Source organism: Flavitalea sp., from assembly GCF_035489435.1.
In the GTDB taxonomy this organism is placed as follows: Bacteria; Bacteroidota; Bacteroidia; order Chitinophagales; family Chitinophagaceae; genus DATHKG01.
The window spans coordinates 1-57,671 of record NZ_DATHKG010000088.1 but is presented as its reverse complement, the minus strand read 5'-3'; the positions used below and the strand labels follow the sequence as shown (position 1 = coordinate 57,671).

Genomic DNA, 57,671 nt, shown 5'->3' with positions numbered 1-57,671 from the left:
TAGTGCTTATTACATCGCCTTCATCGATCTGCATGTGATAGATATCATATAACAAACTGAAATTAGGAGAGCCGATTCTTTTTACAAGTTCAATTCCCCATGGAGATTTATCACATTGATAGTCCTTATGATTAACCTTGCTGTTAAGCAATTCCATAATGACCGTCACTTTATTTTGTTCAGCGATCGACATGATTTTTTTGAGACCATCAGTTGAATTCTTTAATCCGGTCTCATCATCTTTGCCTCGTCTCGCCCCACTGAAACAAATCAGGTTTTTATATCCTGCCTTTGCAACAAGAGGAATCATCTCCGTATATTTTTGAACCAGCCGATCATGAAATTGGGGATCATTCCAGCCATCGTCAATACTGATTTCGGCACCGTTGCACATTGATGAATAAAGATCATATTTCTTTAGCATAGGCCAGTCATTCGGACCAACAAGGTCAATAGCGTTTATGCCCATCTTTTTGACTGCTGCACAAAACTCTTCTAATGGAACTGTATTATAACACCATCGACAAACGGAGTGATTTATGTTGCCTTTCAATTTGAATGAATTTTGAACCTGATCTTCTGAAAAAGAACTTAACATTCCAGCGGTACCAATAGCGGCAGTACCGGCCATTAAGTTTTTGAGCGCATTTCTGCGGGATTGTTTATTTGGCGATTGAGCACTCATTGCGGATGGAAATTACAAAATGATGACATTAAAATACTGAAACGCGGCCGTTTTAACATTAAAAATCTGCGGTTACTTTCATTTATTCTTAAACTGTTCTTAATGCATGGCTGCTGCGGGCGTTAACTTTTCTGTCTTTTTCCGTCCACGCATATAAAAAATTAATCCTGAAAAGGCAAGGATCAGGATTATGGGAAGTATCAGTGTTGCGTTAAGTACTTCCGGGCCGGCTGCGTGTTTAGCCGCGTCCATCGCTGTTGCCATTTCAGAGCCGGCAGGTGCTGTACTGTAAGCGGCCATGTCCGCGTTGGCCGGCAATTTATTTACAACGATACGGTCGTAAAATCCACCCATGAATAAGGTGTAGACCGATACAGCCAACATGCCTGCACCGCCCATCAGATTTAGCCCAACGGCTCCGGTCTTCGGGAGATTTTCGGCCACGAAACCAATCATAGTTGGCCAGAAATAACAAACACCGATACCAAAAATAAATGCAGCGAGGTACAATGTATTACCTGTACTGTGTCCCAGCATGTACAAACCGACTGCAGCAAAAATAGAAGAGAGCAGCAGTAAACCCTGCGGAGAGAACCGTTTTACCACCGGCTTCGCAAAGCCGCGACCAACTGCCATGATACCTGTGGTGAGTGTTAATATCAGAATCGCGTTGTCAGTTACACCTTTTAATAGAACATCAATCCATTGCCCGGTAAAAAGTTCTGTGATCGCCGTCATGAACATACAGATGATCATGAAAAGGAACAAGGGATTAAGTAACGATTTGTACATATCGACGGTTGATACCCCCGCAGCTACCCGCTCCGTTACCGGGAATTTCAATTTGGAAAACAGATACCCGTAAATAAGAGTAGGTATCAGCATAATTGAAACCTGTACCTGCCAGGGGTCGAGGCCTGCGATACTTCCAATGCCTGCCTTGTTATACAAAAACACAATGAGCGTACCTATAAAAATGCCTCCCGGGAACCAAAGATGGAAATGGTTAAGTTTCGTTGTTTTGTTGTCTGTGTACAGTGAAGCTACCAATGGGTTACACGCTGCTTCTACTGTGCCATTCGCTATACCGATAAGTAAGGTTGATAAAAAAAGCGGCCAATATCCCTTTGCCATAACAGTCAGGACGATGCCTGCCAGGTGGAAAATGAAGGCAAGCACAAGCAGTTTTTTCATACCGATAATGTCTACTACCAGGCCACCAATAATCACCGCAAGTGGAAAGCCCCAGAAAGCAGTTGCAGTAATTGAAGCAAGTTCTGATTTTGAAAGTGCGAATGTTTCTCCGAGCGTCCCGAGTATACCGGCGCGGATGCCAAATGATAATGAAGTGACCAGAAGTGCTAAACAAGAGGCGACAAAAAGTTTGTCGCGTTGTATTGTTGTTGACATGGCAAGAGTTTTTGGTTTAATACTAAAATCGCCGGATCTGATTATTTGAAAGTTTCAATCTATCCACCTTAACTTTACCCCGTTACGATGAAGATTTTCAATATGACTTGTAACATACATCAGAAACCTTAAAATGAAATCATTGTCGTAAATGTAATTTTTTTATTTTTAAAACTCATTTCTTTTAAACTTTTCTAATACTTTTTTCATGAACAGAAAACTACGAATGGGAATGGTCGGTGGAGGCAAGGATGCCTTCATTGGATCCATTCACAGAATTGCTGCCAATATGGATGGTCTCATTGAAATCGCTTGCGGTGCATTAAGTATCAATCCAGAGATAGCGAAACAATCAGGTAAGGAACTATTTCTTCCGGAAGACAGAACATATCTCACTTATGATGAAATGATCAACAAGGAGAAAGCGTTGCCGGCCGACAAAAGAATGGATTTTGTAACCATCGTAACTCCGAATTTCGCGCATTTTGCACCTGCACTGATGGCGCTCGAAAATGGTTTTCATGTAGTAATAGAAAAGCCCATCACGCTTACAATAGAAGAAGCGAAGCAGTTAAAACAAAAGGTTGATGAAACCGGTTTAACGCTTTGTCTCACTCATACCTACTCTGGTTATCCAATGGTTAAACAGGCAAGGGCAATGATAAAAGATGGAGTATTAGGCAAGATCCGCAAAGTGTGGGTAGAATACCCTCAGGGATGGTTAAGTAAATTGTCTGAAAGAGAAGGTAACGCACAGGCAGCCTGGAGAACTGATCCAAAAAAATCGGGCAAGAGCGGTGCCATGGGTGATATTGGTACGCATTCATGGCAACTTGCTGAGTACGTATCTGGCCTGAAGATAACTCATCTTTGTGCTGACCTTAATATCATGGTAGACGGCAGGGCGCTTGACGATGATGGCAATGTATTGTTGAAATTTGATAACGGCGCAGCCGGTGTATTAATGGCGTCACAGGTGGCTGCAGGTGAAGAAAATGCCCTTAAAATACGTGTCTATGGTGAAAAGGGTGGAATAGAATGGGCCCAGCATGAACCGAATACCCTGTTGGTTAAATGGCTTGATGCTCCGGCTCAGATACTAAGAGCAGGCTCCGGCTATACCGATCGTTTGTCGAAGTTTGCAACAGGAAACTGCCGTACACCAGGCGGACATCCCGAAGGTTATCTGGAAGCATTCGGAAATATATACCGCAATTTTGCTTTAACACTAGGTGCTAAGATGGATGGAACAGAACCCACTACTGAAATGCTGGATTTTCCACGCGTTGAAGACGGAATCCGCGGTATGGGCTTCATCAATACGGTTGTTTCCAGCAACGAAAGCACCCAAAAGTGGACAAAGTTCGAGGAATAACTGTCATGCTCACACGAAGACATGAATATTGATCGCGTATATATAATAATATAGATCCTGGAGAAGTATTAATTATTAGCTTAATAAAAGAAGACATTTGTATGAAGACATTAAAAGGACCTGGAATCTTCCTGGCACAATTTGTAGGAGACGCGGCACCATTTAATTCATTGGAGTCGATCTGTAAATGGGCAGGAAGTCTCGGGTTTAAAGGCGTTCAGATACCTACCTGGGACCCAAGACTTATAGATCTCAAAAAAGCAGCTGAAAGCAAAACCTATGCTGATGAACTGAAAGGTACCGTAAATGCTGCCGGTCTCGAGATTACCGAACTCTCAACCCATTTACAAGGACAGCTCGTTGCTGTACATCCGGCATTTGATGCCCAGTTTGATGGATTTGCACCGGAATCGGTCCGGAATAACCCGAAGGCGCGCCAGGAATGGGCAGTCCAACAATTGATGTATGCCGCAAAAGCTTCCCGGAACCTGGGTTTGAATGCACACGCTACTTTTAGTGGCGCACTCTTATGGCCTACTGTATACCCATGGCCACAGCGTCCTGCAGGCCTGGTGGAAACCGGCTTTGGCGAACTTGGAAAACGCTGGATACCGATTTTGAATGAATTCGATAACAACGGTGTTGATCTGTGTTATGAAATACATCCCGGTGAAGATATTCATGATGGTATTACATTCGAGCTGTTCCTCGAACATACCAACAACCATAATAGGGCCTGTATACTCTATGATCCGAGTCACTATGTTTTGCAGTGCCTGGATTACTTATCATTTATCGACCATTACCACGAAAAGATCCGCATGTTCCATGTGAAAGATGCAGAGTTCAATCCAACCGGCAAACAAGGTGTTTATGGCGGATACCAGAGCTGGATCAATCGCGCAGGCAGGTTCAGGTCGCTTGGTGATGGGCAGGTAAATTTTAAATCGATATTCAGCAAGCTTGCAGCTTACGATTTCGATGGCTGGGCGGTTTTGGAATGGGAATGTTGCATCAAACATCCGGAAGACGGCGCAAAAGAAGGTGCTATATTTATTAAGGATCATATTATCAGGGTTACAGAAAAAGCCTTTGATGATTTTGCAGGCACCGGCAGTGATGAAAAATTTAACCGGTCTGTATTGGGTTTGAAGTAACTTCGTGGTTTAATTTTGGATAATATAAAAAGTAAAGCTGAACGGTCGTTCAGAACCAGATAACAATCATTTTTAAACAACAATTTCATGAAAAAGATTTTTGTAACGCTTGGTATTGCACTGGTGATTTTTGCGTGTAACTCCGGTGAGGAAAAAAAGACAGAAGAAAAAGCGCCTGAAGCTGCAGCTACACCGGCGGCTGACGACGAAGCCAAATACGCTAAAGCTGTCGAACTGATAGCGGGGTCAGATTGCTTAACCTGTCATAAGATAAACGAAAAACTGACCGGACCATCTTACAAAGATGTTGCTGTAAAATATGAACCAACTGATGCCAACATCGAACTACTTTCAAAGAAGATCATTGAAGGTGGTAGTGGTGTCTGGGGTGCAGTTGCCATGACTCCGCATCCATCTATTACTCCTGAAGATGCAAAAGAAATGGTTAGATATATTCTGTCCCTTAAAAACAAATAAAAACCAATAATGCATAAGTTATTCTATGGCGTGGCACTGGTGGTGCTAGCATCATGCAGTTCATCTAAAAAATCCGGATCCTCTGCTGATAACTCAACTGCTGCCCCCAACACACTTTCAAAAGCGGAAAAGTCTGCTGGCTGGAAGTTGTTATTTGATGGTAAAACAAAAACAGGCTGGCATGTTTATAATAAAAAATCAGATGGCTCTGCCTGGAAGGTTGTTGATGGCACACTTCATTTTGATCCATCTGTAAAAGACGGTACTGGTGACATTGTGAGTGATGGAGAGTTTGAAAACTTTCATCTGAAACTTGACTGGAAACTTGAAGCAGGCGGTAACAGCGGCATCATGTTCCTCGCGCAGGAAGATCCTAAATACAAATATGCTTATTACACCGGGCCTGAGATGCAAATGATTGATAATACATCTCATCCTGATGCGAAAAACATTAAACACCGTTCAGGTGATTTGTATGATATGATTTCAGCAAAACCAGTAGCTTCATTACCGGCGACTGAGTGGAGCACAATTGAAATCATTTCAAATAACTCAAAACTTGAGTTGAAAGTTAATGGCACTACTGTGGTGTCAACAACTATGTGGGATGAAAACTGGAGAGACATGATCAGCAGAAGCAAATTCAAAACATTAAATGATTTCGGCACTTTCCGAAAAGGCCGGTTTGATCTGCAGGACCATGGAAATAAAGTCTGGTTCAGGAATATAAAGATCAGACAGATTTGATTTAAGTTAAAATAATTAAGGCGCCCTCAGTTCAATCGCATCAAAAACAATATGCATATGAAAATTTATATTCTTGCCTTATCCCTTGCCATTTTAACCGGATGCAATTCACCGGAATCTGAATCTTCGGCAAAGACCGATAGCTCAGATTCAACTGCAAATAAAACTGAATCTATGCCCGTTTCAGATACGGATACGACTGATAACAGTCTGACTGCCGCCGAACAAGGTGAAGGTTTCAAATTATTGTTTGATGGAAAAACAAAAGATGGCTTTCATATATATAATAACGCTGCGGATGGCAGTGCATGGAAAATAGTTGATGGAACCATTCACCTTGATCCAAAAGAAACAAACGATGGTCAGACAACTGGTGGAGGTGATATGCTGACGACTGATGAATATGGGAATTTCCATCTTAAACTTGACTGGAGAGTCGATAACGCAGGTAATAGCGGTATCCTGCAATATGTAAAAGAAGATAAAAAATATGAAAGGTCATATCATACCGGTCTTGAAATGCAGGTGCTGGATAATGCAAAACATCCCGACGCAAAGATCATCAAACACCGTGCGGGTGATTTGTATGACCTGGTAAGCAGTTCACCCGAAACCGTAAAACCTGCTCTTCAATGGAATCATGTTGAAATAATTTCCAAAGATGGCAATCTTGAATATTTCCTCAATGGAACAAAAGTAATGTCGACGACTTTGTGGGATGAGAACTGGAAGAAAATGGTGGCTAAGAGCAAGTTCAAAAAATGGAGCGACTTCGGAACATTTAAAACCGGCCGCATTGGCTTACAGGATCACGGCAATAAAGTCTGGTATAAAAATATTAAAATTAAAGCGCTGTAGTTTCTATTGACAGCATAAAAACAAAGCCGGCCCAGATAGCCGGCTTTGTTTTTATGTTATGATTATTTTCAACTTCGATACTTTATTAAGTATGCCTTAAAGATCTATTCTTAAAAACCTTGACATATTTATACTTTCGGAAGTTTATAGCCATTCTGATATTTGGCATATAAATATTCCTTGTTAATCTTATCATCCGTAAACTTTTCTTTAGCACTATCCCAGGTCAATTTCTGCTGGCTCCTGAACGCAATATTTCCCAACTGACAAACGGTAGCGATATGCGCACCGGTTGCAATTGGGCAATTAAGATCGCTTTGTTTTCTGGATTTCACCGCGCCAATAAAGTTTTTCCAGTGTTCGTCCAGGCCATTGTCTGATGGTTTAACCCGTTCAACAAAAGCCTTGTTCTTACTGTTCTTTTCTTCCATTACTTCCCAACCACCACGGTCAAGCTCAAGAGTTCCGTTGTTACCAATAAATGCGATACCGTGGTCCTTTCTAAAGAGACCATTGTCAATTCCCATTGCATGATCCCAAATCAGGTTGAACTTCGGAAACTCGTAGAGTGCTCCCATCGTGTCTGGTGTTTCCTGGTATAGCTCAGGATAAGCAAAAGGACCGCCCAGTGCAGATACTGTTTTTGGTACCGGGGCATCCATTCCAAAAATTGCATAGTCCATCAGGTGTACGCCCCAATCGGTCATCAGGCCGCCGGCATAATCCCAGAACCAGCGAAAATTAAAGTGGAAGCGACTTTCATTGAAAGCTCGTTTTTTGGCGGGTCCGAGCCACATATCATAATCAACGCCTGCTGGTGGCGCTGTGTCAGGAACAACCGGTCCGGGTTTCATCCAACCCTGGTAACACCATACTTTCACAGTACGGATATTTCCAAGTTTGCCGGTCCTGATATAATCAACTGCATCACGGAAATGTTTTTGACTTCTCTGCCATTGTCCTGCCTGAACAATCTTGTTGTATTTAACCTGGGCAGCAACCATCAGACGGCATTCTTCAATTGAATTTCCGACTGGCTTTTCTACGTATACATCTTTACCTGCTTCAACAGCATGAATCATGATCAGTGCATGCCAGTGGTCGGGTGTACCAATAATCACCGCATCAACGTCTTTATTATCGAGCAGTTGTTTATAGTTGCCGTAAGTTTTTACTTTCGACATATCCTTACCCATGGTACCAAGTTCAGCAAGTCGCTTGTCCACTACGTTTTTATCAACATCGCAAAGTGCAACGATATTAACGCCGGGAATTTTCATTGCGGATTTTACATTTGACCAGCCCATACCATTGATTCCAATGGCGCCGATATTTACCTGGTCCGCAGGCATTATACGATTCTTAAAATAAGCAAAAGCCTGGTTATCTAAAGCTGAGATTAACGATCCACCCGCAAGCAGAGTAGCCGAGTTTTGCAGGAAGTTCCGACGGTTTGGCATTATATATTTGTTTGAAGTACTGGTTAAAGTACACTGGTTTTAAGATAGTTGATACTTTTTGAAATACTTTCCATTGGATCACCCGGGGTAACATCCTGTTCAACGAAGAAATACTTCATGCCACTTGTTTTAGCGGCTGCAAAGATTGGTTTCCAGTCAATACTTCCGTTTCCAACTTCTGTAAAAAACTTCTTCTCTGTTTTATCTATATCCTTGACATGCCACATTGCGTAGCGTCCCGGACTTGCTTTAAACAGGGTGATTGGATCATAACCTGCTTTAACTGCCCAATAAATATCAAGTTCAAATTGTACTAGCTTAGGATCAGTTTCTTTCAGAAGAATATCAATTCCTTTTTGCCCGTCTTTTTCTGCAAACTCAAAATCATGATTATGATAGGCTAGTTTACTACCACCAGCTTTTGCTATTTCACCGGCTTTGTTTAAAGCAGCTGCAATCTTTTTATAATTTTCTATGCTTCTGAATGGGTCCTCCAGATAAGGAACGACTATGTATTCCTGCCCCAGCGCTTTAGAATCCGCTACTGCCGGTTTCCAGTTTTCTTCCCAGCCATCTTTCAAAAATGTACCGCCGCCGAAAGTATGACCGCTTGGTGATGTAAGGCCGTTTTCTTTAAGAACTGCTTTCAATTCCTCTGGTGTAAGCCCGAACCATTTTCCCTTATTATATCCAAAAGTTTCCACTTGCTTATATCCGAGTTTTGCCACGGAAGCGAGAACAGCTTTGGGATCTTTCATTATAGTACTACGAAGTGTATATAACTGTAAACCGATATTCTTTTGCGACTGGAAGAATTCATCGTTGGGGAGAAAAAATGCTGCAGATAGTAATGACGACTGTTTTAAAAAATCCCTTCTTGTAGACATAGCAATCAGTATTTAGGTACTCAATGTACAAAAAATACATTTGCTGCAATCAAGACAAGCAATTATTAACGCTTACTGTTTATAAACCTATGGATCTTTATAAAAAGAGGTGTCAGAGCGTGTTTCGCTTAGGTTGCTGCAGCCGCGGCCCGGGATTTTTGAGTCTGAAAAATGAAGATGCCAATTAGTGTCATCAGCCGGTAGTCTGTGAGATTTCTATCGTGGATGCTGATATATGCCTGCTTGTTTGTAAAAGAGTGATCAGGACGAATCTCCATTACGGCGTTTCCATTTTCATCATACCAGGCCCAGGTATTTTTCCACCATTTTATTTTGCGGAAGATAAAAGATTTGCCATCGCTGCTGTTCCATTCAAGATTACCACCAAACGTTGGATGAATTTTTATTTTGGATAATGGTTTTCCTGAGTTGCTGAATTCAAGAAACGACTTCCAGAAACCGGTTTGCGTAATCTTCCATCTCTCATCCAGGAAGGTAGCCACTGCATCCAACCTTAACCGCCTCGTATATTCAATTTTTCCAACCTGAACTTTCCCTTCATAAAGACGAAGACCGCGTTTCAGCCAATGCGGTTTCACGAGGGTAAATTCCTGTGGTGATGTTTGCGTCATAAAGTAAATGTATACAGATTGCGTTATTCTTCAGACATCTCAGCAACAATCTGGCGGAGTTTGCGGATATGATTGCCGTATAATTTGTCCAGCAGCCATCTTTGTACAAAAAAAACGAGCACTGTTAAGGCCACAGTTACCAGGGTCCAGGCCAGAACTGCCTTCCAGGCCGGATTTTCAGCTGAAGAGAAAAAAATGCTATTCTTAGACAACTCGGGTAATTCCTTATAAAATATCCAACCGAAAAATGCAAGGCAGGCAGGAACAAGTGCGGCCCCAGCAAACAAGTATGACCTGACAAATTTTTCAAGGGTATTAACCTGCCGTTCCAGGTGAACCTTTACCTTACCTGAAACATGTTGCATTTCGTTCAAAAGTTTGTTCTTCTTATAATAATAGGCAACGAAGAGCAGGGCGATAACCAGGAGGAACCAGGCCACAGAGTGGAGATCCTGGTCAAATGCGGTAAAATAATGTGTTATAAGGGCAGTGTAACTTACAATAACGAATATCAGCTCCCATTGAAGGTTGCGTTTCATTTTGGCAATCGGGCCCTGCGATCTTTTTTTCAAAAGTGCAAGAATTTCCTGTTTGCCCTGCAGCTCACTGACCGGTTGATCCTGCCCCTGCCAGATATCTTTTAGTTGATCAAGATCCATATTCTACGGCTTTTGTGAGTTTTCTTAATTTGTCTTTGATACGGTTCATTTTAACCCTGAGATTATTTTGATTGATACCCAGAATATCTTCCATTTCATCGTAGCTCCTGTCTTCGAGGTAGAGCATTACGATGGCTTTTTCAATTTCAGTCAGTTGACTGATCGCAGCATAAAGCTGCTTCAATTTATCTTCCTTCTCCTGGTAGTTTTGTATATCATCAATTCCATCCGGTAGTCCGTCTGGTTCAGTGGTGATGATGTGGTGTTTTTTCTTACGCAGATCTGAAATGGCCGTGTTTAACGCAATCCGGTACATCCAGGTGCTGAACTTTGAGTCACCCCTGAAGCCAGGATATGCCCGCCAGAGCTGGATCACGATTTCCTGGAAAAGATCCTGGCGTTCGTGTTCCTGACGGCAATACAGATTACAAACCTTAAATAGCATTGGCCGGTGCTGATTTACCAAAGCCACAAATTCGTCCTGGTTTACCTGTTTTTGCAGAAGCTTGAAAATGATGTTCTAACTATAAGTATCGCTGCAAGATAAAATATTACATAGAATCCTCCTTATTTTGCAGATTATGCAGAAAATGTACCATCGGGGCAATTGTACCACCTGCCAGGCAATTATCGAAGAAACCGGGATCAATGACAAAAATGTGGTGATGCAGGACATTAAAACTGAACATATTAGCCTGGCTCAGCTTGATCAGATGAAAAAAATGGCTGGCAGTTATGAGGCATTGTTCAGCCGGCGTGCAATGCTGTACAAGGAAAGGGGACTGAAAGATAAAAAACTCGGCGAGAATGACTATCGCGACCTCATTCTTGAGCATTATACATTCCTGAAACGCCCGGTAACCATTCTCGGAAAGAATATTTTCATCGGGAATGAAAAGAAATCGGTTGCTGCCCTGAAAGCTGCGGTTGATAAGATATAAGCCAGGATCCGAATTGTTTCTTTATCAAATACTTTGCAGGATAATAGATAATTTTGCGGCTTAAACCGCCTGATTTGAGTGCGACTGTCTACCTGATTACTCCTCCTTTCACACAATTGAACACGCCATACCCGGCTACTGCATATCTGAAAGGTTTCCTGAACACAAAAAGCATCTCTTCAAGGCAATCTGATCTTGGAATTGAAGTGACGCTTGCTATATTTTGCCGTAAAGGGCTTGGAGCTATCTTCTCTAAGATAAAAGAACTGAATCAGAAATTCTCAGATAACGCCGAACGTATCATCGGACTTCAGGCCGAATATATCCAGACAATTGATCCTGTAATACTCTTTCTCCAGGGGAAAAATCCGACCCTTGCTCACCTGATATCAAAAAGAGATTTTTTACCCGAAGCTTCCCGTTTTTCGCAGCTTGATGATCTCGACTGGGCCTTTGGTTCGATGGGTATCCAGGACAAGGCAAAACATTTTGCCACCATGTATCTTGAAGACATTTCGGATCTCATTAAAGAATGCCTGGATGATCATTTTGGTTTTAGCCGCTATGCTGAAAAACTGGGCAGATCTGCGAATAGCTTTGACGATTTATATCATTCCTTAAACGATACACCAACATTTGTTGATGAGATAATGACGGGTATCTTACAGCAACGTATAACCGAAGTTATGCCGGCGCTTGTTGCGATATCGGTACCATTCCCCGGTAATTTATATGCGGCTTTACGTTGTGGGCAATGGATCAAAAAAAATCATCCTCATATTCGTGTGGCCATGGGCGGTGGATTTCCGAATACGGAACTACGTTCTCTCAGCGATGCCAGGGTTTTTGAATTTATAGATTTTATCACCCTTGACGATGGTGAAGCTCCGGTTGAAAATCTTATTGGCTATGTCCAGGGGCTAAAACCACTGGCTAGCCTGAAAAGAACTTTCATTTTAGTGGATGGAAACGTTGAATATATAAATAATCCCGGTTGCTCCGATTATAAACAGTCAGAAGTTGGCACTCCGGATTACAGTGATTTTTTCCTGGATAAGTACATTTCGGCAATTGAGGTGGTGAACCCGATGCATCGTTTATGGAGTGATGGACGTTGGAATAAATTGACGATGGCACATGGTTGCTACTGGGGCAAATGTACTTTCTGCGACATTTCACTTGACTATATAAAGTCATACGAACCGATGGCCGCAAAAATGCTCTGTGATCGCATGGAGACCATGATAGCACAAACTGGTGAAAACGGTTTTCATTTTGTTGATGAAGCGGCTCCCCCGGCATTGATGCGGGCCTTAGCTATCGAAATAATCCGGCGCAAACTTATTGTGAGCTGGTGGACCAACGTCCGTTTCGAAAAAAGTTTTACGCGGGATCTTTGTTTATTATTAAAGGCATCAGGATGTATAGCTGTTTCAGGTGGACTGGAAGTGGCTTCAGACCGTTTGCTGGAGCTGATTCAAAAAGGTATAACAGTAGCCCAGGTTGCACGTGTTACTAAACATTTAACTGAAGCCGGCATCATGGTACATGCTTATCTCATGTATGGCTTTCCTACACAAACCGCCCAGGAAACGATTGATTCACTTGAGATGGTACGACAGTTGTTCAAAGCCGGGATCCTCCAGTCCGCATTCTGGCACCAGTTTACAATGACAGCACATAGCCCTGTTGGAATGGAGCCTGAGAAATATAAGGTGAGTAAAGAATCGTTGCAGACCGGTAGCTTTGCCAACAATGATATTATGCATCTTGACCCTTCGGGAGCGGATCATGAACTATATAGTTTTGGTTTGAAGAAGTCGCTATTCAACTTCATGCACGGCATTCGTCTTGATGATCCCGTTCATAAATGGTTTGATTTTAAAGCGCCAAAAACCAGCATCGCACCGGACTTTATTGTCAATGCACTATTGGATGATGATATAACCACTTTTCGACCGAATGCAAAAGTGATCTGGTTGGGCAGGCTTACGCGAAGTGAATATTTTGTTCAGTCAAAAAAAGGCAACCAACGTGAAATGGTTACGCTGCATTTTGATACGCGTAAACAAACACATAATCTTCAGCTCCCGAAAGAACAGGGTGAATGGTTAAGCGAAACCTTATCGCAAATCTCCATCAACAATCCGAAGACTTATACTATGCTGGAACTAAGGGAAAGTTTTGAAGCGAAGGGCTTTGATGATTTCGAATTATTCTGGTTCAATAAACCGGTCAGCACCATGAGTAAGCTTGGGTTACTCAGGATATGATAATCATGCTTTTGACATAAATCAAATAATTGAACACTTTATGCTGAATTTCATTTGCTACTGATAGTAGCGAGGTGAAAAAAAAATGATGTGAAAATAAAAAAGGGGCGTCTTTTCAGAAGCCCCCGTCCATATATAACCGTCCGTGTTATTTTGAGATCCATTCGGCGTGATTCAACGTGGCTTTTGAGCCATGAGGGGTTTCCCGCTCATAGTTTCGTTTGTCGGCTTTTACCCAAAGTTGAGTGGTCCATCCTGAGGTATAGAACCAAACGAAAGATCAGATCAGGCGTTGAGCTTACATCAGGTGTTGACCTTTATTACAATTCTTTCGTTGCAGAGAGAAATAATAAAATTTCATCAACCTGTCATGATTAGTGGGGTTAAAGTGTGAAAGGATATATACAACGCACGAAACACAGGACGCCGCTATATAAAGCTTTTGTATTTAGTTTCCACTTTCACTCCATTCATCAATGTTTGGTATATCACACAATATCGCTCGGTTAATTTCTTAAGGCTTTCAAGTTGTTCTGAAGTAGCTTCCGACTCAAGGTTAAAGGTTAGTCTTATCGATTTGAAACCAACCGGCGCTTCTTTTGAAACTCCTAAAGTTCCCCGGAAGTCCAGGTCACCCTCTGCACTTATTGTTCCGCTTTTAATGTCAATACCGATAGCCGTTGACACTGCACTCAGGGTAACGCCGGCGCAGGCTACGAGGGCTTCAAGCAACAGGTCTCCTGAACAAGCCAACATACCCGTACCGCCAGTTGCAGGGTGGAGCCCCGCTTCAATCATTGCCCGGTTTGTTTGAATATTACAGGATATACCTTCACCAATTTTTCCTGTTGCTGTCAACGTGATTATAGCAGATTCGGGTTCAGATTTATATTTCTCTTTTAAAGGAGCCTGTAGGTTTTTGAGTTCAGTGGAGTCCATGATCAGGATTTAGATAGATTGAGAAATTGGATTTGGGTTTAGTTTATAGCGGTTTGATAACAGGCTGCTTTTAAAAAGCATCAAATTTTCATTTCAATTAACCAGCAGTGGCCAAATGGATCCCGGAACTCTGCCTGGCGATACCCATAGTCATAATCCTGTGGCGGCGTAATTTCTATAGCACCCGCCTTGATCGCCTGGTTTACCACTACATCAACATCCGGTACGAACAAGCCAATCTTTGTTGTTGTGCCATTCAGGTTTTGGGGACTCAACATCCGGTTATAGACTGTTTCCTCATGCAGATGGAATATCGCACCGTTAATTGCAAGTTCCGCAACATGAATAGTTCCATCTTCATTTGTGAAACGCCTTAGCTCGACCGCACCAAAAGCTTCAATATAAAAGTCAATATTTTTGACTCCGCTTTTTATGTAAAGCTGAGGTGCAAAAAAGGGTTTTTCGAGTATGTTCATATCTCATGTTTTTTATTGAGAATACTTATTTTATAAATATGGATCCACTGAGGTCCTGATCATTTCAACCAACTCTTCATCCATATATTGATATTCATCTGGTATATCAAGGACGATCATATTCTTGAACCTTGTCTCACCAGGATACTTTTCCATTAACCTTTGTTTGTGTCGCTTTTCCATGGTAAAGATAAGATCAGCCCAGATGATATGTTTTGCAGAAACTTTGATCACCGCCGATGGCTCGGTGCCGGCGGATTTAAACTGGTGTAGCATGTTGCCTTTGTAAATAGCCTCAGCGGTTGCACTTCGCCATTTATTCCTGCTGCAAATAAAAAGAATGTTCAATTGAAATTTTCGTGCTGATTTTTTTACCTGAGCTGCCTATTTGATATAATTAGGTGATACGCATTCCTGCCAGTATTCTACGATTATCCCAATTATGCGCTTGAGTTTTTCAAAACTATGTGGCTTCACAAAAAAACCCTGCACAGATTTGGAGTAAGCATCTACAACATGCTGCTGCTCGGCGCTGGTGCTGAAAAATAGGTAGGGTATACATTTGATTCTTAAATCTTCATTGGTATGTATCTTTTCTCTTAATTCGATACCTGTTAGTTTAGGCATGTTAATGTCTGACAATATGAGAAATGGCTCAATCTCTGTGTTGATAAGGTAATCCAGTGCCTTTTCACCTTCGGTAAAAAAGATGATCTTATTTTCGAAATTAAGCTCATTAAATATCTCGTCGAGAATCTCCTTATCATCAAGGTCATCTTCGATCACTATTATAGGGCCACTTTTGTTCATTTGAGAGTTGTCTGAAAGACGTTTGGCTCAATCTAGGCTTTATGATTTAATTAGCCCCCAAATTTATGATAGTTTTATTGATCTTTTAAATTCTTCAAATTCGTCAGCAGCTGTTTGATTTTGAGCGATAGACTGATGACAATTAAAATCATAATAAAAGCTGTTATGTTCTGTCCTCAGAACCTTTAGTTGTACCAACAGGGGCTCACTCAAATCCACGTGTTCTAAAAGGTATTCGCAATCAATTCATAAAACTTGTATCCTGAAATAAAATAGGGATCATACTATAAAGATACCAAATCCAAGGGTCTTGATTGGCGGCTCAGATCAGACTAACTTTTCGAAAATTGTTATTTTTTCTCATTGCAGTTAAACATCCATTGCACACCATACTTGTCTGTACAGCTGCCAAAATAGTCTCCCCAAAACATATCCGCAAGCTCCATACCAACCTTTCCCCCTTTGGCTAACTGATCGAACAAGCGTTTTGTTTCTACACGGGTGTCTGGCTGAAGATTGATATAAACGTTGTTTCCAAAATTCAGTTTAAATCCCATCGACTCAGGAGCATCTGTTCCCATTAGACTATGGCTGCCGAGTATTCTTAGTTCGACATGCATCACAAGGTTTTTGTCTCCCTCAGCCAATGGTGGATTTTCCGGTCCAGGAGGTATGTCGCTGAATCTCATGATTCCGTTGCCTAAAAATTCACCCCCGAAAACAGTTTTGTAAAAATTGAAGGCTTCTTCGGTGTTGCGGGAGAAATTAAGATAAGTACTTACGCTGGCCATGACTTTAAATTTTAGAAGTTTAATAATCTGGAATCGTTGAATGATTTTTGACGATTCAAAGATAACAGGGCAAATAATTCTTTATAGTGTGTGAAGAAGACAATTATAAGGGTTGATTGCGTCAAAAGTGTGGATTTAAGATTTCTTATGGGGTATACTATCTCAGACGCTAAAAATCAGGATATCCCCGATTGAGATGCTACAAAAAAGACACAACCAAAATAAGTCCACAGAAATATAAAAACGACATGTATAATTGATTCAAATCGTTTTCCTCTCCAGTGTGATGACGAATACACTATGAACTGGAAAATCAGCCTTATGGTCCAAAAGAGTCCAAGCCCCAAAGAGATCTTTTTACCAAAAGGTGTTGTTGTCAATTCGATGGCAGAAGTCAGGCACAATACACCAATTAGGAAAACAGTCAGAGCAATAAAAAACGTATGTACATACATCATTTCACGGTTAATATGGCTAACAGTATTTAGCTCTGTTTTCCATTTGAAATATCTTGGAAAAAGAAAATGGATAAGAGCCAGAAGCACAAGAAGCACGCCCGCAATTTTAATATGAAGTTGCATTTTTCTGAAGGATAAATGTTGTGATGAAAGGAGTTATTTTTATTTGCCTTGAAACATTAAGTCCTGCTTCATAAAATGTTCTCATCCATTTTGATTTCGAATGGAAGTGGAAAAAGCCAATATTGTATACGAGAAAGTTAGCAACATCCCGGAGGTGTTCGGTTATCATAATTTCGCCGTCATCGGATAATATTCTATGTAGTTCATTAAAAAACAATATTCTCTCGGCATCATCACGTATTTCATGGGCTGAAAAAATACAGAATATTTTTGCTGCAGAATTACTCTCTATCGTCAGGGCGCTGGTAGATACTGATTGCGTGCCCGGGTAAGGGGGGTATGCTCTTCTCGCCCGTTTTATTGATACCTCGGTGTGCCTGTCCGGATTGTAAAAATCAAAAACATATAAATCAGCAGCCGGAAACTTCTGTCGTATCAGGACGCTTGTTTCATCAAAACCCGCATTGATATTGACAATTTTTTGTTTTTTATGTTGATCTGAATTGTCTGTCCAGGAAAGACTGTATAAATGGGAAAAGTCGTAAATATAAGCGGACACAATCAAAGAAATAATAGTAGAAAATATCAAGAAAATGATTACGATCTTCAATCCAATAGCCAGTATGGGACTGACTTCGGGATAAATAAATATTATAGTAATGACCAGAATTATTGAGGTCAAAAAGTAATGCCAGTTGAAGCGAATTATATTAAGGACACCCTGAAATGGTTTTCTCATACCGATAATGATTCAACTTTTCCTTTTTTCCAGGTGTAAGGAATGTTTTTAACGATAAATGCGCATGCAAGCCTGAAGTCTTTTGAATCTAATTTCTCCGGAAAGGAAAAACTGTAATCAATAACCCGAACAGGTTCCGGCTTCCAATGTTTACGAACACCTTCTATAATCAATACTTTATTTGTCATTGGATTAAATGAAAATGTAAAGGGCAATGGACCGGCATATCTTCGCGCCTCCTTCCAGTCATAAAACGGCGTAGCATCTGGCATTTCAATGTTTTCTTTGCTTTTCGTTTCAATTACTACGTGGAAACCAGACTTGGCTGAACTGATTTCTAATGTATCATTTTTGTGTACCCTTGAGATATCTGTAGTTGTATATTGATAATTTGTAAAAAGGTTACCAAGAACTTCCATCTTTTTACTATTCGTTTCCGACTTTAAAATATAAAGTCCCCTTAGTTTTTTGCCTGCCTTATTTGTAAAGCGGACAAAGATGCGATATCCGATCAGAAAAAAGTCATTACCTAATTGTTTAGGAAAGCCTTTCGGCCTTAGGTCTTTTGTTTGCACCATTGCGATAGCAACAAAAGCCCAATGATCATTAAATGTATCTAATTCAAGGCAATGGGGGATGAGGTCTTGCAGGTGCTCCTTTGAAATCGCAAATGTAAATACCAACGAGCTTTCAAAAAAGGCTTCAACAGCAAAAGGATGGTTTCTTAAAATAGACAAAATGTTATTGATTTAGCACCGGTTTGCTATTGAGGTAAAACTCATTGTAATAAATCAAAAGTATAAAAAGAAAAGCGAAGAATCCATTATAGTAACCCCAAAGTAGCAGATGCGGAACAGCTATACATTCAATGACATTCATTGTGGCGATTATCACAATTTGGAGTATGGCATTCAGACGGCTTCTTATGTTGCTTAAGATCCAGATCGCCATGGCAATTTCAAGAAAGCCGATCAGTAGAGTTAATGAATTTGCATATTTAAGGCCAAGTAGGTTTCCGACAATTTCGCGATGTCGCGGAACCAGGTTAAGAACCTTGCAGAAAAGGCCGTTAATCATCCAAACTGCTGCAATTAATAGGTTAATCATCCTATGGATGCGAATGACAGTCATGAACCAATAGAATTCACCAGGTCCCTGACTTTTTCACGGTTTATATCATTTAATATATAATGTAGAAGAAAGACCAGGCCAATGGCTATGAGATTCACGGCAATTAACCTGTCACTCATATTGGTACCAATTGAAATGGACCAGGCTGATAAAGAGGCGTCCAGATATATTCGAAACTGGTCAGTAATGTTAAATCCAAACAATACTGATACTCCGGCAACATATTGAAATGCTATCCCTGGTCCCGAGATTACGAAAAGTTGGAGATACTGATTTATTAACGAGCATTTCAGTGAATTCGTTTCCTTCTTAAATATTGAAATCCCGCAATAAACCGAGAATAGAAACATTATAAATCCCAGACCTATTAAGACCAGGAGCGTTGAAGTGAATTCCTGTACCTGCAAAGTAAATACACTCAAATAATATACTCCTAGTATTCCCCCTATTAGTTGATAAATTCCCAACCAGTTAAATCCCTGTACATAATTAATTTTTTCCATACAATTGTAAATAACCCCAATTCAGAGAATATATGTGTGAGCAATGATTTTGGATCATCGCTCCGGCTTTCATAAAGATATACAGAGGAACTAAAATTCAAAAGTTTCCAGAAAATCGAAGGTTGGTCTGAACGCTGTAAATTATTGCACAAAATGCCAGCATACCCCTGCCAGATCTATAAGATTAACTTCTTTTCCATATGGCTGTTGTTGGGGTTTTGATATCCTGACACCAAACTTTTCCGGAAGCTGTTTTTCTATCATTGAATTATAAAACTCTTCTGCATCACTAACTTTTACTGTTAACATCAGGTTTTCGGCAAAATGTTTGTCATCGTATTTCTGCAGGATGAATATACATCCGTCTTTCCCAAACCCAACATAGTCACCCTGGTCCCAGGTTATGCTGAAGCCTATTTCCTGGAAGAGCTGACGAGCCTTATTGAAGTCGGCCCCTGAAGGAATAAATGGTGCAAGCGATAAAAAATTCATAAGGAATGATTTGAATTAATTGTTGAATTAAATTATACTGTCTCAAACTATGATCGCCGGTTTATATCAATAAAGTTTAGGTATGGGGAATAGACTCTCTATTAGATTACTGTCATATACATCTTTTTCACTTTATTATCAAGCTTTTCAATTGCATACCGAAGTGTTACTCTTGGCATCGTTTTCCCATACTTATCCAGGAAACCAAGCAGCCTGGCTTCATCTCTTTTACCTGCTTCACGAACCCAGCTTCCAACTGCTTTGTTAATAAGATCATGCTTATCATGAACCAAAATTTCCGCAATCTTAAAAGTGTCATCCAGATCATTTTGCCTGATGAAAAAATAAGTACTTACGATCGCTGTTCTTCTCTCCCAGACATTTTTAGATTTTGCCAGCTTGTAAAGCGGCGCACGTGATTTGTCAAACAGGTAACCACCCACAACGAAAGGAGCGCTACGGTCTACCATGTCCCAATTATTTATCCTATCGTGGTGTTTTATATAAAGCTGATAAAGTGCCTTCTTTTGTTCTTCACTAATCTTTTTATTCCTTGCCTCGAAGTCCATAATACTAACAGCTCCCACTCTTACTTCATAAAAATCATTGTTGAGCAATTTCTGAATCTCCTCAATTGGCATCTGCATGTGGTGCTTAGCCAGTAAAAATATGTCAGCCATACGAACGCCAAGAAATTTGTTGTCCGGGTTATCATCGCTGAAGAACTTCGAATTTTTTGAGGCTTTTTGTGAAGCAAGAAAAGTTAACTGCTCAACAAATTCTTCCGCTTTGTGCTTAGCTTTAATAGTTTTTTTTAAGGCACTGGTTTTAGCAGCATTGACTTTAGAGTTAGGCTTCATTTATTAAGATGATTGAACTTGCACAAAAAATTCTCTTTTCAGCTGCAGACTTAAATTCATGACATTGAATGTAAAGACAATTGATTGCCCTCTGTATCTACGAAAATAGCGAAGTATCCTAACTCCGCAGTTATTTGTGATTTAGGCAACACAATTTTTCCACCTGCTGGTTCTACACGGTTAAGTACTGTGTTAAGGTCAGTACCACCATTCAGATAAACCCTGGGTCCTGTTTTTGAAGGTTCATATCCTTCCCCTTTTACAATGGCTCCGCCGATCCCACGGCTTTGCATGTCATACAATAAAAATCCCATGCGTTTGTTATCCATAGTGGATTCGGGCATTTGATAATCAAAAATCCGGCTGAAAAAAGTTTTTGCCCTGTCGAAGTCGGTGACTGGAATTTCAACCCAGTTGATCGCATGTGTTGGCATTTCCATGATGGTTTGTTTTAGTGGGTTACTAAAGTTAAATATTTGCAATGAATCCGCCTGCCTCAAATTCTACCTGGCGTGGGCAAAAACCCAGTCTGAAATTTCCTTTAGTGCAACCGGAGAAATGGTTGTGGTAAGTGCTACAACCAATTGATAGATTATTTCGTTCACCTTTCGTCTGACACGAGTAATAGTAAATGGAAAATGAATGGAGAAGAATTTAACCTGCTGCCAGTTCGCCTTGTTTATCGTTTTCTAACATGTCGCGCAGTATTTCAAGTTCGAGTTTTCTTGTTTTATAAATATTGTGCTCCCAGCCTGCGGCATAGTTCGCAAGGATCAGAAATACAGATGTACCTACAGCTAACCAAATTGATTTCCCGCTTTCCATAACACTCAAAACCATGAATAATGAGATCGGCAGAATGTTCCACCGCATTAATCGCGAGAATTTTACCTGGTAATTTGCCACGGAAACTGCATGAAAAAGATCGCCACGTATTGACCTGTCAAAAAGATTATCGTTTTTAATTCTTCGACTGCGGCTTACTAATGTATAAACGGCAACGCTAAACATCCACGCAGATAGCAGGTACATGGAAATGTTTGGGTTTTCTTTGAGGATATTTATTCCGAGGATAAAAGCGCCGGTAGCAAAATTCACTAAGATGGTCAGGAATTCGCTGATATTACTGATATGCCGGCCCTTGTTTTTCTTTGATATAATTCGGTTGTGCAACGCGTTTTCGTCTATGGCGTAGAGGGGCTTATCGTTTTGTGAGTCCCATACTTTTTGTAATTCGTCAAATTCCATGGTACTTAAATTTTTTTTGATTTTGTAATAAGTTGCTTTTTTATCCTGTTTATCTTTACGCCAACATTCGATTCACTAATACCCAAAATGATGGCCATTTCTTTATAGCTAAAACTGTCGAGAAGGAGTAAGGTTAATGATCGGTCAATAGCATCGAGCTTGTGAATCTCTTCATAGAGCCATATCAGCCGTTCATCAGGTTCAGTACGGGATTCCTGCAAAACATGCCGGACGCTTTCAATCGCCTCTGTCGGATTTCGTTTTTTCCTCGTTGTCCATTTTATAGCAGTATTAAGTCCAATCCGGTAAATCCAGGTTGTTACGGATGACTCTTGCCTGAATGAGGGGACTGAATGCCAGATCTGGATCGTAATCTCCTGGAATAGATCGTCCTGGTCCAGCGAAATATCCGCATATGCCCGGACTACTTTAAAGATCAGCCCTTTATACTGGGTTAACCAGCTTTCAAAAATTTGACTCTGATCTTTTTCTGTCACGCATCTTTATTTAATCAATTAGTACCGTTAAGATGATGACTTCTTACAAGAATGAAAAAAATAGTATTATTTCGGGGCCAGGAACTCCTGACTAAAGGTAAAATGAAAAACAATATGTTGTTGGCTGTTATTTATCCGTTGACTTTCTCTTCCTGCGAGGCTTACTGTCTTTGTCAGTTTTTTCTATTGTCCCCATAGGCACCACGACTAACTCATCGGTAAGGCAATTCCAGACATTTAAGTATTCCTTCGAAACAACATTATGCTGCTTCCATTTCGCAGCCTTCTCATAAAGCATCAGTGTGCAGATATCAGTCGCCGTTATAAATTCTCCCGTCTCAGGTTGATGCGAGTGAATTGTTCCCTCAATCACCTTTCCGTCTTCTACTTTGCCACCATACTGCATTGGCATTATATTCTTATGAAGCTGCTTTGTACTTATTAATTTATTGTCGCTATCAAAAGTTAACAAGTAGTCGTTTCCAAAAATCACAACCCCGCTTTTTTGTGGCCCTGTCAAAACATAAACTTTCCTTTGATTATTGCTGATCAGGGGAATGAGATTTAGATTGGTATTGTTATAGGTCTTGAAAATTGTATCAATGTTGATAGTCGCCAACGCATTTTGCCTGATGAAATAAAGATCCATTTCAGTTTTCGTGAATTCTCTTTCATTCAGGTCTGTCCTGGCGGTTTTAACATTATATGTATTGTCAAATTCAACGGAGCCAATCACTTTGGGATTTGTTGCCTTTGAAAAGAAGATACAACTCGACTTGTTACTCTCTGTATATGAAAAATAACCGCCAATGTTGGTTTTATCCTTATACATCTCTAAAAAAACATCGGTTCCATACCAGGATGCCATTTCAGATTTGTAAAGCTGCTTTCCTTCTATGACAATTGGCTGTGCACGCTCTGTCGGATTATCTTGTGCTGGAAGACTAATGCTATAAAGTAACATTAAAATTGTAGTGATTTTATTCATAAGGAGAGATGGCTTTTGGCGTTGATACCTAAAAGATTTGAAAGTCAAAACACTGTTTTTGCAGTAGCAGGAACTGGCTTCGTCCTTCACTAATGTAGAGTACAATTCTGGATTTTCATAATCTATCGACTGAAGTTTTTGGAAAGGCCAAGTCTTGAGAGAGGATGCTACTTCTCCATAGCAACCTGAAACTCAAAATCGGAAACCTTAAGGCTGTCGAGCAACTTTAGAAAAATTGGTTGATCAAAAGGGCCCTTTACGATATCTTTATCGTTTAAGTATTGGTTGTCCTTTGATTTATCTAAAAAGTAGTAATGGCCGCCATTTGCTGCAAATATGTAATTATCCATCCATCCAATTTTCTCAACTGAATCCATCCTTCCAATCCCTGCGCCACCTTCAATATCATAATAAAGAGACCAGGACATTACTCCCTCAATCTTTGATAAAGAATATGGCCCAGGTATGTCCGTGGTCGGTGCAAGCATGTCACCGCAACTGAGAAGAAGAAGTCCCGCGATTGCAATGATGAGTATTTTCATGAAAGGTAATGCTTGCTTGCATGAGTAAAAAGCTGCTCTGTCAAATACCAGTTTTGATACAGTTAACGAAAAGTAATTCGAAAACATCACTGTATTATCCGCAGCTTCGCGTAATTCAACATGATTTTTTTCTCGCCATTCAGATCAAACTTAACAGTGGCTATTGGATTATGTGCCGAGCCTTCCATCTTCATTACTTCCCCAAAGCCAAATTTCTGATGCTCTACTTTCTGACCTTCCTGTAAATTAGTTGTATCACTGGCAACAAAATCCGGACTGGGTTTATGATCAATAACACGGGCCGGAGATTTAGGAACTATATAGCTGGGAGTCTGCGGTTTTTTAGCAGGTGGCGGACCATACTGACGTTCAGCATCACCCGCATTTCCAAAACCGCCGCGACCGGCACCGCCAAAACTGCTTCCGCCTTCCGAACCACCTCCACCGCGCATGCGGTCAAATGCCGAACCACCACTCCAGCTGCTGAATCCATTGCCCTGGTTACGTGCCCCACCACCGGCAAAACTGCGGTCCAGCATCTCTTCCGGAATCTCTGCAATAAACCTGCTTGGCTCGTTCTGGACCAAAGAACCAAAACGATAACGGCTATTGGCATAGGTCACCCACAACTTCGCCTTGGCTCTTGTTACAACAACATAAAACAAACGACGCTCTTCTTCCAGTTCCTCACGGGTATTGATAGACATTGAATTCGGAAATAACATCTCTTCCAGTCCCGCAGCAAAAACACAACTAAACTCAAGTCCCTTGGCAGCATGAATCGTCATTAGTTTCACATTATCCGCATTGGGATCTTTTTCATCTGCATCAGTGAGCAAAGTAATCTGCTGCAGATATGCACCCAGGCTTTTATCCCCCACCTCACCATCATCGTTAGCCGGGCTTTCGGTCCATTCTTTAATACTGTTCAGTAATTCCTGGATGTTCTCATATCGGGCCATCCCTTCTGTACTCTTATCATTAAAAAGTTCTTTTACAATATTTGTTTGTTTGCCAACATGCACTGCCACATCATAGGCATTTTTTGTTTCCAGCATGCTCGCAAAACTCCGGATCATCAATACAAAGTTTTCGATAGATTCAAGTGTTCCGCCTTTATAACCAACTTCTTTGGCTTGCTCCAGTACATTCCAGAATGACACGTTATGTGTGTTGGCAAATAAAATCGCTTTATCAACTGATGTTTTCCCTATTCCTCTTGCAGGAAAATTAATGATCCGCTTCAAAGCTTCTTCATCACGTGAATTCACAATGATTCTCAGGTAGGCCACAAAGTCCTTGATCTCTTTGCGCTGATAAAAGCTCAATCCGCCATAAATCATATAAGGAATGTTCATCCGGCGCAGGCTTTCTTCAAATGCGCGGCTCTGCGCATTGGTGCGATAAAGTATTGCAAAGTCTTTGTTGTTATAATGATTGCGCAGCTTTTGCTCCTGTATGCTGTCGGCTACAAATTTGCCTTCATCATTATCAGTCATTGTACGCACCAGCTTTATCTTTTCACCCTCCGCATTTTCTGTCCAAAGATCCTTTGGAATCTGACCCTTATTATGTTTGATGATTTCATTGGCCGCAAGAATTATCGCCTGTGTGCTGCGGTAATTCTGTTCAAGCTTTACCAGCTTCACATCATCATAATCTTTTTGAAACTGCAGGATGTTCTGGATAGTTGCACCCCTGAATGAATAAATACTTTGCGCATCATCTCCAACCACGCAAACATTTTCATGCATAGCACCCAGTAATTTAATGACCTCATACTGGGCTGGATTTGTATCCTGGTACTCATCTATCAGGATATATTTAAACTTGTGTTGATATTTGTGCAGGCTTTCGGGAAAGTTCTTAAGTAACTCATACATTTTCAGCAACAGATCGTCAAAATCCATTGCACCGTTCTTAAAACATCTTTTGGTATAAGCATCATAGATCTGCGCGATGGCAGGTCGGTTAGAGCGTGTATCCTCTTGTTGGATATAATAATCGGTAGCATATTCTGCCGGCGAAACCAGTGCGTTTTTAGCACTTGAAATCCGGTTGTATACCGTATTTGGCTTATAATGTTTATCGTCCAGGTTCAACTCGTTTACCACCGCTTTTACTACTGACTTGGCATCATCGGTATCGTAAATAGTAAAACTGTTGGGATACCCAAGCCGATGTGCTTCGGACCTGAGAATCCTGGCAAACACACTATGAAAAGTTCCAATATATAGGTTACGGGCCTCGTTATTGCCAAGTGTCTTTTCAATCCGCTCCTTCATTTCTTTAGCGGCCTTGTTGGTAAAGGTCAAAGCCAGGATATTGAAAGCATCAACCCCGTTAGCCATCAGGTGCGCAATACGGGTTGTAAGAACCTTCGTTTTTCCGCTGCCTGCACCGGCAATAATCATGATTGGTCCATCCCGGTGTAACACTGCTTCCTTCTGCCGCTCATTCAATTCACTTAAATAATCTCGCATAGCTGCAATTTACGAAGACACCCGATTATATAAATTTTTATGATTAAAGCTTGAGCGAAAACAAAGATTTTTTACGCAATTTTGAGAGATGAAATTCTTTTTATTTACCGCATTTCTACTAGTAATCAATCAGCTGCACGCCCAGGTACTGATTCACGCTCATAATGATTACGAAAAACCGGAGCCGCTTTTTAATGCAATCCGCGAAAAGGCTTTCGCCATAGAGGCAGACGTTTACCTGGTTAACGGGCAACTCGCAGTTGCGCACGACCGGAAAGACATAGACAGCGCAAGGACCTTAACTTCTTTGTATCTGAAACCTATCGATTCAATGATGAGGGCGCATAAAGGTTTCGTAACCGCAGACAAAGATTATCAACCGGTGCTGGTTGTAGACATCAAAGCAGATGGAGAAAAGGTGCTGGCGGAATTGGTCAGGCTTATCATTGCATATCCACGGATATTTGACGGCAGTGCGCATCAAAAACCATTATACATACTCGTAAGCGGGGACCGTGGTCCGATTGCAAAATGGAAGGAATATCCGGCGTCTGTCCGGTTTGATGGAAGGCCAACCGAACTATATGATACTGCTGCGCTAAGCAAAGTGGTCACTGTCAGTGAAAGTTATGGAAAGTACTATCGGGATAATAAACTCAATAAGGATTCTTTGATTGCGATGATAGGGCGGGCACATTCACAGAAGAAACTTGTCAGGTTATGGGGTGCACCAGATTTCCCCGCTACCTGGACAGCATTTCAGAGCCTCGGTATCGATATTATAAACACCGACAAGGTTACAGAGTGCAGGCGGATTTTATCAGCAAAAAAATAGCTGTTACATTCCAGATTAATGACCGGGCTTTAATGCCTGGTACTATCACCAGTGGAAGTAGAAGGCTGACGCTCATATGAAGCTGTATCCTTAGATGTCGAAGACTCCGTACCTGTTCCAACCTGGGTCATGGTGTCTTTGTTGGTATCTGTACTGTCTTTGGACACTTCGCTGCCTTCTCCCGCCTCGGTGCATGCATAAAATAAAGAGATGCAAAATAATGCTGCTAATAATTTTTTCATTTTATCTGGCTTTTCTTAATAATTATTTGATCCGATTTTGTTGTTAGTTTCAGGCGGTTTGCAATTTAAGGCTGCGCGTCATCGGGCTATAATCAGGTGGTTTTAGTAGTCGGCTTTACGGGTTCGCGGGTCCACCGGGATAATTCCGTCTGATCACTCAATAAAACAAGCATGCCATTCTCAAAACGATATCCATTTGCTTTCGGCAAATTCTTTAAAAAGGCATCTTCATTATATCCCGGGCAAGCCATTTTTGTAGTAATTATTTGTTCATCAATCTTTAACGTGCTATCTGTAAAGCTGAACTTCCCACGCATGTTATTACATCCTGTGCTACCGCTAAAATTCTTTGAGTTTTCATCGAAGTTTAGAGTAGGAATTTTGCCGGCGGCAGTGTCGGATGGCAAAACCGCCACCAGGAACCAGGTACCACCAAGCTTCCCGGTATCTGCCGAAGCCGGTGTCTGAGCTCTCGCCACCCCGGACTGGCCAGCGCTGTCTGAGCCTTCACTCTGATTCGAACTATCAGAACGCCCGGGCAGATTATTGGAACTGGCTTGTCCGCATCCAACCATCCAGGTGCAGCCGGCTATTAACGTTAATATCAAAAGAAAAAAGGAATTATATTTCTTTTTCATCCTGTGAGTGGCATCTTTAGGCAGGCTTCTCATATAATGAGTTTTAAATTATGACTTCAATTTTTGAAGCCCGGCCATTTCTGATCAACTGCACCAGGCTCCAATAATTACTATCACAATTCCGGCCAAGCTAATTTGGCAATAGATTTATTCATTTATGCGGAATCTGTCCGGCACTCCCGCCTGTCAATAAAACAAAGAAGAATAGTTATTCGAAACTTCGCCGACCTTTCTTTATCCTGATGGAAATAAAAAGACGCTTGTCCGATTTTTAAATGGCCTGGTTTAGGGAAGAATTTGAAAGATGGAGCATAATGACCCTGTGAAGTTCGTCGGGATTGAATGGCTTCACCATAATATCTGACAGACCGGCCTGGTTAACCTCATACTGTACTTCGTAGGGAAGGCTTGCGGTGAGGGCAATGATAGGGACGGTTTCACCCTGTTTACGTAATAAGCGTGTTGCCTGGTAGCCATCAAGCACTGGCATGTCCAGGTCCATGAGAATTAACCGGTGCCGCTCCCTATCGAATTTGTCGATTGCTTCCTGGCCGTTAGTCGCCACATCAATTTTAGCACCGCTTCTTTCCAGGAAGGTCTGGGCCACCAGCACATTCATAGGATTATCTTCAACCAATAATATGTCAACGCCTTTTAGCGGTTTTTGCTCTTCCACAAATTTTACCTGTTCTTTCTGTTCTGACAGTTTTTCCTGGCTCAACGGGAATTTTTGAGTGAAAGAAAACGTTGATCCTTTACCGGTTTCACTGTCTATCATCAGGGTCGTGCCCTGTAGCTGAAGAATCTTCTGACTGATTGATAAACCGAGGCCTGTCCCTCCGTAACGGCGCGATGTGGAAGAGTCGGCCTGTGTAAATCTTTCGAAGATCAATTCTTTTTTATCTGAAGGTATACCGATGCCGGTATCGATGACCGCGAACCGCATCACTGCGAATCCTGGTTCAAGGCTTTCTATTTTTACCGATAGTGTTACCGAACCTTCCGAAGTAAACTTCAACCCATTATGAACAAGATTATTTAGTACCTGGGCTGTGCGGGTCGGATCACCAATTACATAGGATGTTATGCGGGGATCGAGATCCAGCACCAATTGCAGCCGCTTCTCATCGGCAAGTGTTTTCAATCCCGCCAGGATGTTTTTACTTATAGCTGGTACATCCATCCTTATCTGTTCGAAATGAATTTTTCCGGCTTCTATCTTGTTATAGTCAAGAATATTGTTAACGATAGACAACAGGTTGTTGGCAGAAAACAGCAATACTTCGAAGCTTTCCTGCTGATCTTTTCTGGGGTTATTTCGTTGAAGAAGATGAGCCATTCCGATCACTGAATTAAGTGGTGTGCGGATTTCATGTGACATGGTTGAGAGGAACTCCGACTTAACACGAAGGCCTTCCCGGGCCTGGTCGGCAGCATCTTTAAGCCTGACCGAAAAACGATGCGAAAGTACCAGCGACTGTAAAAAGAAAAACGCCACATACAAGGCAAACGTGAGACCCTTGATCGGGATGATGATATTAAAATACTGGAGGTTAGTAAGTAAAAAAATAAGAAGCATAACCCCACTGCTTAACAGAGCATAACCTGAACCAATTCTTTTATTGCGCATTGCCTGGGCATAGACGGTGAAAGCATAGGCCGTGAACAGGAACATTACAATAAGGAAATAAGACATCAGGCCGGTAAATATCACCGGTGCTGTAACCAGAATGATTAAACAATAGATACCGCAGAGAGCAAACAAAGAATTAATAACTTTTTTATTTACGTCTTCCGGGTAAAGGAGCGAGGTGTATTTTCCGAAAAGCGCCACACCTGTAACCAGGGTCAGGTATTCAAGATGAACGGTAAGCGACCACGGTAAGCTGGGAAGAATTCCATGTAATACATAATCGCCGGTGCCAATCATCCGGTAGCTATATATCATGCAGAAAAGGGAGAAAAACAGGATTGGCCTATCCTTGGTACCGAAAATGTATAGTCCAAGGAAAAACAATCCACCCATAAACAGGCAGCCGGCAAGCGAAAGATCCAGGGCGTGGGACCTGTTCCGATCGAGGTACATTTCATTTCGTTCACCAATAAGGATATCTTCAGACATCCCCCCTTTTGAATGCCAGAAATTAGCCAGCTGTATTACAAGCAGAATGGTATCACCTGAAGGGGCATTTATCGTTCTGGTTTCCCAGAAAGGTATTGATTTGCTCCTGGTAGTTGCAGGAACTCCGTTTGAGCTAATCAGTGTATTGTTTCCGTAAAGATTGCTGGAACAGTATGATTCCGACATCTCGAATGCCAGCCTCGGATGATCGGGGGATAAAAGTATTGTAAGTGCATAAGTGGCTATACCGTTTCCGGGGTCGCTGGGTCCCGCCTGTTTTGTCCAGAGTTTGGGAAACTCCGTGATTCGTGCATTATTAACTGGTATCTGATCCGGCTCTAGCAGCTGGTCAGGATAAAATTTCCATTCCCCCCTAAGCGAAAATGCCCCATCTCGGTAGTCCACTCCACGCAGATCAATAACGCCGTTCCGCGCTTTTCTTTGCTCAACCAGGGACTGTGAAAATACTCCCGGCAAAGAAAGCGTGAGCAGCAAAAACACTATCAGGCACTGTTTCATATTCTATCGGATCTTGGCTGTCGTGTACACAGACCCAATAGAAACGTGCAAAACTCAAAAAAATGTTGGTCAGGGAAAGATTAATGTCTGGCAGGAACCCATTAAGTCTTTTAATCATAGGTAGTTACGGAAAAAAGGAAGCCGGCTGTTGACCGGCTTTGAAATATTGAATGTTACACTGATATTATTGGTTTTTGGTAGTGTCAACCTTTGCTGTATCCGGGGCAGCTTGGGTGGGATTACTGGTCGAATCTGATGGATTAGTGGTTGCAGGTGAAGGTGTATCACAAGCAATAAAACCAAGACAGGCGACCAGGGCCAGTAAAAATAAGTTCTTCATAAAATGATTTTTTAGTGTTTAAAAATGTATGAACCCTATCCTATTCAATTACTCTGCCACGCTTGGTACAGGCCCGAAAAATGGCGGGGTTTTTAACATTCTTACCTATAAAAACCTGCATAATGCAGTTCATTCTCAATAAAAATCAATTCATAACTGTAGTCATTTAATCTCATCAAAAAAACATCAACATTTGCATTATTAATTGAAACGAAAAATTTATACGTCATGTTTGGTCAATGGTTACTAGTTATCTGCAGTTTGCTCTTCGTGGGCAGTCCGGGTGCTTCAACCGGCGCTACAACCGGTAGCCAGGTTGAAGACGTTTGCGAGGTAAGCAAAATTGTTCAGGCAGATACACAGTATGGATGGCAGGTTTCGGGAAGTTCTATATCTGCCTACGATGTTCCTGCAAACTAAAATGGATGCTACCAGCGGTAACATCCATTTTTTATCATTCAGTTGCTAATATGCAAGCTACTGTTATTTACGACTTTCTTTCCAACAACTTAAAGAACTGATCCAGTTGAGGTAGAATCACAATCCTTGTTCTTCGGTTCGTAGCTCTTGTTTCTGCTGATTCATTTACTGTTATAGGCTTATATTCACCGCGTCCCGCTGCCGCCATTTTCGCCGGATCCAGGCCATATTGATTTTGCAAAATTCTAATTACAGAAGTTGCGCGTTTAACGCTAAGATCCCAGTTGTCTGTCAGTACACCCCTTGCAAATGGAATATTATCTGTGTGACCTTCCACCATAAATTCGATATCCGGCTGATTTTTTAACACAAGAGCAACTTTGCCCAAAACAGTTTTAGCCTGCTCAGTTACATCGTAGGATCCGCTTTTGAAAAGCAGTTTATCTGAAATATCTATGTAAACCACTCCTTTATCAACCTTCACATTTATATCCTGGTCATTAAGGTTACCAATAGCACCTTTAAGATTCATAACGAGAGCCATATTAAGAGAATCTTTTCTTGCCATGGCAGACTGCAGATCCTGGATGTAGACATCTTTTGCACCGATATTATCGAGCGACTTTTTTATACTTTCAGCCTGTGAGCTGGAAATAACTGAAAGATCCTGCAGCTGTTTCAAAGCCTGTGTATTGTTTTCTTTGAGGAATGAAATCTGCTTAGTCAGGTTATCAATCTCGCCCTGGAGGCTTGCTCTTTTACGCTCGTTTTCGGCAGTGAGGTCTGTACAATTCCTCAGATCGCCCTGAAGCTTATTTCTTTCTGTTTCAAGTAATACATAACGATCCTTTTCTGCCTGTAGTTTTTTCTTGCTTACACAGCTGAACAGGAACACAGACGAGATAAATAATACCAGGAGATGTTTGTATGTCATATCGGTTTGTTTTAGGTGGTTTGAGTTAATACGGCTCACTAACCATTTGTAAATTTGAGGTTGCCAAAGTTAAATTATTGAGTTTACACTCTCATTCAACATCTGAATATTTATTTTAATTTAAGTCGATTTTAATACTATCAATCTCCGTACCAAACAGGCATTATCACCGTAAAATCAAGCTGTACAAAGGTTTGCTAAGCTAAGGTAATGTAAGACAATGTTAAAATGACTTATCTTACAATAAATCATTTTGATGTTCAAAACGTTGTTTTTCTTAATAAGTACATTTTTTTCCTTTGGTCTTTATGCTCAGGTAACAGACTGGGTTTCCGGGGGCAAGTTAAAGCCCGAACAGGCTGTGATGGACATCAGGCACTATACCCTTAAGCTTAACGTTGATCCTTCCACGAAAACCATAAGTGGTTCTGCTGAGATCGACCTTATGCTGACCGAATCTACGCCAATACTACTTTTTGATTTTGTCAGTTTTTATAAGATCAGTGAGGTCACAATTAACGGAAAGAAGGTTCCTTATTCCTATGAATCTGACTTTATAACGATTAAGCCTGCCACTGCTTTGCCGGCAGGAAAAGTGAAGGTGACGGTTAAATACAGCGGTCAGCCCCCTGTTGCGAAACACGCTCCCTGGGACGGTGGATTTCAATGGTCAAAAGATTCAGGAGGCAACGACTGGATTGCGATCACCTGTCAAAGCGAGGGTGCAAAAATATATTTCCCATCAAAAGATCATCCTTCGGACGAGCCAAATGAAGGAGTGGATTTGTTTATCACAGTTCCGAAAGGCCTGGTGGCAGCAGGTCCTGGCCTGCTGCAGAAAACAACCCACGGAAAAACCACTTCAACATTCCACTGGAAAACGAACTATACAATCAATACTTATAGCATCGTATTTAACGTTGGCAAATACAAGGCCGTGACCCGTCCATATAAAACGATTGCAGGCAATACTGTTCCAATGATTTTTTATGTGCTGGAAGAACATGCTGACAAGGCACCGCATCACCTGGAAATCCTGGAGAAAATGACAAGGGTACTTGAAAAGTATTTTGGTGAGTATCCCTGGGTGAAGGAAAAGATCGGACTTGCGGAAACACCTCACCTGGGAATGGAGCATCAGACCCTGAATGCATATGGTAACCACTTCGGGTACACGAAGCTCGGAGGTGAAGATTTTGATTGGCTTATGGCGCATGAGTTTGGTCATGAATGGTGGGCAAATAAAGTGACAGGTAAAAATTATTCCGATATGTGGATACAGGAAGGCATTTGTACCTTCGGTGATCATTTACAGATAAGGGATAGGGAAGGAGAAGAAGCCTATCGCGCTAAAATGCGGGCAACCGGCCGGGCAACACAGAATTTGAAACCAGTAGTGCCTGGCAAAGATGCCAATTCAGTGGAAGTTTATCATGGCGACATCTATGGCAAGGGAGCATTCTTTATGCATACTATAAGGTACCTGATTGGCGATTCAATTTTTTTTCCAACACTCAGGACACTGGCGACATCACCCGATTATACTTATGATAAAATGCCTGATACGGATGATGTTGAGAAACTATTCAGTACTGCTTCCGGGAAAAATCTGAAACCTGTTTTCGATTTTTTCCTGCGGACCGTCAATAAACTTGAGATAGGTGTAAAACAGGTTTCTGACACAAGATTCAGTTTGCGATTGTTGAATTATAATGGATCACTTCCGGTAGAGGTTAAGACAGATAAGGGGATAATAAAATCAATGGTTAGTAAAGAAGGGGTTATCGTTGAGTCAGGAGTTATGCCACAGATCGATATTACCGGGTATTATATTAAGAAAGTAATTTTAGAATATTAGGCCCGGCCTCTATTTCCCCGTTATGCTAAATCTTTGAAACCGCAATGGGAAAAATCCCCAAAAATATTAGCTTTAAAAAACTAATATTTTTAGTGTTGATAAACTAATTTTAAGTAGATTTGTCATTCGGTAATTTTGAACTCTAAAACTCAACAAAACATGTCAAACGAAAAACTCAAAGCGCTGAAGCTTACGATGGATAAGATCGAGAAAGACTTCGGCAAAGGAAGTGTGATGATGATGAATGAAAAATCGATGGAGCCCATCGATGTTATTTCAACCGGTTCAATCGGTCTTGATTCAGCGCTTGGGATTGGCGGTTTTCCCAAAGGAAGGATAATCGAAATATACGGACCTGAGTCTTCCGGTAAAACTACCGTGGCAATCCATGTTATTGCAGAGGCCCAGAAAAAAGGTGGGATGTGTGCAATAATCGATGCTGAACATGCTTTTGACAGCGGTTACGCCCGCAAATTGGGAGTAGATGTTGATAACCTGCTGATTTCACAACCGGATTATGGTGAGCAGGGTCTTGAAATTGCCGATCGCCTGATACTTTCCGGTGCGCTGGATGTTGTAGTTATTGATTCAGTTGCGGCCCTGGTACCAAAAGGTGAACTTGAAGGCGAAATGGGTGATAGTAAAATGGGTTTACAAGCCAGGTTAATGAGCCAGGCTCTTAGAAAACTTACAGCTACTATCAGCAAAACAAACACGATCTGTATTTTCATTAACCAGCTTCGCGAAAAGATCGGTGTTATGTTCGGTAACCCCGAAACAACTACCGGTGGTAATGCGCTGAAGTTTTATGCCTCCATAAGGCTTGATATACGTCGCATGGCCCAGATCAAGGATGGTGATGAAGCGGTTGGTAACCGTGTTAAAGTGAAAGTGGTAAAAAACAAGGTTGCCCCACCATTCCGTGCTGCTGAGTTTGATATCGTTTTCGGAGAAGGAATTTCTAAAAATGGTGAGATCATAGACATGGGTGTTGAACTCGGAATCATACAGAAAAGCGGTAGTTGGTTTAGTTATAATACCGACAAACTTGGCCAGGGTAGAGAAACAGTAAAACAACTGATGCATGATAATCCTGAAATGGCTAATGAGATCGAAGGCAAGATCAGGGAAAAATTAAAGGAAATTCAGAACGCTTAACAAGTTTGTAGTTTTAGTTTTATATGGGTTAGTAAAGCTCACGGCTTCCTTTCAAGGAGGCCGTTTGTGTTTTATAACATAGCCGTGGAAGAAGGTTAACCAACCTGGGATAGGTCTAAAAAAAAGAAGGGGCCTGAATAAAAATTCAACCCCGTTTTTAAAATCCAATATCCTATGAAAAACCGATGTAAAAATACAGTCCGGTTTTGATATCTGCAATACTATTTTGTGGTAATATGAGAAATACTTTCGTCGCTAAGGTTAATTCTTTACCAGCCGCTCTTGCACAATCGTATTAGCAAGCCGATTATTCAATCTTAATATATAAATGCCTTTTTCGAGTGTTGAAACATTTATTGTTTGAAGACCCTGGAGGTTCGCCTGCGACAGCCGCATCTTACCCGTAGCATCAATAATTTGTATGTCCAGTGGATTTTCTGAACGAATGATGAGGATGTTATCGACTGGGTTAGGATAAAACTTAAAAGAGATATCCCCTGCTATCTGAACATTCAATGGTTTCGAATAAAACTGCCGGTTATCTTTAGCCGAACATTTTATACGGTAAACATTTTTACCTTTTGCAGGAGATTCGTCAACCCATTCAAACCATGTTGAGATCTGGGCGAGTTTCAAGACGGCCACTACTTCAAATTCTTTACTGTTACAGCTACGTTCAATTGAGAAAAAGTCGGTGAGAGATGAATCAGACAATCTCCAGTTTAAAACAACCCGGGAATTTTCTTTGATGATATGAACCAGGTCTGTTATATAATAGGAAGAGTCCGGGTTATTTACTCCCCGGTCGGGAAGTAAAACACCAGCCTCCTGAGATATGCAATAGAATGCACTCAGGCTTAATATTGAAATTAAGAAGCCTTTGATCATGAATTTAATGGGTAGTAATGGGATGTAGTTATCCACAAAGTTAGTGCCTGAATGTGGAAAACGTTGTATTCTATTGAAAATTATTTTATTACCGTTAATAATTACCCAAAGAAATTTAGCTTTCGCTATCTTTTATAAACTCTGGAACAATGAAAGTGATACGTAAACTCAATCCTCGTAAAACGATTGCACTGGTTGCACATGATAACAAAAAGAAGGATCTGATCGACTGGGCTATGCTTAACAAGATCATCCTTGCGCGCCACGACCTGGTTGCCACAGGGACCACCGGTACACTACTGGAAGACAAACTGGATCGCCCGGTTAAAAAGGTGTTGAGTGGTCCGTTGGGGGGAGACCAGCAAATTGGTGCCATGATCGCCACCGGCGATATAGATATCATGATTTTTCTTTGGGACCCTATGGAAGCACAACCACATGACAGCGATGTCAAGGCTCTTCTAAGGGTTGCCATTGCATGGAATTGCCTGGTGGCCTGCGATCTTTCAACCGCTGACTTTATCTTGACCTCTCCGCTCATGTTGCAGGACTATAATATCGAGGTACCCGACTATTCCGGCTATCTGAAAAGGCGTATCGAGCGCTAAGCGGATGTCGGTGGTCTGCCTTTTGCATATTGAGCTTAAATAACAGAGAACTGTCATCTCGTTAATGCTAATCCGTATAAACAATTGCAGATTCCTCGACAAACAGCGCTTTGAAGAAAACTTTACGATACATACTAAAAGGGACAGGGATATTAATTGGAGTCCTGCTCATATTCTGGCTGATAGTTATTGCCTATGTTTCAATCAATAAAAAGGAGATAATTGCCAAAGTAACCGGGGAACTTAATGAAAGAATGAATGCTACAGTAATCATCGGTGGCCTGGATCCTTCATTTTTTCAAACCTTCCCTTTTTTATCACTCAGGCTTTCGGATATATCGCTTCGGGACTCACTTTGGGATAAGCATCATCATGACTTTCTTAAAGCAGAAAAATTTTTTATCCGCATGAACCCGCTGAGTCTTTTTTCAGCCTCTCCTAAAATCAATAAAATCATTGTTGAAAAAGGATCCATTTATCTGTTTACTGATACAAGCAATTATACAAATGCTTATATCATGAATGCAAAGAAAAAAACTACCCGGAGAGGGTTGAAGCCACCTTTCAATGGTATCGAACTCAAGGAGGTAAGGTTAACTTTCGTGAATCCATACCGGGGTAAGTTGTTTGATTTCGACATAAAAAAACTGGTTTGTGAAGTAGACAGCGAAGATAGCTCAACTGTACTGGGCATAAAAACCGACTTATTTGTACATGATCTCGCCTTTAACACGGATAGGGGCGTTTTTTTGAAAGAGAAACGTGTTGAAGGGAAATTTGCGGTTACACTCGACCAGCAAATAATCTCGATAGACCGCATACTATTAAGACTAGACGGGCAGCCTTTTGAGATTTCTGCCTTGTTTGAATTGGGAACCGACCCGAAATTTAAACTTGATATTGCAAGTAATGAGGCAAAATACCGCGACCTGATCGCCCTGCTGACCGAAAGACTGCAAAAAAAACTCGATACCTTCGGAGTCAGCAATACGCTTGATGTAACCGCTAGTTTAAAAGGAAGCTTACTACCTAAAACTATTCCACTGGTTAATGTGAAATGGACAGTCAAAGGCAGCGATCTTAAGACCCCTGCCGGCGATTTTATGGACTGTTCTCTTGACGGCTCATTCACTAACCAGGCAGATACCTCCCTGTCGAGGAATGACTCAAATTCGGTTATCAGTATAAATTCCTTTAAAGGAACCTGGGAGAAGATTCTCTTGTCTTCGTCTAAATTTCTTGTCACAGACTTGGGTGAACCGAAGATGGCTTTTGATCTGCATACAAATGTTGAACTGAAATACCTCAATGATCTGACAGGTATTGAATCTTTCGAATTTTCAAAAGGCAAGGCGGATGTAAACATCAACTTCAGTGGTCCGGTTATGTCTTCGGATACCGGCCAGACCTTGATTTCAGGGGGAGTTGATATATCCGAAGGCGAATTGACTTATCTGCCAAGAGCCCTGACTTTATCCGGGTGTAAAGGCTCCCTGATTTTTGATAAAAAAGATGTGTATATCAAAGACCTGCGTGCAAACACAAAAAGGAGCGATCTGCTTATTGGTGGAAAGATTGACAACTTTCTTTCGATGCTAAATAAAGTTTCCGAGAACATGCTTATCGATCTGAACATCAACTCATCAAAACTGGATCTGACAGATTTCACTCAAAATCTGCAAAAGCGCCATGTGACGTCAAAGCAAAAAAATACGGCGCGACTTCTTAAGATTGCCAACAAGATTGATAAGATGATAGCTGAATCTGCAATGAAAATTGACCTCTCTGCAAAAAAGGTTCAGTATAAAAAATTTGCAGGAACCAATGTCAAAGCTGCATTAATCCTTGAAAAAGATGATTGGAATCTGAAGAACATTTCTATGAATCATGCGGATGGCACATTTGTAATTGACGGAAAACTTAAGACAAATGGTAGTGACAATCCATTTTCGATAAGAGGCAAAATGGATAATATCGACATAAGCAAGGTCTTCTATTCATTTAATAATTTTTCGCTGGATGGTCTTACAGATAAAAACATTAAAGGTGTGTTAACAGCCGATTTTGACATTGCGGCTTCAATCAATAATAAGTCGGAAATAGTTCCCTACAGTATCCACGGGTTTGTCAATATGAGTTTAAAGGATGGGGCCTTACAGAATTTTGAACCTATGCAGAAAATTTCCAATTCTGTATTCAAAAACCGTGATATGTCTGATATCCGTTTTGCAGAACTTAAGGACAATCTTCAGATTAATGGTACATCTATTACTATTAACAGTATGGAAATACAATCCACGGTGTTAACTATGTTCATCGAAGGTACCTACGACATGAAAGCCGGGCCAGATATGAGCATCCTGGTTCCGCTCAGTAATCTAAAAAAACGGGGATCGGATTTTGAACTGGTGAACAAAGGTACTGATAGTAAAAAAGGCCTGAGTGTCCATTTGCGGGCGCGGTATGGTGATGATGGTAAGGTGAAGATCAGCTGGGATCCTTTTAAAAAGGCCCTGAAAAACAAGGATAAAAAAGTAGCTGCAGTTCCTTAAACTACAAGTGCTGCGGCTCCGAATACACCGGCACTGTCTCCAAGTTGAGGTTTTAAAATCGGAACATCAAGCCGGTTATTAAAGATGAATTGTTTCAACGATTCAAGACCGTCAGTATATACAGAATCAATATTGCCTACACCTCCACCTACAACTATAACATCAGGATCGAGTGTGTTAATAACATTAGATATTGCTTTACCAAAGAAATAGTGAAGTCTTTGCATGGTGTCGGATGCCGCCTTATCAAAACCCTGCTGGTGTCTTTGAGCGATTTCTTTCAATGTGATCATTTGATTGGTAAGGGAACTATAAAATCTCTGAAGCGAAGGTCCCGCCAGCACTTTTTCAACACAACCGGTTTTCCCACAATAACAGATTCCACCGGATTCATCGAGAAAATTATGTCCCCATTCGCCGGCGATGCCATGATGGCCGTTCCAGATCTTACCATTGATGACTATTCCTCCTCCTACTCCGGTTCCCATAATGATTCCAAAAACCATCTTTGCGTCCGGACATTTTTCTTTTACAACTCCCCAGGTTGTTTCTGCAAGTGCAAAACAATTTGCGTCATTTGCCAGTTCGATTGGTATCCCCAGCTTTTCTTCAAGATCTTTTTTTAGCGGCATACCATTAAGTGCCGTTGAATTGGAATTTTTCATCGTTTGGAGTACCGGGTCAAGAACACCGGGAGTGCCTATGCCAAGACGTTCTGCTTTTAAACCGGTCTTTTTTTCCATGGATGTCACCAGGGACACCAACTGGTTCACGATATGGTCATAACCTTTTGCGCCTTCAGTATCAATACGGTTTCGCAGTATTGGTTTAGGGTCCTCGAGTGATGTTATTATAACCCCTTCAATCTTAGTTCCTCCAAGGTCGATCCCCCATAATGGTTTGTTCATTGCTTAGAATTTTATCCTGTTAATTGACGTAAATCCGTTGACTTTTATAATGTTGCCTTTAATACTGGTGCAGTGTGTTTTATTATGCTTTGTATTTTTCCAAATATGCTCCTTAGTAAACTGAAAGATTCTGATTGGTCGTCAACGGGATTTATTTTCCTCCTTGTTTGTCCCCGGTCTTCTCCAACGATTTAATAGCCCTTTCAAGATCTTCCGGTGTATCGATTTCAACACCCATATAATCAACTTCCACCATTTTCAGCTGGATACCATATTCCAGGTATCTCAAACATTCAATTTTTTCAGCCGCTTCCAAAGGAGTAACCGGCCAGGTGGTAAAGTCCATCAGTGCCTGTTTCCGAAAAGCATAAACACCAATATGTTTGTAATAGGTAATGGGGGGTTCTTCGCTACGCGGATAGGGAATCGGACTACGGCTAAACAATAATGAATTATTGTTACGGTCTACCGTAACCTTTACAAAGCTGGGGTTATTAATAAATTCCTTTTCCGTAAGTACCTGCATAAGCGAGGCAACTTTTACCGATGGATCACGGAATTGTTCAATCAGCCTGCGAAGCGGATCCTTTTTGACAAATGGCGTATCTCCCTGTACGTTTATGATCACATCAACATCCATATCAGCCACCGCTTCCGCTATACGATCGCTGCCGCTTTCATGCTCATTTTTACTCATGAGGGCAACACCTCCATTTGATACAATCTCGTCAAAAATGATCTTGCTATCAGTTATCACGGCAACCTCGTCAAATAGCCCGGTCGCAACAGTAGCATCATAAGTATGCCTGATTACCGGCTTATCGCCCAGAAGCTGCATCAGCTTCGCATGAAATCGCGTTGAAGCATACCTGGCAGGGATCATTGCAATTGTCTTCATCCGTTCATTTTTGTTTTTTGGTCCCATCTTTGGCCCCCACCGGCGGGAGAACGCTCTGGAACAATCCATATCAATTGAAATACTTTACATGAACATTTCACATAACAGCATTTCAGGAAAGACTGCTATATAAAGACCGCTATATATGGGGTTGAAGAGGCCTCTCCGATTAAGGCCTGTAAATATCCAGAAAACTTCATTGAATACCTCAAAAAACTTGCCTGGCCTCAAAGATTGGTTATCCTCTTTTGGGTCCGGATCGTTATATTTGTTTAGATCCCGATCGGCCGATAGGGATGCATGAACAACGACTACTGCCATCTTATTTTACCTAAACCGATGGTCATGCAAACAAGCGAACTGCTAAACGGCTATCAACTCGATTCTCAAACCTGGGATGAGATGAGTAGCCTGGGAGGCGTGCGTGAACAATACCGACAGGTGGTTGAGTTCATGAGTAAACTTAGTGTTGAAGAATTAAACAAGAAAGAAGATCTTGCCAAGCGGCTTTTTATGAGCCAGGGCATTACATTTACCGTTTACAGTAGTGGAGAAGGAATCGAAAAAATCTTCCCCTTTGACATCATTCCCCGTATTATTACTGCTGTTGAGTGGAGTTACATTGAAAAAGGCATCAAACAGCGTTTAAAGGCACTTAATCTTTTCCTGAAAGACGTATACAACGATCAGTTCATCATCAATGACGGCATTGTGCCGGTTGAAATGGTGTATAGCTGCCCGCACTATCTTCGCGAAATGCATCGTTTTCCGGTGCCTTATGACATTTATGTTCATATAGCCGGGATTGATCTCATCCGAAACAATGATGGCACATTTTTCATCCTGGAAGATAATCTTCGCACTCCAAGCGGTGTAAGCTATATGCTCGAGAATCGCGAGATCACTAAGCGTATTTTTCCTGATCTGCTACCGAATAATAATGTGCGGAGCGTTATGGATTACCCAAACATCCTGCATAAAAACCTGATGTCGCTTTCGCCGGGTAAGTCATCTGATCCTACAATTGTTTTGCTGACCCCGGGTATTTATAATTCAGCATATTTTGAACATACAACACTGGCGCGCCTTATGGGCGTAGAGCTGGTTGAAGGACGTGACCTTGTGGTAGATAATCACCGGGTTTTCATGAAAACGACCACCGGCCTTCAACAGGTCGATGTGATTTACCGTCGGGTAGATGAAGATTTTATCGATCCGCTTGTCTTCAACCCGGCAAGTGCACTCGGTGTTTCCGGTTTGCTCAGTGCATACCGCAAGGGAAATGTTGCTATAGTGAATGCGCTCGGAAACGGTGTGGCAGACGACAAGGCGATTTATACCTACGTGCCTGAAATGATCCGCTATTATCTGAATGAAGAACCAATCCTTAAAAATGTTCCTACCTATAAACTCGACAACCAGGAACACCGTGATTTCACAATTGGGAATGTTTCCAATATGGTGATCAAGAAAACAAATGAAAGCGGTGGCTATGGTATGTTGATGGGTAATTCAGCAACAGATGAGGAGATCGCAACATATATGAAAGAAGTTTTGAAAGATCCGCGGCAATTCATCGCCCAACCGATCATTTCGCTTTCTTCTGCGCCCTGTTATATGAATAATAAGATGCAGGCAAGGAGGGTGGATCTAAGGCCTTATGCATTGTGCGGACCCGATGGTATCGAGATCGTACCCGGCGGCCTTACCCGTGTAGCACTCCGGGAGGGCTCTATGGTAGTAAATTCATCCCAGGGTGGTGGAAGCAAAGATACCTGGGTGCTGGCTGATTAAATATTTATAGACAATTATGGTTGTGGGCAGACTGAAACTTTCAAAATATATGTTGATTAATATATGCTGAGCAGAGTAGCGGATAGTTTATACTGGATGACAAGATACATGGAACGCAGCGATGGTATACTTCGCATGCTGAAAGTGAATTATGCTTCTTCGCAGGATGAGGGGAAGGACTTTTCATGGAACCCTGTACTTCGTTTATTTACCTACCTGGATGAAGCCGACACCACGGCGATGGAAAAAAATACCCGGGCCGCCCTGAAGTTCATGGTAATTGGAAAAGAAAACCACAACTCGATCCTTAACATCGTGACCAGGGCCAGGGAAAACGCCAGGAGCGTGCAGGATCATATCACCAAAGAATTATGGCAGGCCCTGAATGATTACTATCATGCCATAAAAGATCCGCATGTAGAATGGCTGCTGGAAAAGGATGACCCTATTACAGTGATAGACAACCTGATAAAGAATGGGCTTCTTTATTCTGCCACTTCCGAGGTTACAATGGCGCGTGGTGAAGGGTATTCTTTTATGAATATTGGAAGATTACTTGAACGGGCCATACAATCAGCAGACATTGTGGACGTTAAGGTGAGCAATATTGACAGTGGGTTTTCCAAGGTTTCAGATATCACTTATTGGAAATACCTGTTAATGTCGATCTCAGCTTATGAATTGTATATCAAAACTTACCGGGGTGGCTTTGAATCAAAAAATGTGGTTGAAATGATCATCCTCAATAAAAATTGTCCCAGGTCAGTGATGTATTCACTCGACCATATTCATCGATATTTCGAGCGATTCAGGAATGAAAACAACCTTGACAGCTTTCAAAAGATGGATTTCATGATTGGTAAACTCAAGAGTAAAATCCTGTATTCAACCCCGGACACCATCATGGAGCAAAATCTGCATGAATACCTGTTGGATATTAAAAAGGACCTGCATCAGATAGCGAATGGCCTCAATCAGCATTATTTTGCTTACACTTAAGCGTTATTTTGTTTACACTTAAACATTATTTTGCTTACACATTATCATTATTATTTTGCTCACACTTAAACATCACAAAAAATCTAATATTTAAGAATGCCGCGTTTTAAAATTCACCATATTACAAAGTACAGTTACCAGGTTCCGGTGAGGGACAGTGCAAATCAGATCATGTTATATCCGGTGAAAGATCAATACCAGGATGTTTCAAAACAGGAGTTACATATAACCGGTACGCCACCTGTCGATACCTACACCGACTATTATGGTAATGAAGTTGGATCTTTTATGCATGCCCAGCCGCATGCAGAACTGAAGATTGAATCCAAAATTGAAGTTTTTACTCATAGCAGGGTTATTCCGCAGGATTCACATTCCAAAGAGGATCAGTGGGAGCAACTCAAACGTCTTCGCTCGACAGTGCCTTATATTGATTTCCTCAAGCAGGAGCGCTTTGAATCGCAGTCAGAACTAAAGGAAATTGCCGATAATATCGACAGTAAATCCATCACTCCGTTGCAGGCCTGCATCAGGTTGAATGGCTATGTATACAAAAATTTCAAATATATCCAGGGTGTCACCAGTGTTGAATCAACCGTAGATGAGGTCTGGAAGCTAAAGGCCGGCGTATGCCAGGATTTTGCCCAGGTTTTATCGGTGATGTTGAGGATGATCGATGTTCCTGCCCGTTATGTCAGTGGATATGTTTGTCCTAACCGTAATGGGATGCGAGGTGAGGGTGCCACACATGCCTGGGTTGAAGCCTATATCCCATATTATGGCTGGTTGGGGCTTGATCCAACAAATAACGTAGTGGCCAATGATCTTCATGTGCGGCTCGCCGTGGGCAGAAGTTTTAATGACTGTTCCCCCGTGAAGGGCACATACAAAGGGACCTCAAATCATAAACTTGAGGTGGGAGTTTCTGTGAGTTATGAAGATGGGCATCACCTGGAAGATAAGGCGACCGTATTACGCCCGCACCCGGTAAAGGTAGATGATAACAGCAACTCCTATCGCAGGTACATGGAGATGATCCAGCAGCAACAACAACAGCAACAGTAGCAAATGCAACAATCTGAAAAAATAGTTCCACAATTTTTACTCTAATCTGACTTATGTGCACGTTATTTCGATTTGACCGTTTTTAAAGTGTATATCGAAATAATTAAACTGACGTATCTATTAAATTGCTATTATTTCCTTCCAATATAACTAGCTAGAAAGTACTTAATACTAATATAAGAATTGCGGCTGAATTGATTGTTATATAGAAATCGCTGATTGCAATCAGCATATTGCAATATGAATCAATAATTTCGGGCAGAATATTTCTACTAAAGGTTATTAAGAAAGGTGTATAACTTCTATTCCTTACACTGGTGCGAACGAAAGTTAAAACCCTACATTAGTGGAAATAAAAAAGAGCGGTTGCATCCGCCCTATAAATTATATATAGTGTCAAAATTTATTAATTGTAAATCCATGTAAATGGACTAACCAGGTTTTTATTGGCCAAAAAAACTTTGATTTCATGACACAAATAGCAATCAACCAACAAATCGAAGCAATTAAGAAAGTAACTCAAGAAGCGTTAAAATCTCCTGAAACCGCGTTGAAATTTTTGATTGACGCAGGTATTGTTAAGGAACCACCTGCTAACAATCAAAAACTCCCTGACGAGAAGAAAAAATAACTCCATTGGCATACCATCAACCTTTTCAAATAACAGGTTTTCATAGTTGCGATAGAGAAGTAGGACTGCGTGTTCTTAATGGTAAAGACCAATTAATACAAAGCGATAATAAATGGGATTGGCTGGGTGGTGGCGTTTATTTCTGGGAACAAAACCCCGCTCGCGCTTTAGAATATGCGATCGATTGTGCGACCGGTAAGCAAAAGAACAAAATTCCAATCGTAAACCCATTTGTAATTGGTGCTATTATAGAATTAGGTAACTGTTTAAACCTAATTGAGCCGAGTTCAATTAATATAGTAAAAGAAGCACACAAATCATTAGAGGCAATGATGAGGGAGAGTGGTCACCCAATGCCAGTGAACAAAGGTCCGAAACGCTTGTTAGACTGCGCAGTTATCCAATATGTTCATCAAGCAAATAAGAACGAAGGGTTAATACCGTATGATACCATAAGAAGTGCATTTGTTGAAGGTGAGCCTATTTATTTAGGCTCATATTTTACAGAAAGACTTCATATTGAAATTTGTGTCATCAATAAAGAATTGATAAAAGGGTACTTTCTACCTCGACCCATCGACGAATTCAACCCTTATCTAAATACTGATTTCATTAGTCCTCAACTAAAATAATTTCTGTTCAAGAAGAAACAAGTTGACAATGAAATGGTGTCACTAGTCTTTTGATTTTCCATTTCCTCGGAATATGTATCATTTATAAAAGTCGCAAAAACCTTTACCAGTTGGTCAGCTTTATCTTACTGGTACTTCAATGTTTTTTCGGATTTTTAATACTTATGATCCCCTGCGTCAGCTATTTTTCTTCACTATTCCAATCGTGACGAAATCAATAGTCCGTTTTGATATTTTTATTAAAGGGAATCCGCAATTGATATTTGAGATTCTCATCATCCTTATCATCAAGCACATCCAGCCCATATTTCAGATTGCGGGGATCATCATATGCGAATGTCCCGAAGATGCGATCCCATAATGAGAAAATATTGCTGAAATTTTTATCTGTATAGGGGCGCATATAATGATGATGCACTTTATGCATATTTGGAGAAACAAATATCCAGCTTATAGGTTTATCAAGCCAAGGCGGCACCCTGATGTTTGCGTGGTTGAAATGTGTGAATATCGCTGCAGTACTCCGATAAAGAAAATACATTCCAACAGGTAGCCCAATCAGGAAAGCACCAACAATTGTCGTGCTTTCGCGAAACAGCCATTCACCCGGATGATGCCTTGTTCCGGTAGTGACATCTACCTTTGTATCGCTGTGATGGATCATATGGAACTTCCACATGAACTTCACTTTATGCATGATATAATGTGGGATATACTGGCCAAACAAGTCCATAAGAAAAAGACCAAGCAGTATTCCTGACCAGAGTGGTAGTTCGAGCCAGTTAAGTAAACCAAAATCGTTTTTCGTTACCCAGTCACAAACCCATATGGTGACTGCACCAAAAATAAGATTCAGCAATACAGTAGTTCCAAGAAATACCAGGTTTGTCCCTGCATGTTTATAACGTTTCCATGAAAAAGTAAATAGCGGGTAATAACCTTCAATCAACCAAAAGAAAATCATTCCACCAAGCAGGATCACCATCCTCTGCCAGGTAGCAATATGCTCCCAAAAATTCATAAAATCTTGCATAACAGGCAATCTGTTGTATCAGTAATTTACGATTTTTCCGGGGTTATTTTTTCGTCTTCTTCCAGGACTGGAATTTGTAATTCACTGAATTCATTGCCACAGTCATAGCAATGATAAATTCCTTTTGATCCCGTACCATAAGTTCCGGTGAATTTATCAACGATGCTTTTGAACCAGTTTCGGCTTGTTTCGGGCTCTATGAGAAATTTAACTTTTGTAGATTGACATTTAGGGCAGGCTCCGGCTTTATTGTATGCTTCTTCAAACCCGTTTATGAGTTGCAATGCACGGTCGAGCTGTTCTGTAATGACCATCAGTTTAATGCCACCTATCGCATTAGAGATAATCGGATCTATGGTCACTGTATGTTCATCCTGAAGATATGCTCTTATCCCTTCCTGATCCAGGCGGGACAGGATCATATTTGCGGGAATATAATTATCGTATGATCTTACCTGGGTGAACATTGATTTAACTTAAATACAAAAAGTCAGGATTCAAAAAATTTGATTTTGCATCCTGACTTTCAAAATTATAATTAAATAATACAGTGGAAATGTTAATTGCCCAAATACTAATTGTTCAGCATAAGTGGCATCACCAGCATCATCAGTTCCTCGTTCTCTTCCTGCTCGGTCGGTTTTATGATCCCGGCTTTAGTAGAGGTTGATAATTCAACATATATTTCCGGGGTATCCGCAGCATGAAGCAGTTCAATCAGGAATTTTGCGTTGAAAGCGATTTGGAGATCTTCGCCATCATACTGGCATTTCATGCGTTCATTGCCCTCAAAGCTAAAATCCACATCCTGTGCTGCCAACTGTAATTCACTACCCTGGATATTCAGGACAACCTGGTTAGTACTTTTATTACTGAATATGCTCACACGGCGCAGCGCACCCTGGAAATCATTCTTATTAACGGTAAGTTTATATGGATTGTCTGCAGGTATTACGACTTTATAATCCGGAAAACGGGCATCAATGAGCCGGCAGCTCATCTGTGTGGTGCCATGTTTCACAAAAAGGTGATTGCTGTTATAGCTGATCGTTAACTCATCATCATTGTCAGGCATCGCCGTTTTCAACAAGTTGAGCGGTTTTTTTGGAACGATAAGCGTATCCGTTTTCGGGCAACTTACATCGGTTCTTTTATATCTCACCAGCCTGTGAGCATCCGTGGCAACAAATTGTATACCTTTTTTGTCCATTTCAAAGAATACACCGGTCATTGCCGGGCGCAAATCATCGTTTGAAACGGCAAAAAGTGTTTTATTAATGGCAGTAACCAAACCCGATGAGGTGATCGTAAACGAAGTCGTTTCGTCAGAAACCGGTTCCTTGGGAAAATTGTCCGGGTTTTCTCCCATCACCTTATATTTCCCATTGTCGCTGGTAATTTCTATTCCAAAGTTCTTATCGATATTGAAAGTGAGCGGCTGATCAGGGATGTTTTTCAATGAGTCGAGAAGGATCTTTGCGGGAATACAAACGCGGCCATTATCCTTGGCTTCTATCTCCATTTCAATTTTCATGACGGTTTCAAGGTCAGTGGCCACAACAGTCAGCTTATTTTTTTCGATTTCGAACAAAAAATCTTCCAGGATCGGCAGTACGGTATTCGCATTGATTACCCCACTTATTTGTTGGAGTTGTTTCAATAATGCCGAAGAAGAAACGATAAACTTCATCTTACAATTGGTTTGGAGCGAAACTACTGATTTTTAGCATATCACGGGATGGTGTTAAGAACTTAAACACTATGTGCAAATCCTTGAGTGATGCCTGCGCGCATTTAATTATGAAGCTCCTCATTACATGTTTGTGTATTATTTCCGGGACAGGCTGGATTTATCGAGATAATTTGGACTGATGTACTGAATCTTACTTTTTCCCAATAGTCCGAACCACATCATTGATAAGATCTCTTTCGTACCCTTTTTGCAATAAATAATCCTGGACCTTCTTCTTTTTTACCAATATATTTTTCTCGCTTGACAGCGATTCAAGTTTGTCTTCGCTCAATTTCTGAAAAATCTTATCATAATCATCCAGGTCTATTTCTTTAAGGCCTTTTTTGATATTATAAGGGCTCACTCCTTTTTTCTTAAGTTCATAAGTGATCTTGATCTTACCCCATTGTTTCATCCTGAATTTTCCACCGGCAAACTGCTGCGCGAATCGTTCTTCGTTAAGATAATTTTCCTCGATTAAACGGGAGATTAATTCCTCTACCTGCGTTTGCCAGAGGCCAAGTGAATATAATTTGTCTTTCACTTCACTATGGCATCTTTCCTGGTAACCGCAATAATATTTGAGTTTTTCAAAGGCCTGTTCTATCGAAACAGATCCCTTTTGCTTTTGAGTGAAATGAGTATTCTTTTTATTCTCGTCGAACATTGACCCGGACTAAGTTAGTAACTGGTAAAGTTAAATGAATAGCCAATGTTTTGAACAGTGTAATACATCATTTACCCGGTGTTTCACCCCTGGGTTATGCTAAGTCAACCCCCTATCGGAGGTTGGTGGTGGAACCCTTTCATAATTCATAACTCATAATTCATATCTCTCTTTAATGGGCTACTGTTTTCAGGTTTTTTATTACTGAGCCGTTACGGATTTCTTCGTTGGCTTGTTTAACTATGAGATCTCCGGTGGAGAGGTCGCCGGATATCTCCGTCTGCCCATTCAACTCACGGCCACGGGTAACTGATACCCATTCAGCCTTGTTATTGCGGATGCGGATCACAAAAATCTTTTCCTGTGAATTTACTATAGCCGTCCTGGCAATTATAAATGAGCTATCGCGCGCGGGCATGGGGATATCTACCTCGGCAATCATGCCGGGTAAAAGCGTTTTAGCAGAATTTGATACATCCATCTCCACTCTTTCGGAACGAAGTTTTAAATCCAGGGCGCCGGCAAGGCGCGCAATTTTTGCCCTGAACTTTTCATGCGGCATCGCTCTTACAGTGAAATTTACTTCATCGAGGTTTCGAAGGTAACCTGTGTAGGCCTCAGGAACTGAAACGATAAGCCGCAATTTGTCCTGTTGCTGCAGAGTAAACAAAGGAAATTCTGAGCCTTTCCCGGATGGTCCCACATATGCACCAGGCTGGATGTTCCTGGTGGTAATGACTCCATTGAAAGGCGCCCTGATCTCAAGATATGAACGGGTAATTGTTACTTCCTTTAAAGCAGAACGGGCTGCCTCGAGCTGAGCCATATCGGAGTTTTTCCGGGCGGCAGCCTGTTCCAGGTCATTGGGGGAAATGGTTCCAGGTGTTTTACTCGTTTCGAATAACCTGTCGTAATTTGATTTGCTTGCCTGGTAGATTGCTTCCTGCGACTTTACCCTCGATTCAGAAGCCGCAAGACGTGTACTGATTTCAGGAGCATCCATAGTTGCAAGCAACTGGCCGGTTTTAACCTGGCTTCCTACATCAACAAAAAGTTGTTTTACAAAACTTACCTCCTTCGCATACAGATCTACCTGCCGGTATGCGATCAACTCACCGGGACTGCGGAATGAGGTGGATATTTTATCTTTTTTCAATGCGAGTACTTCATAGGCTGGTGCATCTACTTTCGTAGGTGCCTTATTAATTTCAGCCTTCCCTTCAGAAGACCCGCAAGAGCTACCCAGGCTGACAAGGATCACCACCAGCGATCCCATCTTTATAAATTCTAAAACTTTGTTCATCATTTGCAGTTATAATATTTTTAAGCCTCTTTTCCAGCATAGAAACGGCTCTCTTTATCCTCGGGATCGAGAGACACAGATACAATACTTGTTTTTTTCTGAACCCATGAAAATATCAATGGCAACACGATCAGTGTAGCAAAGGTAGATGCAATTAAACCACCAATAACAGCCCTTGCCAGAGGAGAAGCCTGGTCGCCGCCTTCTCCAAATCCAGCCGCCATCGGGATCATTCCCACCACCATCGCGAGTGTGGTCATTATTATCGGGCGGATGCGGAGAGAGGCTGCTTCTTTTGCAGCGCCGATTGCATCACCTGAAATTCTCCGTAAATGCTCTGCGTTGGTAATCAGCAGCACCGCGTTGGCAATCGAAACTCCGACAGACATAATGATACCCATATAAGATTGCAGGTTCAAAGTTGAGCCAGTGAGCTTAAGCATTATTAGAGCCCCAAGTACTACCGCCGGGATCGTTGTGAGGATCACAAATGAAACTTTGAAAGATTGGAAATTTGCCGAAAGCATCAGGAAGATCACAATGATTGCGACCATCAATCCTGATTGCAGGCTATCAAGCGTTTCGGTAAGCACTGTACTCAAACCAATTGTTTCCATAGTCACACCTCTTGGCAAATCGCCCAGATTACGGATAGCTTCGTTTACCGCCGCAGTTGCAGTTCCAAGATCAACTTCATGCAGGTTAGCAGTTACGGACAGAATCGGCACAGAACCAAGGTTATCATTTTCGCCATATGTTGTATCAGGAGTGATGGTAGCAACATCGCTGAGTACTGGTCTTGAAACGTTTCTAAGGATAGGTATCTCACCTATGCTCTCAACACTTGTCATCTGGTTCTCCGGCACCTGCACCTGTACACTATAGGTCAGGTTTGCCTTTTCATCGATCCATTGATTTTTTTCTGTATACCTTGAAGAAGAAGTCGATGCAATTAATGACCTGGAAATATCTGTTATATCAACTCCAAGCTGCGAAGCACGAATGCGGTCGATGTTTATGTTGAACGATGGATATTTGATGGATTGTGCAATCTGAATATCTCTCAGGTAAGAGATCTTTTTTAGTTCAGCCATCAGCTTATAGGCATACTCTTCGTTTGTTTTTTTGGCCCTGCCGGCTATCCTCACCTCAATAGGTGTTGGCGAACCCTGGCTTAGGATTTTATCAGTCAGCTCGATGGGTTCGAAAGATAAGCTGACATCAGGCATCACTTCCTTCAGCCTTTTTCTGAACCTTTCTTTCAAAGCATCCATATTTTCATGGAAACCTTCAGCCAAACTAACCTGCAGAACTGCCTCGTGCGGGCCACTCATGAAAAGGTAGATCGGGCTAACTGAAAATAAGGCCGGGTGAGCACCAACATAAGCTGAAGTGATTCCTATATTCTCTTTGCCAACCAGTCCTTCCAATTCTGTAATCGCGCGGACCAGTTTTTCCTCTGTCCGTTCTATCCGCGTTCCATCCGGTGCACGAAGCCGGAGTTGAAACTGACCTGAGTTTACTTTTGGAAGTACGTCGCGCCCGGTATTGGCTAAAAAGTATATAGCTGCACCAATAGCGAGAAGCAGGTATGCAGAAACGATAATTGTTTTAAAGGGCATCATCCTGTTAATGAACCTTAAATATCTTGCGCGCAAACGTTCGAATGGACTAAGCTTTTTCTTGCTATCAGCCGGGTTTGCTGCATAAATTGGTAACCCTGCATCATCCGTTGCCACAATGGGGCTATGAATAGCATCATCTCCTGCCGGATTAACACCCGCAGTTTTTCCTCTCTTCCGTTCATGTTTATTGCGCATGATCCAATTCGCCATGATCGGTACAAAAGTTTGGGAAAGCAGGTATGAAGTGATCATTGAAAATGCAATCGCAAGCGCAAGTGGCAGAAACAATGAGCCGGGGATACCGGTCATCGTAAATGCAGGTGCAAATACTGCCAGGATACAAAACAGGATCAGCAACTTTGGAAATGCGATTTCCTTACAGGCATCCCAGACTGCGAGCGCCTTAGGTTTACCCATATCGAAGTGCTGGTGTATATTTTCAATCGTCACCGTCGACTCGTCAACCAGGATTCCAATGGCAAGTGAAAGACCGCTGAGTGTCATGATGTTTATAGTCTGTCCAAATAATTGAAGGAACAAAACGCCGGCAATAATAGAGGCCGGGATGGTCAGTATAACAATCAATGCACCGCGGGCATCACCCAAAAACATCAAAACCATCAACCCGGTCAATATCGCACCGATGGCCCCCTCAATCATCAAGCTCTTGACAGCATTCATTACATAGGCCGACTGGTCAAATTCATAAGACAATTTTACATCTTCCGGTAACAAAGCCTGGAAACGTGGAAGGCTCGCTTTAAGATTCTGGACCACTTCCCAGGTGGAGGCGTCAGCAGATTTTGCAACATTCAGATAAACCGATCTTTTGCCATTAACGAGAGCATAGCCGGAAGTTTGATCCGCACCATCTTCAACAACTGCAACATCCTTCACATAAAGATTTTGTACTCCTCCTTTAAAGAGCGGGATGTTTTCAAAGTCTTTGACAGTTTTGATAATTGTGTTGGTTGGAGTGAAATAGTTATAATCCCCGATCCTCACATTTCCTGATGGCGTGGTTTGATTATTTACTTTCAGTGCTTCTACCAGCTGATCCGGTGTTAGGTTGTGCGAACGTAGTAGATCAGGGTCTGCTTTAATCAGGATGGAACGAACGTTTCCACCAAAAGGTGGTGCCGCAACAAGACCCGGAATAGAGGTAAACGACGAACGCACATAAACGTTCGCCATATCTGCCAGCTCATTGTTTGACCTGGTGGGACTGCTCAACACAAGCTGGCCAACAGGAAGTGTTGAAGCATCAAAACGGATGATAAAAGGCGGGTTTGATCCCTGGGGGAATACGGCCTGAACCCGGTTACAAAAAGCTGAAAGTTCCCCCGCGGCCTGGGCCATATCTGTGGAAGGATAAAAGGTCAGCTTCATGAGGGTGAGACCCAGGATATTTTTGGTTTCGATTGACTTGATCCCATTCACAAAAAGAAGGATGTTCACGTATTGTTTGCCAAACAAAGCTTCCATTTGGGTGGGTGTATATCCACCGAATGGATGCGAGATATAGATCACCGGCAAATTCATAGCCGGAAAAATATCTACCTTGATGTTGCGAACAGCATTCATCCCGAAAAACAATATCCCGGCCACGAGTACCAATATGCTGATCGGTTTACGAAGCGCACTTTTTATTAATCCCATAATTCAGATCAGTTCTTTTTCAATCCGTTAATGAACATTTGGAAATCGCCACTTGCTGCCGCTTTTAACAGGAAAGCCTGCCACACATTATTATTAGCTATATCACGATCGGTTTCAGCACGGTTCAGTGTATATAAAGCCTGGGTGACGTCAACGAGATTAGTTAGACCATTTCTATAAAGAACAGTCCGTTGCAGAAATGCATCAGAGGCTGCTTTCACTTGCAACGGAGCTTCCATGTAGCTAGCAACGGCATTGGCGATTTTTGTCTCAGATAATGCCAGCTGGGCCTGAAGTTGCTGACTGGTCAGTTCAAACTCATCGCGCAGTGCAGCAGAAACAAAATTTTGAGAGGCAACCTGCTGACTCACCCGAAGCGGGTTGGTAAGGTTCCAGGTAACACCAATTCCTACGAGATAGTTTGATCTTACCGGTTCAATTCCTTTCAGATAATTCTGGTTGAATGCCGTTTGATCCTGTGCATAATTTGATGCAAAGCCGGAACCCCTGGTCTGCAAAACACTGAACATAGAAAACACGGGCAGGCTAAGTTTCCTGAGATATTTTGTCTGAGCATCACTCACTTCAATTCTTTTCCGGTACCATTCAAGTATCGGATGAGTTTCCTGGTTTGGAACCGTTGATTGAAGTACCTCGGGTAGGCGGGTGATGAAAACTGTGTCCGCCTTTAGTTCTCTGCCGGGAATGCCCATCAAAACGGCCAGCCTGTTTGCCATTTCCTGTTCAGTATCTTTTGACCTGATGAGTTGCAACCTTGCACTTGATAACTCTGCGTTCGCAAGTGAAGAATCTACCCCGGCTATCAGACCGTTTTTTGCCCTTGCTGTGACAACAAGTTTAAAAGTATCCGCCCGTACAAGATTGTTTTCCCATGAACGGGTAAGCCTTTGCGCGGCAAGTAAATTAAGGTACGCGCCCGCAACCCGCACCTGGTGTTGAAATAGCTCCTGTTGATAATCCGCTTCTTCTCTTTCGACTGCTTTGCCGGCCACTTCAATTCGATTCCTGACCCGGCCAAATGCAAAAAAGTCCCAGTTAAGATTGGCAAGATACAGGGCTCCAAAAGCCGCGTTCCAATTCTGGCTGGGCAATGGAAGGCCTGAAGATGCGACGGCGAATCCCCCAAAGCCATATAGGGGACCGTTTTGTCCATTTACAGTTCCGTAGTCCTGCTGTGCTGCCACCGTCAGATTGGGAAGAGCTTCACGACGGCTTTGTTTTTCGTTGGCCCTGGAGGCCCCGAGATAATTTTGTTTTGCTTTTATCGTGCGGTAATTGGCGATGGCCGTCTGCAACGCTTCTTCCATCGTAATCACTTGCGACTCTGCTGCGTTATAACCGGCTATAAATCCCAGTAAACACAAACACTTCATTTTAATACTACTCATGAATAATCAGATAATCCTGCAATTTTTTTTGCAATTGTATATAATCTTTTAACTATGGAAGCAGGCCGTTGCGCGGGATATAGAGAACATCAAATTTAATAATAACAGATTCAGGAACCTATTAAAAATAATCGGGAGATTTTTAATAATTGGCTTATTTAACCAGGAATTTCAGCAGTGCAGTTCTGAACCGATCGTAAGCCTCTATATGGGGAAGGTGTCCGACATTATCAAGTTCAACAAGCCTTGAAGACGCGATTTGCCGGGCTGTCTGCCTGCCTAGTTTAGGATAATTACCCAATGATTCCCGGATCTTTGCGGGCGCATTTGCTTTACCAGGAGCAGTCCGGTCACGCTGGCCAATAATCAGCAGCACTGGCATAGAAAGATTTTTGAATTCATAAACCACAGGCTGAGTAAATATCATATCATAGGTAAGCGCTGAGTTCCAGGCAAGCAATGAATAATTCCTGTTTTTGGTCCATCCTGCAAGTATGCCAACCCACTTCTCATATTCGGGTTTCCACTTGTTATTGTAATAGTTTGTGAGCTGGTACTGTTTAATCGATTTATAGTTTTGTCTCAATTCAGCCTGGTACAGGTAATCTACTGAAGTATATGGAATAGAGAGCTTCCAATCTTCCAGTCCAAGTGGGTTTTCAAGTATTAGCTTATCGGTCATCTCCGGATACATAAGCGCAAATCTCGTTGCCAGCATTCCGCCCATGGAGTGGCCAAGTACAATGACCTTTCTGATATAAAGGGTATCGAGGATTGCGCGGGTGTTTTGAGCAAGCTGCTGAAAACTATATTGGTAATGTTCGGGTTTGGTAGATTTGCCAAACCCGACCTGATCGGGCATTATCACGCGGAATCCCATTGCTGAAAGGTCCCTTGCGGTCTGCTCCCAGTAGGCTGCACAAAAATTTTTTCCGTGTAACAAAAGAATCACTTCCCCTGTCGGTTCCTGTCCCTCAAGATCCATATAAGCCATCCGGAGTGACTGTTGCTGTGAGTTCAGAGAAATATATTTCACCGGAAAAGGATATTCAACATTTTCCAGGTTTATGTCGGCAACGAAGGAGCTGTCCTGTGAAAAGCATGAATACGACGAGACAAGGAAACACGTGATCAGGAGGAGTCGCATAACGATTATTTGAAAATGAAGATAAGATTTCAAATAGTGAGCCATCAAAGTATCCTATTCTTATGTATCGAAATACATGGTCTCGATTAGCACTTTTATGCGACAATTTTATTGCATTCCTTCGCTCCGTTGGGAGCGGGATTGTGCCTTTTTGCGGCTGTGCCCCGTGGTTAATACCTTTGCTCATGTCCCGCACGTGCGGGATTGTCTCCGATCGGCTTTTTTGCCCTGATCAGCTTTGTTAGGGTTTCTTCAAGTGCTGGTTGCAGTATCGCCCTGATCGGCTTCAGTAACTCCGACCACGGTACGAAGGCCGCGCAAAGGCACAATCCCGCTCCCAACTCGCTCATCCACTTGGGGGAATATCATACCAGTCATAACAATTCTTACGAGTCCTATATAGCAGGCTTCGTT

Annotated in this window: 59 protein-coding genes (1 of these 59 running past the window's edge); 18 read left to right on the top strand and 41 right to left on the bottom strand. The window is 41.7% G+C overall.

Annotated elements, in window-relative coordinates:
- Positions 1 to 685, bottom strand: partial view of a hydroxypyruvate isomerase family protein gene (locus VK664_RS13365; RefSeq protein WP_461399171.1) — the 5' portion only. 221 nt of this gene lie to the left of the window's left edge; only the first 685 of its 906 coding nucleotides appear in the window; it begins with the start codon at positions 683 to 685; its stop codon lies off the left edge, out of view.
- Positions 686 to 784: 99 nt separating this feature from the next.
- On the bottom strand, positions 785 to 2,095 hold the full coding sequence (locus tag VK664_RS13360; protein ID WP_461399170.1) for an MFS transporter: 1,311 nt from the start codon (positions 2,093 to 2,095) through the stop codon (positions 785 to 787).
- A gap of 208 nt (positions 2,096 to 2,303) precedes the next feature.
- Here VK664_RS13360 and VK664_RS13355 point away from each other — a divergent pair, with 208 nt between their 5' ends.
- From VK664_RS13355 to VK664_RS13335, 5 genes are all read left to right on the top strand, one after another.
- On the top strand, positions 2,304 to 3,470 hold the full coding sequence (locus VK664_RS13355; RefSeq protein WP_461399169.1) for a Gfo/Idh/MocA family protein: 1,167 nt from the start codon (positions 2,304 to 2,306) through the stop codon (positions 3,468 to 3,470).
- A 101-nt stretch (positions 3,471 to 3,571) separates the two neighbouring features.
- On the top strand, positions 3,572 to 4,627 hold the full coding sequence (locus VK664_RS13350) for a sugar phosphate isomerase/epimerase family protein (protein ID WP_461399168.1): 1,056 nt from the start codon (positions 3,572 to 3,574) through the stop codon (positions 4,625 to 4,627).
- 87 nt (positions 4,628 to 4,714) lie between these two features.
- Positions 4,715 to 5,104 carry a c-type cytochrome gene (locus VK664_RS13345; protein WP_461399167.1) on the top strand — a complete coding sequence of 130 codons (390 nt, stop codon included), beginning with the start codon at positions 4,715 to 4,717 and terminating at the stop codon, positions 5,102 to 5,104.
- 9 nt (positions 5,105 to 5,113) lie between these two features.
- Positions 5,114 to 5,851, top strand: a complete 738-nt coding sequence (locus VK664_RS13340; protein ID WP_461399166.1) for a 3-keto-disaccharide hydrolase — start codon at positions 5,114 to 5,116, stop codon at positions 5,849 to 5,851.
- 57 nt (positions 5,852 to 5,908) lie between these two features.
- Complete coding sequence (locus VK664_RS13335) at positions 5,909 to 6,709, top strand: 3-keto-disaccharide hydrolase (RefSeq protein WP_461399165.1); 801 nt, start codon at positions 5,909 to 5,911, stop codon at positions 6,707 to 6,709.
- A gap of 128 nt (positions 6,710 to 6,837) precedes the next feature.
- On the opposite strand, the gene VK664_RS13330 is transcribed toward VK664_RS13335, so the two are convergent.
- The 5 genes from VK664_RS13330 to VK664_RS13310 all read right to left on the bottom strand — a co-directional run bounded on the left by VK664_RS13330 (position 6,838) and on the right by VK664_RS13310 (position 10,819).
- Positions 6,838 to 8,169: a Gfo/Idh/MocA family protein gene (locus tag VK664_RS13330; RefSeq protein ID WP_461399164.1), complete on the bottom strand. Its 1,332-nt coding sequence runs from the start codon at positions 8,167 to 8,169 to the stop codon at positions 6,838 to 6,840.
- A gap of 23 nt (positions 8,170 to 8,192) precedes the next feature.
- On the bottom strand, positions 8,193 to 9,056 hold the full coding sequence (locus VK664_RS13325) for a sugar phosphate isomerase/epimerase family protein (protein ID WP_461399163.1): 864 nt from the start codon (positions 9,054 to 9,056) through the stop codon (positions 8,193 to 8,195).
- 128 nt (positions 9,057 to 9,184) lie between these two features.
- Positions 9,185 to 9,688, bottom strand: coding sequence for a hypothetical protein (locus VK664_RS13320; protein WP_461399162.1), 504 nt, complete (start codon positions 9,686 to 9,688; stop codon positions 9,185 to 9,187).
- Positions 9,689 to 9,711: 23 nt separating this feature from the next.
- Complete coding sequence (locus tag VK664_RS13315) at positions 9,712 to 10,347, bottom strand: hypothetical protein (protein WP_461399161.1); 636 nt, start codon at positions 10,345 to 10,347, stop codon at positions 9,712 to 9,714.
- Complete coding sequence (locus tag VK664_RS13310; RefSeq protein WP_461399160.1) at positions 10,337 to 10,819, bottom strand: RNA polymerase sigma factor; 483 nt, start codon at positions 10,817 to 10,819, stop codon at positions 10,337 to 10,339. Before VK664_RS13310 ends, VK664_RS13315 begins: the two co-directional genes overlap by 11 nt.
- Positions 10,820 to 10,928: 109 nt before the next feature.
- On the opposite strand from VK664_RS13310, the gene VK664_RS13305 reads away from it, so the two are divergent.
- Both VK664_RS13305 and VK664_RS13300 read left to right on the top strand, forming a co-directional pair.
- Positions 10,929 to 11,288, top strand: a complete 360-nt coding sequence (locus tag VK664_RS13305; RefSeq protein WP_461399159.1) for an arsenate reductase family protein — start codon at positions 10,929 to 10,931, stop codon at positions 11,286 to 11,288.
- A gap of 74 nt (positions 11,289 to 11,362) precedes the next feature.
- On the top strand, positions 11,363 to 13,561 hold the full coding sequence (locus tag VK664_RS13300) for a B12-binding domain-containing radical SAM protein (protein ID WP_461399158.1): 2,199 nt from the start codon (positions 11,363 to 11,365) through the stop codon (positions 13,559 to 13,561).
- Between the two features lie 429 nt (positions 13,562 to 13,990).
- Here VK664_RS13300 and VK664_RS13295 read toward each other — a convergent pair whose 3' ends face one another.
- The 18 genes from VK664_RS13295 to VK664_RS13210 form a co-directional block, all read right to left on the bottom strand.
- Positions 13,991 to 14,500 carry an OsmC family protein gene (locus VK664_RS13295; RefSeq protein ID WP_461399157.1) on the bottom strand — a complete coding sequence of 170 codons (510 nt, stop codon included), beginning with the start codon at positions 14,498 to 14,500 and terminating at the stop codon, positions 13,991 to 13,993.
- Between the two features lie 80 nt (positions 14,501 to 14,580).
- Positions 14,581 to 14,976: a VOC family protein gene (locus VK664_RS13290; protein ID WP_461399156.1), complete on the bottom strand. Its 396-nt coding sequence runs from the start codon at positions 14,974 to 14,976 to the stop codon at positions 14,581 to 14,583.
- A 30-nt stretch (positions 14,977 to 15,006) separates the two neighbouring features.
- Positions 15,007 to 15,324, bottom strand: a complete 318-nt coding sequence (locus tag VK664_RS13285) for a low molecular weight protein tyrosine phosphatase family protein (protein WP_461399155.1) — start codon at positions 15,322 to 15,324, stop codon at positions 15,007 to 15,009.
- Between the two features lie 36 nt (positions 15,325 to 15,360).
- On the bottom strand, positions 15,361 to 15,786 hold the full coding sequence (locus VK664_RS13280; RefSeq protein WP_461399154.1) for a response regulator: 426 nt from the start codon (positions 15,784 to 15,786) through the stop codon (positions 15,361 to 15,363).
- A 350-nt stretch (positions 15,787 to 16,136) separates the two neighbouring features.
- Positions 16,137 to 16,577 (bottom strand): VOC family protein, encoded by a 441-nt coding sequence (locus tag VK664_RS13275; protein ID WP_461399153.1) that lies wholly within the window; start codon positions 16,575 to 16,577, stop codon positions 16,137 to 16,139.
- A gap of 176 nt (positions 16,578 to 16,753) precedes the next feature.
- A complete protein-coding gene (locus VK664_RS13270) occupies positions 16,754 to 17,131 on the bottom strand; it encodes a hypothetical protein (protein ID WP_461399152.1) in 378 nt (125 codons plus the stop codon).
- A gap of 10 nt (positions 17,132 to 17,141) precedes the next feature.
- Positions 17,142 to 17,897, bottom strand: coding sequence for a methyltransferase (locus VK664_RS13265; protein ID WP_461399151.1), 756 nt, complete (start codon positions 17,895 to 17,897; stop codon positions 17,142 to 17,144).
- Entirely contained in the window at positions 17,894 to 18,634 is a 741-nt protein-coding gene (locus VK664_RS13260; protein ID WP_461399150.1) for a DUF2071 domain-containing protein, read from the bottom strand. Before VK664_RS13260 ends, VK664_RS13265 begins: the two co-directional genes overlap by 4 nt.
- A 4-nt stretch (positions 18,635 to 18,638) precedes the next feature.
- A complete protein-coding gene (locus tag VK664_RS13255; RefSeq protein WP_461399149.1) occupies positions 18,639 to 18,974 on the bottom strand; it encodes a DoxX-like family protein in 336 nt (111 codons plus the stop codon).
- A gap of 50 nt (positions 18,975 to 19,024) precedes the next feature.
- Complete coding sequence (locus VK664_RS13250) at positions 19,025 to 19,531, bottom strand: hypothetical protein (protein WP_461399148.1); 507 nt, start codon at positions 19,529 to 19,531, stop codon at positions 19,025 to 19,027.
- Positions 19,532 to 19,672: 141 nt separating this feature from the next.
- The gene (locus VK664_RS13245; protein WP_461399147.1) at positions 19,673 to 20,023 is read right to left on the bottom strand and encodes a VOC family protein; all 351 of its coding nucleotides are present in this window, start codon (positions 20,021 to 20,023) and stop codon (positions 19,673 to 19,675) included.
- A gap of 101 nt (positions 20,024 to 20,124) precedes the next feature.
- Complete coding sequence (locus tag VK664_RS13240; protein WP_461399146.1) at positions 20,125 to 20,883, bottom strand: DNA alkylation repair protein; 759 nt, start codon at positions 20,881 to 20,883, stop codon at positions 20,125 to 20,127.
- A 56-nt stretch (positions 20,884 to 20,939) separates the two neighbouring features.
- The gene (locus VK664_RS13235) at positions 20,940 to 21,323 is read right to left on the bottom strand and encodes a VOC family protein (protein WP_461399145.1); all 384 of its coding nucleotides are present in this window, start codon (positions 21,321 to 21,323) and stop codon (positions 20,940 to 20,942) included.
- Between the two features lie 214 nt (positions 21,324 to 21,537).
- Positions 21,538 to 22,131, bottom strand: a complete 594-nt coding sequence (locus tag VK664_RS13230; RefSeq protein WP_461399144.1) for a hypothetical protein — start codon at positions 22,129 to 22,131, stop codon at positions 21,538 to 21,540.
- Between the two features lie 5 nt (positions 22,132 to 22,136).
- The gene (locus VK664_RS13225) at positions 22,137 to 22,628 is read right to left on the bottom strand and encodes an RNA polymerase sigma factor (protein WP_461399143.1); all 492 of its coding nucleotides are present in this window, start codon (positions 22,626 to 22,628) and stop codon (positions 22,137 to 22,139) included.
- A 127-nt stretch (positions 22,629 to 22,755) separates the two neighbouring features.
- Positions 22,756 to 23,616: a hypothetical protein gene (locus tag VK664_RS13220; protein WP_461399142.1), complete on the bottom strand. Its 861-nt coding sequence runs from the start codon at positions 23,614 to 23,616 to the stop codon at positions 22,756 to 22,758.
- A 167-nt stretch (positions 23,617 to 23,783) separates the two neighbouring features.
- Positions 23,784 to 24,158: a hypothetical protein gene (locus tag VK664_RS13215; protein WP_461399141.1), complete on the bottom strand. Its 375-nt coding sequence runs from the start codon at positions 24,156 to 24,158 to the stop codon at positions 23,784 to 23,786.
- A gap of 86 nt (positions 24,159 to 24,244) precedes the next feature.
- Positions 24,245 to 26,641 carry an ATP-dependent helicase gene (locus VK664_RS13210; RefSeq protein WP_461399140.1) on the bottom strand — a complete coding sequence of 799 codons (2,397 nt, stop codon included), beginning with the start codon at positions 26,639 to 26,641 and terminating at the stop codon, positions 24,245 to 24,247.
- An 88-nt stretch (positions 26,642 to 26,729) separates the two neighbouring features.
- On the opposite strand from VK664_RS13210, the gene VK664_RS13205 reads away from it, so the two are divergent.
- Positions 26,730 to 27,476: a PI-PLC domain-containing protein gene (locus tag VK664_RS13205; protein WP_461399139.1), complete on the top strand. Its 747-nt coding sequence runs from the start codon at positions 26,730 to 26,732 to the stop codon at positions 27,474 to 27,476.
- 29 nt (positions 27,477 to 27,505) lie between these two features.
- Here the strand turns inward: VK664_RS13205 and VK664_RS13200 are convergent, their stop codons facing one another.
- The 4 genes from VK664_RS13200 to VK664_RS13185 form a co-directional block, all read right to left on the bottom strand.
- The gene (locus VK664_RS13200; RefSeq protein WP_461399138.1) at positions 27,506 to 27,718 is read right to left on the bottom strand and encodes a hypothetical protein; all 213 of its coding nucleotides are present in this window, start codon (positions 27,716 to 27,718) and stop codon (positions 27,506 to 27,508) included.
- 92 nt (positions 27,719 to 27,810) lie between these two features.
- On the bottom strand, positions 27,811 to 28,389 hold the full coding sequence (locus VK664_RS13195) for an META domain-containing protein (protein ID WP_461399137.1): 579 nt from the start codon (positions 28,387 to 28,389) through the stop codon (positions 27,811 to 27,813).
- A gap of 238 nt (positions 28,390 to 28,627) precedes the next feature.
- The gene (locus VK664_RS13190) at positions 28,628 to 30,997 is read right to left on the bottom strand and encodes an ATP-binding protein (RefSeq protein ID WP_461399136.1); all 2,370 of its coding nucleotides are present in this window, start codon (positions 30,995 to 30,997) and stop codon (positions 28,628 to 28,630) included.
- 184 nt (positions 30,998 to 31,181) lie between these two features.
- Positions 31,182 to 31,337 (bottom strand): hypothetical protein, encoded by a 156-nt coding sequence (locus tag VK664_RS13185; protein WP_461399135.1) that lies wholly within the window; start codon positions 31,335 to 31,337, stop codon positions 31,182 to 31,184.
- Positions 31,338 to 31,565: 228 nt separating this feature from the next.
- Between VK664_RS13185 and VK664_RS13180 the strand changes: the two genes are divergently transcribed.
- A complete protein-coding gene (locus tag VK664_RS13180; RefSeq protein WP_461399134.1) occupies positions 31,566 to 31,757 on the top strand; it encodes a hypothetical protein in 192 nt (63 codons plus the stop codon).
- A 67-nt stretch (positions 31,758 to 31,824) separates the two neighbouring features.
- On the opposite strand, the gene VK664_RS13175 is transcribed toward VK664_RS13180, so the two are convergent.
- Positions 31,825 to 32,691: an OmpA/MotB family protein gene (locus VK664_RS13175; protein WP_461399133.1), complete on the bottom strand. Its 867-nt coding sequence runs from the start codon at positions 32,689 to 32,691 to the stop codon at positions 31,825 to 31,827.
- 256 nt (positions 32,692 to 32,947) lie between these two features.
- On the opposite strand from VK664_RS13175, the gene VK664_RS13170 reads away from it, so the two are divergent.
- Positions 32,948 to 34,549 (top strand): M1 family metallopeptidase, encoded by a 1,602-nt coding sequence (locus tag VK664_RS13170; RefSeq protein ID WP_461399132.1) that lies wholly within the window; start codon positions 32,948 to 32,950, stop codon positions 34,547 to 34,549.
- A gap of 159 nt (positions 34,550 to 34,708) precedes the next feature.
- Positions 34,709 to 35,707 (top strand): recombinase RecA, encoded by a 999-nt coding sequence (recA, locus tag VK664_RS13165; RefSeq protein WP_461399131.1) that lies wholly within the window; start codon positions 34,709 to 34,711, stop codon positions 35,705 to 35,707.
- A gap of 261 nt (positions 35,708 to 35,968) precedes the next feature.
- Here the strand turns inward: recA and VK664_RS13160 are convergent, their stop codons facing one another.
- Positions 35,969 to 36,595: a T9SS type A sorting domain-containing protein gene (locus VK664_RS13160; protein ID WP_461399130.1), complete on the bottom strand. Its 627-nt coding sequence runs from the start codon at positions 36,593 to 36,595 to the stop codon at positions 35,969 to 35,971.
- 149 nt (positions 36,596 to 36,744) lie between these two features.
- Here VK664_RS13160 and VK664_RS13155 point away from each other — a divergent pair, with 149 nt between their 5' ends.
- Both VK664_RS13155 and VK664_RS13150 read left to right on the top strand, forming a co-directional pair.
- Positions 36,745 to 37,203, top strand: coding sequence for a methylglyoxal synthase (locus VK664_RS13155; protein ID WP_461399129.1), 459 nt, complete (start codon positions 36,745 to 36,747; stop codon positions 37,201 to 37,203).
- Between the two features lie 110 nt (positions 37,204 to 37,313).
- Positions 37,314 to 39,755, top strand: a complete 2,442-nt coding sequence (locus VK664_RS13150) for an AsmA family protein (protein WP_461399128.1) — start codon at positions 37,314 to 37,316, stop codon at positions 39,753 to 39,755.
- On the opposite strand, the gene VK664_RS13145 is transcribed toward VK664_RS13150, so the two are convergent.
- Together VK664_RS13145 and kdsB are read right to left on the bottom strand one after the other, a co-directional pair.
- Positions 39,752 to 40,663 carry an ROK family protein gene (locus VK664_RS13145; protein WP_461399127.1) on the bottom strand — a complete coding sequence of 304 codons (912 nt, stop codon included), beginning with the start codon at positions 40,661 to 40,663 and terminating at the stop codon, positions 39,752 to 39,754. The genes VK664_RS13150 and VK664_RS13145 overlap by 4 nt on opposite strands.
- Positions 40,664 to 40,814: 151 nt before the next feature.
- Entirely contained in the window at positions 40,815 to 41,561 is a 747-nt protein-coding gene (gene kdsB / locus VK664_RS13140) for a 3-deoxy-manno-octulosonate cytidylyltransferase (RefSeq protein ID WP_461399126.1), read from the bottom strand.
- Between the two features lie 345 nt (positions 41,562 to 41,906).
- Between kdsB and VK664_RS13135 the strand changes: the two genes are divergently transcribed.
- The 5 genes from VK664_RS13135 (at position 41,907) to VK664_RS13115 (ending at position 46,682) form a co-directional block, all read left to right on the top strand.
- Complete coding sequence (locus VK664_RS13135; protein ID WP_461399125.1) at positions 41,907 to 43,355, top strand: circularly permuted type 2 ATP-grasp protein; 1,449 nt, start codon at positions 41,907 to 41,909, stop codon at positions 43,353 to 43,355.
- A gap of 63 nt (positions 43,356 to 43,418) precedes the next feature.
- Complete coding sequence (locus VK664_RS13130) at positions 43,419 to 44,354, top strand: alpha-E domain-containing protein (RefSeq protein ID WP_461399124.1); 936 nt, start codon at positions 43,419 to 43,421, stop codon at positions 44,352 to 44,354.
- Positions 44,355 to 44,450: 96 nt separating this feature from the next.
- On the top strand, positions 44,451 to 45,419 hold the full coding sequence (locus VK664_RS13125) for a transglutaminase family protein (RefSeq protein ID WP_461399123.1): 969 nt from the start codon (positions 44,451 to 44,453) through the stop codon (positions 45,417 to 45,419).
- A 469-nt stretch (positions 45,420 to 45,888) separates the two neighbouring features.
- Entirely contained in the window at positions 45,889 to 46,050 is a 162-nt protein-coding gene (locus VK664_RS13120) for a hypothetical protein (protein WP_461399122.1), read from the top strand.
- A 5-nt stretch (positions 46,051 to 46,055) separates the two neighbouring features.
- Positions 46,056 to 46,682, top strand: coding sequence for a hypothetical protein (locus tag VK664_RS13115; protein WP_461399121.1), 627 nt, complete (start codon positions 46,056 to 46,058; stop codon positions 46,680 to 46,682).
- A 214-nt stretch (positions 46,683 to 46,896) separates the two neighbouring features.
- On the opposite strand, the gene VK664_RS13110 is transcribed toward VK664_RS13115, so the two are convergent.
- The 8 genes from VK664_RS13110 to VK664_RS13075 form a co-directional block, all read right to left on the bottom strand.
- Positions 46,897 to 47,715: a sterol desaturase family protein gene (locus tag VK664_RS13110; protein ID WP_461399120.1), complete on the bottom strand. Its 819-nt coding sequence runs from the start codon at positions 47,713 to 47,715 to the stop codon at positions 46,897 to 46,899.
- Between the two features lie 26 nt (positions 47,716 to 47,741).
- Positions 47,742 to 48,182, bottom strand: coding sequence for a putative signal transducing protein (locus VK664_RS13105; RefSeq protein WP_461399119.1), 441 nt, complete (start codon positions 48,180 to 48,182; stop codon positions 47,742 to 47,744).
- A gap of 107 nt (positions 48,183 to 48,289) precedes the next feature.
- Positions 48,290 to 49,405 (bottom strand): DNA polymerase III subunit beta, encoded by a 1,116-nt coding sequence (gene dnaN / locus VK664_RS13100; RefSeq protein WP_461399118.1) that lies wholly within the window; start codon positions 49,403 to 49,405, stop codon positions 48,290 to 48,292.
- Positions 49,406 to 49,598: 193 nt separating this feature from the next.
- Positions 49,599 to 50,114 (bottom strand): regulatory protein RecX, encoded by a 516-nt coding sequence (locus tag VK664_RS13095; RefSeq protein WP_461399117.1) that lies wholly within the window; start codon positions 50,112 to 50,114, stop codon positions 49,599 to 49,601.
- Between the two features lie 172 nt (positions 50,115 to 50,286).
- Positions 50,287 to 51,417: an efflux RND transporter periplasmic adaptor subunit gene (locus tag VK664_RS13090; protein ID WP_461399116.1), complete on the bottom strand. Its 1,131-nt coding sequence runs from the start codon at positions 51,415 to 51,417 to the stop codon at positions 50,287 to 50,289.
- A 20-nt stretch (positions 51,418 to 51,437) separates the two neighbouring features.
- Positions 51,438 to 54,701, bottom strand: a complete 3,264-nt coding sequence (locus VK664_RS13085; RefSeq protein ID WP_461399115.1) for an efflux RND transporter permease subunit — start codon at positions 54,699 to 54,701, stop codon at positions 51,438 to 51,440.
- A gap of 8 nt (positions 54,702 to 54,709) precedes the next feature.
- Positions 54,710 to 56,110 (bottom strand): TolC family protein, encoded by a 1,401-nt coding sequence (locus VK664_RS13080; protein WP_461399114.1) that lies wholly within the window; start codon positions 56,108 to 56,110, stop codon positions 54,710 to 54,712.
- Positions 56,111 to 56,264: 154 nt separating this feature from the next.
- A complete protein-coding gene (locus VK664_RS13075; RefSeq protein ID WP_461399113.1) occupies positions 56,265 to 57,257 on the bottom strand; it encodes an alpha/beta fold hydrolase in 993 nt (330 codons plus the stop codon).
- Positions 57,258 to 57,671: the final 414 nt, after the last annotated feature.

Excerpts from the sequence above, each read along its gene's own strand:
- VK664_RS13360 (WP_461399170.1), bottom strand. The coding sequence starts at position 2,095 with ATGTCAACAACAATACAACGCGACAAACTTTTTGTCGCCTCTTGTTTA.
- VK664_RS13355 (WP_461399169.1), top strand. The coding sequence starts at position 2,304 with ATGAACAGAAAACTACGAATGGGAATGGTCGGTGGAGGCAAGGATGCC.
- VK664_RS13350 (WP_461399168.1), top strand. The coding sequence starts at position 3,572 with ATGAAGACATTAAAAGGACCTGGAATCTTCCTGGCACAATTTGTAGGA.
- VK664_RS13345 (WP_461399167.1), top strand. The coding sequence starts at position 4,715 with ATGAAAAAGATTTTTGTAACGCTTGGTATTGCACTGGTGATTTTTGCG.
- VK664_RS13340 (WP_461399166.1), top strand. The coding sequence starts at position 5,114 with ATGCATAAGTTATTCTATGGCGTGGCACTGGTGGTGCTAGCATCATGC.
- VK664_RS13335 (WP_461399165.1), top strand. The coding sequence starts at position 5,909 with ATGAAAATTTATATTCTTGCCTTATCCCTTGCCATTTTAACCGGATGC.
- VK664_RS13330 (WP_461399164.1), bottom strand. The coding sequence starts at position 8,169 with ATGCCAAACCGTCGGAACTTCCTGCAAAACTCGGCTACTCTGCTTGCG.
- VK664_RS13325 (WP_461399163.1), bottom strand. The coding sequence starts at position 9,056 with ATGTCTACAAGAAGGGATTTTTTAAAACAGTCGTCATTACTATCTGCA.
- VK664_RS13320 (WP_461399162.1), bottom strand. The coding sequence starts at position 9,688 with ATGACGCAAACATCACCACAGGAATTTACCCTCGTGAAACCGCATTGG.
- VK664_RS13315 (WP_461399161.1), bottom strand. The coding sequence starts at position 10,347 with ATGGATCTTGATCAACTAAAAGATATCTGGCAGGGGCAGGATCAACCG.
- VK664_RS13305 (WP_461399159.1), top strand. The coding sequence starts at position 10,929 with ATGCAGAAAATGTACCATCGGGGCAATTGTACCACCTGCCAGGCAATT.
- VK664_RS13295 (WP_461399157.1), bottom strand. The coding sequence starts at position 14,500 with ATGGACTCCACTGAACTCAAAAACCTACAGGCTCCTTTAAAAGAGAAA.
- VK664_RS13290 (WP_461399156.1), bottom strand. The coding sequence starts at position 14,976 with ATGAACATACTCGAAAAACCCTTTTTTGCACCTCAGCTTTACATAAAA.
- VK664_RS13280 (WP_461399154.1), bottom strand. The coding sequence starts at position 15,786 with ATGAACAAAAGTGGCCCTATAATAGTGATCGAAGATGACCTTGATGAT.
- VK664_RS13275 (WP_461399153.1), bottom strand. The coding sequence starts at position 16,577 with ATGGCCAGCGTAAGTACTTATCTTAATTTCTCCCGCAACACCGAAGAA.
- VK664_RS13265 (WP_461399151.1), bottom strand. The coding sequence starts at position 17,897 with ATGAGAAAACCATTTCAGGGTGTCCTTAATATAATTCGCTTCAACTGG.
- VK664_RS13255 (WP_461399149.1), bottom strand. The coding sequence starts at position 18,974 with ATGATTAACGGCCTTTTCTGCAAGGTTCTTAACCTGGTTCCGCGACAT.
- VK664_RS13250 (WP_461399148.1), bottom strand. The coding sequence starts at position 19,531 with ATGGAAAAAATTAATTATGTACAGGGATTTAACTGGTTGGGAATTTAT.
- VK664_RS13245 (WP_461399147.1), bottom strand. The coding sequence starts at position 20,023 with ATGAATTTTTTATCGCTTGCACCATTTATTCCTTCAGGGGCCGACTTC.
- VK664_RS13240 (WP_461399146.1), bottom strand. The coding sequence starts at position 20,883 with ATGAAGCCTAACTCTAAAGTCAATGCTGCTAAAACCAGTGCCTTAAAA.
- VK664_RS13235 (WP_461399145.1), bottom strand. The coding sequence starts at position 21,323 with ATGGAAATGCCAACACATGCGATCAACTGGGTTGAAATTCCAGTCACC.
- VK664_RS13230 (WP_461399144.1), bottom strand. The coding sequence starts at position 22,131 with ATGGAATTTGACGAATTACAAAAAGTATGGGACTCACAAAACGATAAG.
- VK664_RS13220 (WP_461399142.1), bottom strand. The coding sequence starts at position 23,616 with ATGAATAAAATCACTACAATTTTAATGTTACTTTATAGCATTAGTCTT.
- VK664_RS13215 (WP_461399141.1), bottom strand. The coding sequence starts at position 24,158 with ATGAAAATACTCATCATTGCAATCGCGGGACTTCTTCTTCTCAGTTGC.
- VK664_RS13210 (WP_461399140.1), bottom strand. The coding sequence starts at position 26,641 with ATGCGAGATTATTTAAGTGAATTGAATGAGCGGCAGAAGGAAGCAGTG.
- VK664_RS13205 (WP_461399139.1), top strand. The coding sequence starts at position 26,730 with ATGAAATTCTTTTTATTTACCGCATTTCTACTAGTAATCAATCAGCTG.
- VK664_RS13200 (WP_461399138.1), bottom strand. The coding sequence starts at position 27,718 with ATGAAAAAATTATTAGCAGCATTATTTTGCATCTCTTTATTTTATGCA.
- VK664_RS13195 (WP_461399137.1), bottom strand. The coding sequence starts at position 28,389 with ATGAGAAGCCTGCCTAAAGATGCCACTCACAGGATGAAAAAGAAATAT.
- VK664_RS13190 (WP_461399136.1), bottom strand. The coding sequence starts at position 30,997 with ATGAAACAGTGCCTGATAGTGTTTTTGCTGCTCACGCTTTCTTTGCCG.
- VK664_RS13185 (WP_461399135.1), bottom strand. The coding sequence starts at position 31,337 with ATGAAGAACTTATTTTTACTGGCCCTGGTCGCCTGTCTTGGTTTTATT.
- VK664_RS13180 (WP_461399134.1), top strand. The coding sequence starts at position 31,566 with ATGTTTGGTCAATGGTTACTAGTTATCTGCAGTTTGCTCTTCGTGGGC.
- VK664_RS13175 (WP_461399133.1), bottom strand. The coding sequence starts at position 32,691 with ATGACATACAAACATCTCCTGGTATTATTTATCTCGTCTGTGTTCCTG.
- VK664_RS13170 (WP_461399132.1), top strand. The coding sequence starts at position 32,948 with ATGTTCAAAACGTTGTTTTTCTTAATAAGTACATTTTTTTCCTTTGGT.
- recA (WP_461399131.1), top strand. The coding sequence starts at position 34,709 with ATGTCAAACGAAAAACTCAAAGCGCTGAAGCTTACGATGGATAAGATC.
- VK664_RS13160 (WP_461399130.1), bottom strand. The coding sequence starts at position 36,595 with ATGATCAAAGGCTTCTTAATTTCAATATTAAGCCTGAGTGCATTCTAT.
- VK664_RS13155 (WP_461399129.1), top strand. The coding sequence starts at position 36,745 with ATGAAAGTGATACGTAAACTCAATCCTCGTAAAACGATTGCACTGGTT.
- VK664_RS13145 (WP_461399127.1), bottom strand. The coding sequence starts at position 40,663 with ATGAACAAACCATTATGGGGGATCGACCTTGGAGGAACTAAGATTGAA.
- kdsB (WP_461399126.1), bottom strand. The coding sequence starts at position 41,561 with ATGAAGACAATTGCAATGATCCCTGCCAGGTATGCTTCAACGCGATTT.
- VK664_RS13135 (WP_461399125.1), top strand. The coding sequence starts at position 41,907 with ATGCAAACAAGCGAACTGCTAAACGGCTATCAACTCGATTCTCAAACC.
- VK664_RS13130 (WP_461399124.1), top strand. The coding sequence starts at position 43,419 with ATGCTGAGCAGAGTAGCGGATAGTTTATACTGGATGACAAGATACATG.
- VK664_RS13125 (WP_461399123.1), top strand. The coding sequence starts at position 44,451 with ATGCCGCGTTTTAAAATTCACCATATTACAAAGTACAGTTACCAGGTT.
- VK664_RS13120 (WP_461399122.1), top strand. The coding sequence starts at position 45,889 with ATGACACAAATAGCAATCAACCAACAAATCGAAGCAATTAAGAAAGTA.
- VK664_RS13110 (WP_461399120.1), bottom strand. The coding sequence starts at position 47,715 with ATGCAAGATTTTATGAATTTTTGGGAGCATATTGCTACCTGGCAGAGG.
- VK664_RS13105 (WP_461399119.1), bottom strand. The coding sequence starts at position 48,182 with ATGTTCACCCAGGTAAGATCATACGATAATTATATTCCCGCAAATATG.
- dnaN (WP_461399118.1), bottom strand. The coding sequence starts at position 49,405 with ATGAAGTTTATCGTTTCTTCTTCGGCATTATTGAAACAACTCCAACAA.
- VK664_RS13095 (WP_461399117.1), bottom strand. The coding sequence starts at position 50,114 with ATGTTCGACGAGAATAAAAAGAATACTCATTTCACTCAAAAGCAAAAG.
- VK664_RS13090 (WP_461399116.1), bottom strand. The coding sequence starts at position 51,417 with ATGAACAAAGTTTTAGAATTTATAAAGATGGGATCGCTGGTGGTGATC.
- VK664_RS13085 (WP_461399115.1), bottom strand. The coding sequence starts at position 54,701 with ATGGGATTAATAAAAAGTGCGCTTCGTAAACCGATCAGCATATTGGTA.
- VK664_RS13080 (WP_461399114.1), bottom strand. The coding sequence starts at position 56,110 with ATGAGTAGTATTAAAATGAAGTGTTTGTGTTTACTGGGATTTATAGCC.
- VK664_RS13075 (WP_461399113.1), bottom strand. The coding sequence starts at position 57,257 with ATGCGACTCCTCCTGATCACGTGTTTCCTTGTCTCGTCGTATTCATGC.